This is a genomic window from Pseudoalteromonas luteoviolacea, from assembly GCF_018100925.1.
In the GTDB taxonomy this organism is placed as follows: domain Bacteria; phylum Pseudomonadota; class Gammaproteobacteria; order Enterobacterales; family Alteromonadaceae; genus Pseudoalteromonas; species Pseudoalteromonas obscura.
In genome coordinates, this window is sequence record NZ_JAGJEH010000008.1 from 230,385 (window position 1) to 288,055 (window position 57,671).

At 42.7% G+C, this 57,671-nt stretch carries 56 protein-coding genes and 1 riboswitch (2 of these 57 cut by a window edge); of the genes, 32 read left to right on the plus strand and 24 right to left on the minus strand.

Going from position 1 to position 57,671, the window contains the following annotated elements; all coding sequences use genetic code 11:
- Nucleotides 1-157: the 3' portion of a hypothetical protein gene (locus tag J8M00_RS18390; protein WP_211011977.1), read on the plus strand. Its footprint begins 20 nt before the window's first position; only the last 157 of its 177 coding nucleotides appear in the window; its start codon lies beyond the left edge, outside the window; its stop codon occupies nucleotides 155-157.
- 46 nt (nucleotides 158-203) lie between these two features.
- Nucleotides 204-662 (plus strand): hypothetical protein, encoded by a 459-nt coding sequence (locus tag J8M00_RS18395; RefSeq protein ID WP_211011978.1) that lies wholly within the window; start codon nucleotides 204-206, stop codon nucleotides 660-662.
- A 46-nt stretch (nucleotides 663-708) separates the two neighbouring features.
- Here the strand turns inward: J8M00_RS18395 and J8M00_RS18400 are convergent, their stop codons facing one another.
- On the minus strand, nucleotides 709-2,064 hold the full coding sequence (locus J8M00_RS18400) for a capsule assembly Wzi family protein (RefSeq protein WP_211011979.1): 1,356 nt from the start codon (nucleotides 2,062-2,064) through the stop codon (nucleotides 709-711).
- Nucleotides 2,061-2,543 carry a pantetheine-phosphate adenylyltransferase gene (gene coaD, locus J8M00_RS18405; protein WP_211011980.1) on the minus strand — a complete coding sequence of 161 codons (483 nt, stop codon included), beginning with the start codon at nucleotides 2,541-2,543 and terminating at the stop codon, nucleotides 2,061-2,063. The genes J8M00_RS18400 and coaD overlap by 4 nt, the downstream gene beginning before the upstream one ends.
- 171 nt (nucleotides 2,544-2,714) lie before the next feature.
- Here coaD and J8M00_RS18410 point away from each other — a divergent pair, with 171 nt between their 5' ends.
- Both J8M00_RS18410 and thiI read left to right on the plus strand, forming a co-directional pair.
- The gene (locus tag J8M00_RS18410; protein ID WP_023397407.1) at nucleotides 2,715-3,371 is read left to right on the plus strand and encodes a TetR/AcrR family transcriptional regulator; all 657 of its coding nucleotides are present in this window, start codon (nucleotides 2,715-2,717) and stop codon (nucleotides 3,369-3,371) included.
- 175 nt (nucleotides 3,372-3,546) lie between these two features.
- Nucleotides 3,547-5,004, plus strand: a complete 1,458-nt coding sequence (thiI, locus tag J8M00_RS18415; RefSeq protein ID WP_211011981.1) for a tRNA uracil 4-sulfurtransferase ThiI — start codon at nucleotides 3,547-3,549, stop codon at nucleotides 5,002-5,004.
- Between the two features lie 13 nt (nucleotides 5,005-5,017).
- On the opposite strand, the gene J8M00_RS18420 is transcribed toward thiI, so the two are convergent.
- Together J8M00_RS18420 and J8M00_RS18425 are read right to left on the minus strand one after the other, a co-directional pair.
- Nucleotides 5,018-5,914 carry a ketopantoate reductase family protein gene (locus tag J8M00_RS18420; protein ID WP_211011982.1) on the minus strand — a complete coding sequence of 299 codons (897 nt, stop codon included), beginning with the start codon at nucleotides 5,912-5,914 and terminating at the stop codon, nucleotides 5,018-5,020.
- A complete protein-coding gene (locus tag J8M00_RS18425; protein WP_211011983.1) occupies nucleotides 5,911-6,264 on the minus strand; it encodes a VanZ family protein in 354 nt (117 codons plus the stop codon). Before J8M00_RS18425 ends, J8M00_RS18420 begins: the two co-directional genes overlap by 4 nt.
- 204 nt (nucleotides 6,265-6,468) lie before the next feature.
- Here J8M00_RS18425 and J8M00_RS18430 point away from each other — a divergent pair, with 204 nt between their 5' ends.
- A complete protein-coding gene (locus J8M00_RS18430) occupies nucleotides 6,469-6,951 on the plus strand; it encodes a YajQ family cyclic di-GMP-binding protein (protein ID WP_211011984.1) in 483 nt (160 codons plus the stop codon).
- 85 nt (nucleotides 6,952-7,036) lie between these two features.
- A riboswitch (cobalamin riboswitch) is annotated at nucleotides 7,037-7,208 on the plus strand.
- A 40-nt stretch (nucleotides 7,209-7,248) separates the two neighbouring features.
- Nucleotides 7,249-9,105 carry a TonB-dependent receptor domain-containing protein gene (locus J8M00_RS18435; protein ID WP_211011985.1) on the plus strand — a complete coding sequence of 619 codons (1,857 nt, stop codon included), beginning with the start codon at nucleotides 7,249-7,251 and terminating at the stop codon, nucleotides 9,103-9,105.
- 33 nt (nucleotides 9,106-9,138) lie between these two features.
- On the opposite strand, the gene msrA is transcribed toward J8M00_RS18435, so the two are convergent.
- The 3 genes from msrA to J8M00_RS18450 are packed head-to-tail and all read right to left on the minus strand — an operon-like array spanning nucleotide 9,139 to nucleotide 13,832.
- Nucleotides 9,139-9,669 carry a peptide-methionine (S)-S-oxide reductase MsrA gene (gene msrA / locus J8M00_RS18440; RefSeq protein ID WP_211011986.1) on the minus strand — a complete coding sequence of 177 codons (531 nt, stop codon included), beginning with the start codon at nucleotides 9,667-9,669 and terminating at the stop codon, nucleotides 9,139-9,141.
- The gene (locus tag J8M00_RS18445; protein ID WP_211011987.1) at nucleotides 9,669-12,779 is read right to left on the minus strand and encodes an efflux RND transporter permease subunit; all 3,111 of its coding nucleotides are present in this window, start codon (nucleotides 12,777-12,779) and stop codon (nucleotides 9,669-9,671) included. The genes msrA and J8M00_RS18445 overlap by 1 nt, the downstream gene beginning before the upstream one ends.
- Before the next feature lie 3 nt (nucleotides 12,780-12,782).
- A complete protein-coding gene (locus J8M00_RS18450) occupies nucleotides 12,783-13,832 on the minus strand; it encodes an efflux RND transporter periplasmic adaptor subunit (protein ID WP_211011988.1) in 1,050 nt (349 codons plus the stop codon).
- A 228-nt stretch (nucleotides 13,833-14,060) separates the two neighbouring features.
- Between J8M00_RS18450 and J8M00_RS18455 the strand changes: the two genes are divergently transcribed.
- From J8M00_RS18455 to J8M00_RS18475, 5 genes are read left to right on the plus strand one after another with little or no spacing between them, the layout of a single operon-like run.
- The gene (locus tag J8M00_RS18455; RefSeq protein WP_211011989.1) at nucleotides 14,061-14,768 is read left to right on the plus strand and encodes a DUF2982 domain-containing protein; all 708 of its coding nucleotides are present in this window, start codon (nucleotides 14,061-14,063) and stop codon (nucleotides 14,766-14,768) included.
- 17 nt (nucleotides 14,769-14,785) lie between these two features.
- Entirely contained in the window at nucleotides 14,786-15,118 is a 333-nt protein-coding gene (locus J8M00_RS18460; protein WP_211011990.1) for a hypothetical protein, read from the plus strand.
- 32 nt (nucleotides 15,119-15,150) lie between these two features.
- A complete protein-coding gene (locus tag J8M00_RS18465) occupies nucleotides 15,151-16,770 on the plus strand; it encodes a DUF1566 domain-containing protein (protein WP_211011991.1) in 1,620 nt (539 codons plus the stop codon).
- Nucleotides 16,760-17,296 carry a DUF1566 domain-containing protein gene (locus J8M00_RS18470; RefSeq protein ID WP_211011992.1) on the plus strand — a complete coding sequence of 179 codons (537 nt, stop codon included), beginning with the start codon at nucleotides 16,760-16,762 and terminating at the stop codon, nucleotides 17,294-17,296. The genes J8M00_RS18465 and J8M00_RS18470 overlap by 11 nt, the downstream gene beginning before the upstream one ends.
- A gap of 54 nt (nucleotides 17,297-17,350) precedes the next feature.
- The gene (locus tag J8M00_RS18475) at nucleotides 17,351-18,133 is read left to right on the plus strand and encodes a YggN family protein (protein ID WP_211011993.1); all 783 of its coding nucleotides are present in this window, start codon (nucleotides 17,351-17,353) and stop codon (nucleotides 18,131-18,133) included.
- On the opposite strand, the gene J8M00_RS18480 is transcribed toward J8M00_RS18475, so the two are convergent.
- The 7 genes from J8M00_RS18480 to J8M00_RS18510 all read right to left on the minus strand — a co-directional run bounded on the left by J8M00_RS18480 (nucleotide 18,130) and on the right by J8M00_RS18510 (nucleotide 23,325).
- Nucleotides 18,130-18,969 (minus strand): amidohydrolase family protein, encoded by an 840-nt coding sequence (locus J8M00_RS18480; RefSeq protein WP_211011994.1) that lies wholly within the window; start codon nucleotides 18,967-18,969, stop codon nucleotides 18,130-18,132. The two genes, J8M00_RS18475 and J8M00_RS18480, sit on opposite strands and share 4 nt — an antisense overlap.
- On the minus strand, nucleotides 18,969-19,697 hold the full coding sequence (locus tag J8M00_RS18485) for an SDR family NAD(P)-dependent oxidoreductase (RefSeq protein ID WP_211011995.1): 729 nt from the start codon (nucleotides 19,695-19,697) through the stop codon (nucleotides 18,969-18,971). The genes J8M00_RS18480 and J8M00_RS18485 overlap by 1 nt, the downstream gene beginning before the upstream one ends.
- 9 nt (nucleotides 19,698-19,706) lie before the next feature.
- The gene (locus tag J8M00_RS18490) at nucleotides 19,707-20,201 is read right to left on the minus strand and encodes an FKBP-type peptidyl-prolyl cis-trans isomerase (RefSeq protein WP_211011996.1); all 495 of its coding nucleotides are present in this window, start codon (nucleotides 20,199-20,201) and stop codon (nucleotides 19,707-19,709) included.
- Between the two features lie 49 nt (nucleotides 20,202-20,250).
- Nucleotides 20,251-21,702: a transglycosylase SLT domain-containing protein gene (locus J8M00_RS18495; RefSeq protein WP_211011997.1), complete on the minus strand. Its 1,452-nt coding sequence runs from the start codon at nucleotides 21,700-21,702 to the stop codon at nucleotides 20,251-20,253.
- Between the two features lie 153 nt (nucleotides 21,703-21,855).
- Nucleotides 21,856-22,809: a hypothetical protein gene (locus J8M00_RS18500; protein ID WP_211011998.1), complete on the minus strand. Its 954-nt coding sequence runs from the start codon at nucleotides 22,807-22,809 to the stop codon at nucleotides 21,856-21,858.
- A gap of 1 nt (nucleotide 22,810) precedes the next feature.
- Complete coding sequence (locus J8M00_RS18505) at nucleotides 22,811-23,098, minus strand: cell division protein ZapA (RefSeq protein ID WP_211011999.1); 288 nt, start codon at nucleotides 23,096-23,098, stop codon at nucleotides 22,811-22,813.
- Nucleotides 23,098-23,325: a hypothetical protein gene (locus J8M00_RS18510; RefSeq protein ID WP_023397427.1), complete on the minus strand. Its 228-nt coding sequence runs from the start codon at nucleotides 23,323-23,325 to the stop codon at nucleotides 23,098-23,100. Before J8M00_RS18510 ends, J8M00_RS18505 begins: the two co-directional genes overlap by 1 nt.
- 228 nt (nucleotides 23,326-23,553) lie before the next feature.
- On the opposite strand from J8M00_RS18510, the gene J8M00_RS18515 reads away from it, so the two are divergent.
- Nucleotides 23,554-24,390: a 23S rRNA (adenine(2030)-N(6))-methyltransferase RlmJ gene (locus J8M00_RS18515; protein WP_211012000.1), complete on the plus strand. Its 837-nt coding sequence runs from the start codon at nucleotides 23,554-23,556 to the stop codon at nucleotides 24,388-24,390.
- A 117-nt stretch (nucleotides 24,391-24,507) separates the two neighbouring features.
- Nucleotides 24,508-25,797: an EAL and HDOD domain-containing protein gene (locus tag J8M00_RS18520; RefSeq protein ID WP_211012001.1), complete on the plus strand. Its 1,290-nt coding sequence runs from the start codon at nucleotides 24,508-24,510 to the stop codon at nucleotides 25,795-25,797.
- Nucleotides 25,798-25,825: 28 nt separating this feature from the next.
- Here J8M00_RS18520 and J8M00_RS18525 read toward each other — a convergent pair whose 3' ends face one another.
- From J8M00_RS18525 to J8M00_RS18535, 3 genes are all read right to left on the minus strand, one after another.
- Nucleotides 25,826-27,322, minus strand: a complete 1,497-nt coding sequence (locus J8M00_RS18525; protein WP_211012002.1) for an exopolyphosphatase — start codon at nucleotides 27,320-27,322, stop codon at nucleotides 25,826-25,828.
- Between the two features lies 1 nt (nucleotide 27,323).
- On the minus strand, nucleotides 27,324-29,411 hold the full coding sequence (gene ppk1 / locus J8M00_RS18530) for a polyphosphate kinase 1 (RefSeq protein ID WP_211012003.1): 2,088 nt from the start codon (nucleotides 29,409-29,411) through the stop codon (nucleotides 27,324-27,326).
- Between the two features lie 168 nt (nucleotides 29,412-29,579).
- Nucleotides 29,580-30,086 (minus strand): glycine cleavage system protein R, encoded by a 507-nt coding sequence (locus J8M00_RS18535; protein WP_211012004.1) that lies wholly within the window; start codon nucleotides 30,084-30,086, stop codon nucleotides 29,580-29,582.
- Nucleotides 30,087-30,356: 270 nt separating this feature from the next.
- On the opposite strand from J8M00_RS18535, the gene J8M00_RS18540 reads away from it, so the two are divergent.
- From J8M00_RS18540 to J8M00_RS18570, 7 genes are all read left to right on the plus strand, one after another.
- Nucleotides 30,357-32,591, plus strand: a complete 2,235-nt coding sequence (locus J8M00_RS18540) for an ABC transporter permease subunit (RefSeq protein ID WP_211012005.1) — start codon at nucleotides 30,357-30,359, stop codon at nucleotides 32,589-32,591.
- Between the two features lie 14 nt (nucleotides 32,592-32,605).
- A complete protein-coding gene (gene pstA / locus J8M00_RS18545; protein ID WP_211012006.1) occupies nucleotides 32,606-34,255 on the plus strand; it encodes a phosphate ABC transporter permease PstA in 1,650 nt (549 codons plus the stop codon).
- 29 nt (nucleotides 34,256-34,284) lie between these two features.
- Nucleotides 34,285-35,112, plus strand: coding sequence for a phosphate ABC transporter ATP-binding protein PstB (gene pstB, locus J8M00_RS18550; protein WP_023397435.1), 828 nt, complete (start codon nucleotides 34,285-34,287; stop codon nucleotides 35,110-35,112).
- A gap of 66 nt (nucleotides 35,113-35,178) precedes the next feature.
- Nucleotides 35,179-35,880, plus strand: coding sequence for a phosphate signaling complex protein PhoU (gene phoU, locus J8M00_RS18555; RefSeq protein ID WP_023397436.1), 702 nt, complete (start codon nucleotides 35,179-35,181; stop codon nucleotides 35,878-35,880).
- A 131-nt stretch (nucleotides 35,881-36,011) separates the two neighbouring features.
- Complete coding sequence (locus J8M00_RS18560) at nucleotides 36,012-36,689, plus strand: TIGR00153 family protein (RefSeq protein ID WP_211012007.1); 678 nt, start codon at nucleotides 36,012-36,014, stop codon at nucleotides 36,687-36,689.
- A gap of 174 nt (nucleotides 36,690-36,863) precedes the next feature.
- On the plus strand, nucleotides 36,864-38,132 hold the full coding sequence (locus J8M00_RS18565) for an inorganic phosphate transporter (RefSeq protein WP_023397438.1): 1,269 nt from the start codon (nucleotides 36,864-36,866) through the stop codon (nucleotides 38,130-38,132).
- Nucleotides 38,133-38,206: 74 nt separating this feature from the next.
- Nucleotides 38,207-39,112 (plus strand): hydrogen peroxide-inducible genes activator, encoded by a 906-nt coding sequence (locus tag J8M00_RS18570; RefSeq protein ID WP_211012008.1) that lies wholly within the window; start codon nucleotides 38,207-38,209, stop codon nucleotides 39,110-39,112.
- Nucleotides 39,113-39,143: 31 nt separating this feature from the next.
- Here the strand turns inward: J8M00_RS18570 and J8M00_RS28345 are convergent, their stop codons facing one another.
- A complete protein-coding gene (locus tag J8M00_RS28345) occupies nucleotides 39,144-39,341 on the minus strand; it encodes a hypothetical protein (protein WP_247687452.1) in 198 nt (65 codons plus the stop codon).
- 153 nt (nucleotides 39,342-39,494) lie between these two features.
- A complete protein-coding gene (locus J8M00_RS18575) occupies nucleotides 39,495-42,002 on the minus strand; it encodes a GGDEF/EAL domain-containing response regulator (protein ID WP_211012009.1) in 2,508 nt (835 codons plus the stop codon).
- A 269-nt stretch (nucleotides 42,003-42,271) separates the two neighbouring features.
- Here J8M00_RS18575 and queA point away from each other — a divergent pair, with 269 nt between their 5' ends.
- From queA to J8M00_RS18615, 8 genes are all read left to right on the plus strand, one after another.
- Nucleotides 42,272-43,306 (plus strand): tRNA preQ1(34) S-adenosylmethionine ribosyltransferase-isomerase QueA, encoded by a 1,035-nt coding sequence (gene queA / locus J8M00_RS18580; protein ID WP_211012010.1) that lies wholly within the window; start codon nucleotides 42,272-42,274, stop codon nucleotides 43,304-43,306.
- A gap of 205 nt (nucleotides 43,307-43,511) precedes the next feature.
- The gene (tgt, locus tag J8M00_RS18585) at nucleotides 43,512-44,642 is read left to right on the plus strand and encodes a tRNA guanosine(34) transglycosylase Tgt (protein ID WP_023397443.1); all 1,131 of its coding nucleotides are present in this window, start codon (nucleotides 43,512-43,514) and stop codon (nucleotides 44,640-44,642) included.
- 34 nt (nucleotides 44,643-44,676) lie between these two features.
- The gene (yajC, locus tag J8M00_RS18590; RefSeq protein WP_023397444.1) at nucleotides 44,677-45,015 is read left to right on the plus strand and encodes a preprotein translocase subunit YajC; all 339 of its coding nucleotides are present in this window, start codon (nucleotides 44,677-44,679) and stop codon (nucleotides 45,013-45,015) included.
- A gap of 21 nt (nucleotides 45,016-45,036) precedes the next feature.
- The gene (gene secD / locus J8M00_RS18595; RefSeq protein ID WP_211012011.1) at nucleotides 45,037-46,896 is read left to right on the plus strand and encodes a protein translocase subunit SecD; all 1,860 of its coding nucleotides are present in this window, start codon (nucleotides 45,037-45,039) and stop codon (nucleotides 46,894-46,896) included.
- 8 nt (nucleotides 46,897-46,904) lie between these two features.
- Nucleotides 46,905-47,846: a protein translocase subunit SecF gene (gene secF, locus J8M00_RS18600; protein ID WP_211012012.1), complete on the plus strand. Its 942-nt coding sequence runs from the start codon at nucleotides 46,905-46,907 to the stop codon at nucleotides 47,844-47,846.
- A gap of 159 nt (nucleotides 47,847-48,005) precedes the next feature.
- A complete protein-coding gene (locus J8M00_RS18605) occupies nucleotides 48,006-48,536 on the plus strand; it encodes a hypothetical protein (protein ID WP_211012013.1) in 531 nt (176 codons plus the stop codon).
- Nucleotides 48,537-48,728: 192 nt separating this feature from the next.
- Nucleotides 48,729-50,507, plus strand: a complete 1,779-nt coding sequence (locus J8M00_RS18610; RefSeq protein ID WP_211012113.1) for a GGDEF domain-containing protein — start codon at nucleotides 48,729-48,731, stop codon at nucleotides 50,505-50,507.
- Nucleotides 50,508-50,719: 212 nt separating this feature from the next.
- Complete coding sequence (locus J8M00_RS18615) at nucleotides 50,720-51,514, plus strand: substrate-binding periplasmic protein (RefSeq protein WP_211012014.1); 795 nt, start codon at nucleotides 50,720-50,722, stop codon at nucleotides 51,512-51,514.
- A gap of 6 nt (nucleotides 51,515-51,520) precedes the next feature.
- Here J8M00_RS18615 and J8M00_RS18620 read toward each other — a convergent pair whose 3' ends face one another.
- From J8M00_RS18620 to J8M00_RS18640, 5 genes are all read right to left on the minus strand, one after another.
- A complete protein-coding gene (locus J8M00_RS18620; RefSeq protein WP_211012015.1) occupies nucleotides 51,521-52,135 on the minus strand; it encodes a hypothetical protein in 615 nt (204 codons plus the stop codon).
- 25 nt (nucleotides 52,136-52,160) lie between these two features.
- Nucleotides 52,161-52,316, minus strand: a complete 156-nt coding sequence (locus J8M00_RS18625) for a hypothetical protein (RefSeq protein WP_211012016.1) — start codon at nucleotides 52,314-52,316, stop codon at nucleotides 52,161-52,163.
- A 347-nt stretch (nucleotides 52,317-52,663) separates the two neighbouring features.
- Complete coding sequence (locus J8M00_RS18630) at nucleotides 52,664-54,295, minus strand: methyl-accepting chemotaxis protein (protein WP_211012017.1); 1,632 nt, start codon at nucleotides 54,293-54,295, stop codon at nucleotides 52,664-52,666.
- A gap of 145 nt (nucleotides 54,296-54,440) precedes the next feature.
- On the minus strand, nucleotides 54,441-55,151 hold the full coding sequence (rsuA, locus tag J8M00_RS18635; RefSeq protein ID WP_211012018.1) for a 16S rRNA pseudouridine(516) synthase RsuA: 711 nt from the start codon (nucleotides 55,149-55,151) through the stop codon (nucleotides 54,441-54,443).
- A 48-nt stretch (nucleotides 55,152-55,199) separates the two neighbouring features.
- A complete protein-coding gene (locus tag J8M00_RS18640) occupies nucleotides 55,200-55,529 on the minus strand; it encodes a 5-carboxymethyl-2-hydroxymuconate Delta-isomerase (RefSeq protein WP_211012019.1) in 330 nt (109 codons plus the stop codon).
- 207 nt (nucleotides 55,530-55,736) lie between these two features.
- On the opposite strand from J8M00_RS18640, the gene J8M00_RS18645 reads away from it, so the two are divergent.
- The 4 genes in view from J8M00_RS18645 to J8M00_RS18660 are tightly spaced (at most 12 nt apart) and all read left to right on the plus strand, a layout consistent with a single transcriptional unit that may run on beyond the window.
- Nucleotides 55,737-56,522 (plus strand): hypothetical protein, encoded by a 786-nt coding sequence (locus J8M00_RS18645; protein ID WP_211012020.1) that lies wholly within the window; start codon nucleotides 55,737-55,739, stop codon nucleotides 56,520-56,522.
- Nucleotides 56,515-57,138, plus strand: a complete 624-nt coding sequence (locus tag J8M00_RS18650; RefSeq protein WP_211012021.1) for a LysE family translocator — start codon at nucleotides 56,515-56,517, stop codon at nucleotides 57,136-57,138. The genes J8M00_RS18645 and J8M00_RS18650 overlap by 8 nt, the downstream gene beginning before the upstream one ends.
- An 8-nt stretch (nucleotides 57,139-57,146) precedes the next feature.
- Nucleotides 57,147-57,647 (plus strand): gamma-glutamylcyclotransferase family protein, encoded by a 501-nt coding sequence (locus J8M00_RS18655; RefSeq protein WP_211012022.1) that lies wholly within the window; start codon nucleotides 57,147-57,149, stop codon nucleotides 57,645-57,647.
- 12 nt (nucleotides 57,648-57,659) lie between these two features.
- Nucleotides 57,660-57,671 carry the 5' end (the start) of a serine hydrolase gene (locus tag J8M00_RS18660; RefSeq protein WP_211012023.1) on the plus strand. The gene runs 1,551 nt beyond the window's last position, so only the first 12 of its 1,563 coding nucleotides appear in the window; the start codon lies at nucleotides 57,660-57,662; the stop codon falls past the right edge of the window.

Sequence of the window (57,671 nt, forward strand, 5' to 3'; positions counted from 1 at the left end):
AAATCTTGATTCATCGAAAAGTGCTGGTAAAACAAAGACGCTTTCTGTTAATGTGATTAAATCTTTAGCAAGCTTGAAGGCAATATCTGGTGGACGTGCTAGTGGTAATTATCCCAAAAAGCGCTTTCCAACTATCATCGTAGATAATGGCATTTGATTACTTCGGATTAAGTATAGGAGCCCTCGTAATTTGGGGCTTTTTTATGGCCAGTTTACTCCATGTATCTTTTTACATACTGGCTGTTAATAAAAATGTGCAGGCTTTGGCATGTGCGTCCATTCTTGCTGCATCATACAGTCTCAGCGATTTAACGACGTCTGTTAACTTTGAGTCGATCGATTTTGCGATCTACTTTGTCTATGACATAGTTACGCTGGCTATTGTCATAATGTCTAGGCATTTCTTTTACAAGTATGATCCAAGGCAGCCATGCTACATTTATTGCTCTCTCGGTTTAACCATTAACGCAATGTTATTTCTTGCGATGTTTATTGATTCCCATTTGCTTGGTACCGACGAGCCTTGGGCACTTTGGTATTTTTATTCATCTATGGTCAATATCGTCGACTTGGTGATGGTGGGGGCGCTGATCCTCAATAGAGATTTTCTGGGCTTACAGCTGATTTCTCGCAGAGTGTTTAACATTAAAACCTCATCGTAAAGAAGAGGCTGCTATCCTTGAGCGTCATAGCAGCCTATTGTCATTGTTAGTACTGAAACTCCCAGCTTAATCCGAGCGCATGATGCGTATCGCTCTGTTGGTCTGTTTTATCCTCCCACATAGTGATACTTGCCTTAAATAACCCTTGTGCTAAAGCGTGTTGAAAGCCAAACTCGACCAGTGACCGTTCGGTGTTAATTGCTTCGAAGTCAGTAAGCTTGATTTTACCGTAGCCGCCAGCGCCTTCAATTTGAAAGTAATCAAACGCCACAGTCAAACTTTTAGCTTGAGGGCCGATGGCAGCGCCAAGCCAAAGATCATATTCTTTGTAGTCTGAGCCTTTGCCCAATTGTTGAAAGTTACATTGAAAGCTCGCCGATTGAGCTAAACAATCTGTGGTGGTATCACTGTATTCGACATAGCCTTTGATACGGTAATCTTCTTTGGACCAAAAACTTTCTATACCAGCACTAAACAGTGCCTCATCTGGCAAAACGCCATTGTCATTGTTCCCACTGTATTCACCGTAAATTGCAAAAGGTTGCCCGCCAAGAACTGAAGAGTACTTGAAGTCAACGCTGGTGATTCGCTGCTTTTTAAGCTCAGAGCTGGTATCCAAGTGAGTAAACAAAAAATCACTGCCGGTTGTTGCAAAGCCCAGCTCAAGGCCCTTTATGGGAGTCGCAGAAAAGCGCGCGCCCCAAAAGTCGCCCTCTTTGTCGGCTGGCTTGTGTTTTGCTGCAATGGCAGTGATTTGCCAAGGTCCGATAAAGGATAGAAATTGTGGTCCACTATAATTGGTGTTTGCTCTACTTAAGCGTACCGCCTTCATTGGCGGTGCGTTGTTTGACAGCAGCAAGGCTGTTTCATTGCCTGGGCCCCACCAATAATCTAATCGCTCAGCACTTAAAGACCAGTCACCAAGAAGCACTGCAAGGTGGCTACCATGGTGATTGACATGCTTTCCATCAAGTGACTCGTCAGCGTAATTTACCTGCACTCGTGCACTGACATTATTGCTGGTAATTTCTCCAAAAGTAGTGACGCCAGACTTTTCTCTGCTGTTTTCGCCCATACCAGTGTCAGTGTTTGGCTTTTCTCGGAAATGCATCTTTACGCCAGAGTGTGCTTTATTTTTAGCGTGTTGAAGTGCGTGGCGAAGATGAGAAACTGCAAAGGCATTTTCTGTGCTAAGAGTAGCTGAATCGATTTGTTTTAGGTCATGTGCAATGCCTTGCCATAACAACGGATATTGATTGACTGGACGATTGATTAGACCATGGCTAACGAGCAAGTCTATTGAGTGTTTAAGGGCGCTGTCTTCAGCTGATATCCAAGGGCCTGCGTGGCTATTTAGTGACAACGTGCATAAACTAATAGCACTGAGGTACCTTAATTTCATTGATGTAATTTCTCCATAAGTGCTCTAGCGACAATTGGGTCTACAAATTCACTGACATCACCGTGGTGAAGTGCCACTTCTTTGACTAGCGTTGATGAAATAAAAGAGTTTCGCTCTGAAGGGGTAAGAAACACGCTCTCTAGCTGTGGGTATAACCTGCGATTCATATTGGCAAGCTGAAACTCGTAGTCAAAGTCTGACACTGCACGGATCCCCCTGATCAAGACGTTCGCATTTTGTGCTTTAGCTAAGTCCACAAGTAAACCCGAAAAGCCAATCACTCTGACATTGGGTATATCGCCAAGTACCTGTTGTGCTAGATCAACCCGTTCTTCCAATGTAAAACAAGGTTTTTTTGTTGGGTTATGGGCGATAGCGAGTATAACTGTATCAAACATGTTTGCGGCGCGTTTGATAAGATCAGCGTGTCCATTAGTTAAAGGGTCAAATGTACCAGGGTAGAGGGCTATGACTTTCATGGGATTATTGTAACACTAAAAATTTTTGCTATGTTAGCAAGCTTCTCAAGCAAATTCACTGGTCTGCTTTCAAATTTGCTCATTTAACCTTGTATATGTTTAGTGCTATTTTCAATTAACCAAGTGGCCGCTAAGCCGTTAGTATAATTAAGCGTGTAAAGAGAGTCGGATATGAATACCAAGGAAAAAATAATTCGTACGAGCATAGCCTTGTTTAACCTGCATGGTGAACGAGCGATAACTACCAATCATATTGCCTCTAATATGGGCATAAGCCCCGGTAATTTGTATTATCACTTTAAAAATAAAGAAGATATTATTAGACATATCTTTTCTCTTTACAGTGAGCATTTAAGTACTCACTTCAAGCCGCTGAGTATTGACCATGAACCGTTGGAACAATTGACGCAATACTTAGATTCACTGTTTGAACTGATGTGGCGCTATCATTTTTTCTACGATAACCTGACGGATATTCTGGCGCGTGATAAAGGTCTAAAAAAAGACTATATAGAGTTTCAATCGCAGTTGTTTGAGCAAGTAAAAGCGGTTGTTATCGGCCTGCGAAGTGCTGGTGTCATTGATATTGAGGATTATGATGTTGATGAATTGGCTCACATGTTAAAAATGGTTGTGAGTTTTTGGACTCCTTATGTCAAAGCGCGACGGTTAACAGGTGTATTAGAGCAAAAAGATATCTATAACGGCATTGTTAAAGTATTGATGCTGTTTAAACCCTATGCCACACAGATGAGCAGCGACAAGATTGCACAGCTGCGTGATTACTATCAGGAGCAAGCGGACACCAGTTTGCCAAGCATTGCTTAAATACATTTTTCAATTCAAGCTGCTGATTTACTTGGCAGCTTAATGTTTCAACTGTAATCAAGTTGCCATTCTGTCTGTTTATTTCCTAGTCTTTAATAAGTTTGTTATAATCCCGCGCCTTAAAATGATTCAACGTTTTGTACGTTTATAGTTTCACACCAGCGAGTAACTTCTTATGCTTAAATTTATCGTCAAGCTGCACCCTGAAATTGTCATCAAAAGTAAGTCAGTGCGTAAGCGTTTCACTAAGATTTTAGAGAAAAACATTAAACTCTTGCTCGGTCGTGTTGATGAGGCAGTCGCAGTTAAAAATAACTGGGATAATATCACCGTGGTTAGTCAGTTAAGTGATGACAATACTCGGTTGGCTTTAATTGATGGTTTAAAGCGGGTACCAGGGATCACCTTGTTTCTTGAGGTCCAAGAAGTCACTTTTGAAACGCTTGACGATATTTACCAACATACGTTGCCATTAGTGCGTGAGCAGATAGAACACAAAACGTTTTGTGTGCGTGTAAAGCGCCAAGGTAAGCACGATTTTACGTCTAGTGATGTTGAGCGTTATGTCGGTGGTGGCTTGAATCAGAATATTGAAACGGCTCGCGTTAAATTGACCAGACCTCAAGCGACCGTGAAAATAGAGATTAAAGATCAGTTTGCTTACATTGTGCGAGCTCAGTATCGCGGCCTAGGTGGATTTCCACTGCCTACCCAAGAAGATGTTTTATCACTTGTTTCCGGTGGATTTGACTCTGGTGTGGCAACTTATCAAATGATCCGCAAAGGCGCGCGTACACACTTCTTATTCTTTAACTTAGGTGGCGCCGCTCACGAAATTGGTGTGAAGCAGGTAAGTCACTATCTTTGGAAGCAGTATAGCTCTACCCACAGAGTGAAATTTATTACTGTCGATTTTGAGCCTGTCGTCGCTGAAATTCTAGAAAATGTTGAAAACAGCCAAATGGGTGTTGTACTCAAGCGTATGATGATGCGTGCGGGCAGTGCAGTGGCACAAAAACTGGGTATTCAAGCACTCGTAACAGGAGAGAGTATCGGCCAAGTTTCAAGCCAAACTCTAGCCAACTTAAGCGTAATAGATCGGGTTACAGACACCTTGATATTACGCCCACTTATCCAAAATGATAAAGAAGAGATCATTCGTATCGCGAGAGAAATTGGCACCTGTGAGATGGCTGAAGCGATGCCGGAATATTGTGGCGTTATTTCTAAAAAACCAACGGTTAAAGCGGTACTGGAAAAAATCGAAGCGGAAGAGGCAAACTTTGACTTTGACGTATTGGATACCGTGGTAGGCAACGCGGTTATTAAAGATATTCGCGATATTGAGGCCGAGGCAAAAGAAGAAGTGAAAGAAGCTGACAGTGTTCAGGAGCTGCCGGAAAATGCAGTGGTCGTGGACATTCGCTCACCTGAAGAGGAAGATGCAGATCCGCTAGAGATAGAGGGCATTGAAGTGATCCACTTGCCGTTTTTCCGTCTCGCGACCAAATTCGGTGATCTGCCTCAGGATAAAGATTATTTCCTGTATTGCAGTAAAGGGGTTATGAGTCAGCTGCAAGCCTTGATTTTGCACGAAAACGGCTTTACTAAAGTAAAAGTGTATAGACCATAATAAAAGAGCAGGCTTAAGCCTGCTCTTTTATTTTTACCTGTTGCCACAAGGTCTCATTCTCTGTGGCTTGGTATCCGTACTTTTTTGCTGTGGTGGCGATATAGCCACATATTGCGTCAATTTCAGTTCGGCGTTTTAACTTGATATCTTGGGCCATAGATGAGGTGTTATGCTGTGTCAGCGCCATTACTTTATAGGCGCGCGCTAATTCTGTTGCGAGTTGCAATTTCACTCCCTCACATTGAGCAACAAAGCAGGCTTCATTGAGTAGTTTTAACACCTGTGTTGCGTAGGCCGGGGTTTGCAATGCACCGTTTGGGCACTGCATCAAAGCTGTCAAAGGGTTAATTGCAATATTCACACACAACTTTTGCCAGCGGACTTCTGCAATATCATTGGTGAGCTCAATGGGCTCAAAGTATTGCATAAAGTACCGATCGTATAGCTCTGTAATTTGGTTCTTGGCTTGCGCATTGCAAGCCCCTAGCTGAGTAAGTCCAGGCCCTTTGAATATCACGGTATTATTATCAGGTTTCATCCCTCCCATTGACGTACTCAAGAAGTAGAGAGCTTGGGTCGGTTGCAAAATGCTGTTGAAGTGATTGAGATCGCTCATCCCGTTGTGGCTCAAAATCACATTGGCATCATGGCTTAGGTGGGGGGAAAGTGCTTCCATGGCCGAGGCCAATTGGTAAGCTTTAACTGGGACAATGCATGTGTGGATTTTACCACTGAGGTCCTCTAGCGTAGTCATTTTAACATTTAATTGGCGACGCTGCTTGCCATCGATAAAAAAGAATGCTTGCTTTGAAGCAGTGCGAGTGATTAAAGTCACCGAGTGGTGATGTGACAGCTTTTCGGCGAGCAGTAAGCCGACGGCACCACACCCCAAAATGTAAATATCACTCATTGCTCGCCTCGGCGCAGCCTATATTTGCGAAATAGCCAGATGGCGACAAAATAGCTGATGGCTCCCATCACGTCGGCAATAAAGTCACCGAGTGATGCTTGTCGATATGGTAATGTAGATTGCATCCATTCAACTGCAGCACCGTAGCTGATTAAGAGTGTCATATGAAACCAAATTTTGAATCTAAATGCGTGGTGGGAAAAAAACGCCAGCGCGAAAAACACGCCAAAATGCACCACTTTGTCTAGGTGTTCAATTCTAACAACATGATTTTTAACTTCTTTTGCAAACAGATAAGTAATGACTATCAAAAATAACAGCAACAGTGTTCGATATACTTGTCTTGTCACATGCACTCCAACTCCAACGTGATGAAGAATCAGTATAACACTGAAATATTAAAAATGGCTTAATAGTAAACGTATGAATAGTCAGCAGTATATGTGCTTGACCGTTTCTAAAAAGAATGAGCGTAAGCAGTGAGTAAAAAACTATATATTATTGCGTATGAGCGTTGTTATAATTCTCCGTAAATTTGTTTTGAGGAGAAAGCAATGCCTTCTTTTGATATCGTATCTGAAATAGAAATGACGGAAGCTAGAAACACCGTTGACAATGCAAACCGTGAACTGGAAACGCGCTATGACTTTCGTGGTGTTGAGGCTTCAATTGAGCTTAAAGATGAAGTGATTCAATTAAAATCGGAATCTGAACAACAAGTAATGCAACTGTTCGACATGGTGGTTGGCAAAGCTGCAAAACGGGGCTTAGATGTTGGCAGCTTCGAGTTGAAAGATGTAGAGCGCAGTGGTAAAACCTTTGCTCGTAAAGTAGCCTTGAAACAAGGTATTGATAAAGATATGGCGAAAAAAGTAGTCAAACTTATCAAGGACTCTAAGTTAAAAGTTCAAGCAGCTATTCAAGGTGAAGAAGTGCGCGTAACGGGTAAAAAACGTGATGATCTACAAGAAGTCATGCAGCTGATCCGTACTGCTGAACTTGGTCAGCCTTTCCAGTTTAAAAACTTCAGAGATTAATCTTAAAGCTATGAGAGTTTCGGTGTTTAAATATAGCACTGGAACTCTAGACGTCCATTGACAATCCCCCCTTAAATCTCGGACAATATGCGCGGAATTTCGAGGTGCCAAAAAATATATACGGAACATAAATGTAATGGATAATCGGGAAGTTGGTGCGCAAGTATAGGACTTGGTAAACCCAACGCTGCCCCCGCAACGGTAAAACTAATTTTAAATGGTTGAGCCCGGAGACCGGCCTTGAATTTGACTTATTTGATGAAACTTTGTGCGGTGGGCACAAAGTAGGGGATCTTCATGATAAAAATATCTGCGCTAAGCGCTGCTGTAATCGCAGCGGTTTCATTTCACACGTCTGCTTCTCAAGAAATTGAACGCATTACAGTAACCGCAAATAAAATTGAACAGTCACAAAAAGATGTGTTAGCAGCTGTGTCGGTTATAGACCGCGCTGACATTGAGCGCAGTGGCGCACGTGACCTTGCAACAATATTATCTCAGCAGGCTGGAATTCAAATTAATGCAAACGGTAGCTTTGGTCACACGACGAGTATTGCATTGAGAGGCGGAAGTTCAGATCATACTTTAGTGTTGATTGATGGTATCCGAGTGGGTTCAGCGACATTGGGTTACAAGTCGATTGAAAAAATTCCATTGCAAAGTGTTGAGCGTGTAGAAATCGTAAAAGGCTCACGCGCTGCGATTTATGGTTCGGACGCAATGGCAGGTGTGATCAACATTATTACTCGTCGAGCTGAACATACCACAGCTGATGTCACTGTTGGCAGTAACAGTTACCGCAATGGACAAGTGGCGACGTCTTATAACCATGAAGATCTGACAATATTGGCTAATTTAGGCTATGAAGAAACCGATAATTTTGACGTTTTGCAAGGAACACAGCCTGATTCAGACGGCCACGACAATACCAGTTTAGGCCTTAAAGCCGAGTATCAAATAGCACCTGACAGCAAGATATTTGCAGCTTTCCAAGGCAGTGAAGGGGACACATTCTACGATAACCCTTTTGGTGCACAAAACGACACTGCATATCTCGATGAATACGATAACCAAGTGGTGAGTTTGGGCTTCGAGACTCAGTTTGGTCAATCTTCACACGCGTTTACAGTGACAAAATCCCAAGATGAATCAGTGAGTGTAGACGAGTCTAAGAGACAGAAAACGATCACTAAGCGCACCATACTTAACTACGATGGGCATATCGATGTACAAGAAAACCTAGTTGTTCTGGGCGGAGTAAGTGCATCAGAAGATGATGTATCAGCTTCGACGTTAGTTTATGAGCAAAGCACACGAGATACTTTGGGTGTGTTTGTGGGATCAGTATATGAATATAACCAAGCGCTTGTTGAAGCGACAGTACGTTACGATGACGATGATCAGTTTGGCAGTGAAGTCACACACAGCGTAGCATTAGGATACAAGGTACATCGTGATGCAACATTTAGGTTTGCACACAATACAGGCTACAAAGCACCAACTTTTAATGACTTGTATTATCCCGGCTCAGGAAACCCGGCGCTATTGCCTGAAGAGTCAGATAACTTTGAGCTTGGCTTGAAGGCGTCACTGGCTGATACCACAGTTGATTTTGCAGTTTATCGCACCGATTATACGAACAAAATAGCTTGGGCACCGAACGTTCAAGGCAATTGGGCACCTGCCAATATTGACAATGCTTTGCATCAAGGTATCGAGGTCAGTGTGTTAAATACGTTGATGTTCGGTATAGAGTCTAACTTTAATTATGCTTTTGTAAATGCCAAAGATGAGTCGAAGGGCAAGCCGCTGCCTCGCATAGCTAAGCACTCTGCCAACTGGTTGCTTGCAAAGCAATGGGATGAGCTTGAGGTGGTAACTGAGCTTCAATTCCGAGGTCAACGTGATAGCTCTAGATCTACGCCTACTGGGGAAGCTTTCAACTTGAGTTCATATACATTGGTTAATTTAGCGGCCAATTACGAATTATCTGATGCACTAAAACTATCGGCGAGAATAGAGAACTTGTTTGATAAAGAATATGGTGCGGTGGTATCTAGTCTGGTATCGAATGAACAACAAGAGGTCGTTTCTGTAAACTACTACAATACACCTGAACGACGCTTTTTTGTTAATTTACAGTATCGCTTTTAAGTCATAAAAAAGGTGAGCTAACGCTCACCTTTTTTACTTTAAATAATCACTAAATCGCTGTTCAAACTTGGCAACTTTTGGCGCTATCATAATACTGCAATATCCTTGGTTGGGGTTTTCATCAAAGTAGTTTTGATGATATTGCTCAGCATCATAAAATATCTCAGCTGCACTCAGTTCTGTCACAATGGACGCTTCATAGTGTGCTTGAATTGCGCAAATGTGCGCTTTTGCGAGCGCTTGCTGTTCATCTGTGTGATAAAAAATCACACTTCTGTATTGAGTCCCGATATCATTTCCTTGCCGGTTCAATTGTGTCGGGTCATGAAGCGTAAAAAACATCTCAAGTAATGTCTCGAACGCTATCAGTTCGGCATCAAATTCCAATTGCACTACTTCCGCATGTCTGGTTGTACCTGAACAGATCTCTTTGTAGGTCGGATTAAGTGTGTCACCACCACTGTAACCTGAGGTGACTGCCGTGACGCCTTTAACTTTGCGAAAGGCGGCATCAATACACCAAAAACATCCACCACCAAACGTGGCCAAATGTAGCTTGCTCATTAATCAACTCCTTCGTTTTGCTCACGATGAGGGTATGCTTGTTGCTGTTCACCAAGTGCAATAGCGGTATGCTCTGGTGAGCGTGTGTGTTTAGCTAGTATGCTATAAGCAGTTGGTATCACAAACAAGGTAAGAATTGTAGCTAGACTAACACCAGCAAATACCACGACACCAATTACCATACGGCTTTCAGAGCCTGGGCCCGTTGCGAGAACTAGCGGAATGGCACTCATAACTGTTGTAAGAGAGGTCATGATGATGGGCCGCAATCGTTGAGTCGCTGCGGTAATAATGGCTTGTTCAAACGCGACTCCTTTATCGCGTAGCTGGTTTGCGAATTCAACAATCAAAATACCATTTTTAGCACTGAGGCCAATTAACATAACAATACCGATTTGACTGTAAATGTTTAAAGAGCTGTCACTAAAGTATAGACCTAGCATTGCGCCTATCAATCCAAGTGGTACGGTTAACATAATTACTAACGGGTGAACAAAGCTCTCGAATTGCGCGGCCAGTACCAAGAAGGTCACAGCCAAGGCCAAAATAAAGACATAGGTCATTGCCGATGCACCTTCATAGAAAAGCTGTGATTCACCTTTATAGTCGATGACACCATCAGTATGGTTTTCGTCTGCCGCGACTTGATTTAAAAAATCAAGAGCTTGTTCAAGGGTATACCCTTGTGCAAGGTTTGCAGTAATCGTGATTGCACGCATGCGGTTAAAGCGATTGAGTCTTGCCGCCGTCGCTTCTTCTTTGACTGTGATCAGGCTATCTAGTGGTACAAGCTGGCCGGTACGTGAGGAAACATAGACATTATTGATATCTGTAGGCGCACTAAAATCCGCTTTTTCTCCCTTTAGGATGACGTCATACTCTTCGCCACGATCAATGAATGTTGTAACACGTCGTTGGCCTAACATGGTTTCAAGCGTGCGGCCAATATCATTGCTTGATACACCTAAATCAGCCGCTTTTAATTTATCAATACTGATTAGAAACTGTGGGAAGGTCTCTTTGTAATCGTGATCTAATCTGACTAGCCCCGGATTGTTGCGGGCTCGTTCAAAAATGCGATCTCGCCATGCAGCTAACTCTTGATAGTCATTACCTTGCAATACAAACTCAATTGGACGGGAAGAGCCGCCACCCCCTATGCCACGGCGCATGATCGCAAATGCTCTGACGTCAGTAACTTGTTGCATTTTGCCACTGATCTCAGACATGACTTGCCAGGTTGAGCGTTTGCGCTCATCCCAATCTGGCATGCCCACGATAGCGACACCACCCCGGTTACCCCACCCAGGCACGCGAACTAAAACGCGGCTGAGCTCTTCGTTTTCCAAATAAGGCATTAAGTGCTGTTCTATTTGTGCCATATTTGCAGCGTTATTTTCATAACTCGCCCCTTCAGGGCCATTCATCATGATAAAAAAGGTGCCGCGGTCTTCTTTGGGTGTAAGTTCAGAGGGAATTTGCTTAAAGAGTCCGTAGCTGGCGGCAACTGAAAGTGCTAGCACTAATATCAACCCATATCGGCTATGAATATTATTTTTTAGTACCGTTTGGTAGCCTTGCTCCAGCTTACCAAACTGTTGGTTCATCCACTGTGAAAAGCGGCCTTCTTGGCCCTGTTTGAGTACTTTTGAGCAAAGAGCGGGTGATAATGTAAGGGCAGTGATACTCGAAAATATAACCGCAGCGCTGACTGCCAGCGCGAATTCTGTAAATAGCGCACCAATACGTCCATCCATAAAGACGAGCGGTACAAAAACTGATACTAAGACTAACGTGGTTGCGATAATTGCAAAACCTACTTCTCGAGCACCGCGAAATGCGGCAAGTAACCTTGGTTCACCTTGTTCTATTCGGCGGTGAATGTTTTCCAACATTACTATGGCATCGTCCACAACTAAGCCAATAGCGAGAACCAATGCTAATAATGTTAGCAAGTTAATAGAGTAACCCATTGCCAGCAAAAACATGAAGGTTGCTACTAAGGCAACGGGCACCGTGACCGCGGGGATCAAGGTTGCGCGAATATTACCGAGGAAAATAAAAATGATCAGTACCACCAAACCCATAGCGATGGCGAGTGTTCGGTATACTTCCGATATCGATTCGCGAATAAAGATAGAGGAGTCGTAGCTGTCTTCTATCCGAGTGCCTTCAGGTAGGTTACGTTTAATAGCAATAAGTTCTTGTTTAACGTTATCAACTACCTCAAGAGTATTAGCTTTGGCTTGCTTTACAATACCAAGGCCTATCATATTGTTGCCATTGCCGCGGAATGTACTTTCTTCATCTTGCGCTTCTAAAGATACTTTGGCAACTTCGTTCAATCGGATCAGGTAGCCATTCTCACCCCGTTTGATAACAAGGTTATCAAAATCGGTTTGAGAGGTATAATTACGTGCGATCCGCACGGCAAAGTCACGATCTAGTGATTCAATTTCACCAGCGGGCAGTTCAACATTCTCTCTACGTAACACATTTTCTATATCGCTACTTGTCACACCTCTGGCGGCCATAGCTTTGCGATCAAGCCAAATTTTCATCGCATACCTTCGCTCTCCGCCGATTTGTACTCGGGAGACACCGTCAACAACGGCTAGACGATCTACTATATAACGTTGAGCGTAGTCTGAGAGTTGCAGTGTATCCATTGACGTACTATTGAGTACAAACCAAGCTACGGCATTTTCATCGTCGCTGGACTTAGACACTTCTGGAGGGCGAACCTGCTCGGGGAGTCGATCTAGTGCGCGAGAAACTCGTTCACGAACATCGTTAGCTGCGGCGTCAATGTCTCTATCAATATTAAACTCAATGGTGATGTTAGAGCGTCCATTGCGACTTGATGAATTAATGCTTTTGATACCTTCGATACCAGAAATACGGTTCTCAAGCACTTGAGTTATTTTGGCTTCGACTACAGCTGCTGACGCGCCCGTGTAATCTGTGCTGACATTGACTATGGGGGTTTCAATATCTGGGTATTCACGCAGAGGCAGCATGGTAAAAGCCACAATACCGAAAGTAAGCAGCAGTAAATTTATGACAATAGCAAAAACAGGGCGCTTTACGGCCGTATCAGTGATCTTCACGCTTTACCCCTTTACCGTAACTTGGCTACCGCTGCGAATTTTAGTTGTGCCTTCGGTCACAACTAACTGTCCCGACTCGATGCCTTTAACCGCAACCCAGCCGGAAAAGCGATTTAACAAGGTGATCTGTTGCTGTTTAACTTTATTGTCCTCAACAATATACACAAAATGCTTGTCTTGCCTTGGGATCAGGCTTTTTTCTGGCACCATTAAAGCGTTCACTTGTTGCAGTTGCACTGCGACGTTGAGCAACATGCCCGGACGAAGGTGATTTTCAGCGTTGTCGAAACTGGCGGTAACTTGAATACTGCGGGTGGATTCGTCAATACGTGGGTCGATGTGAGAAATGTGTCCCCAAAACAACTGTTGTTGATATGCGTCACTCACTACACTGGTCTTCATACCCAAAGTTAATTTTGCTAAGTATTTTTCTGGGAGCTGAAAATCTACTTTAATGGTGTTGATGTCGTCTAAGGTGGTCAGCGGTGTGTTGTCTTTTACGTAGCTGCCAATTGATACCAAGCGCTTTCCTAATACGCCATCAAAGGGCGCGTAAATCGTCATTTCCGAGAGCTTGAGTTTCGTGGCTTGAAGTTGAGTATTGAGCGCCTCTACTGTTGAGCGCTGTGCATCAAGCTGAGAGCGAGCGGCAGACTGTGTTTTGGCTAGCTCTGTTAAACGGGTCAGCTGTCTTTGTTGTTCTTTTAAATTGATAGTCAACTCTTTGACAGCTAAAAGCTCTTCTTTGTTGTTCAGCTGCGCTAATTTTTGTCCACGTGTTACAGATTGACCATCGCTGAATAAAATGTCGCTGATATAATCACTGTGTGAACTTGTAATGTCGACCGCTTGGTTGGCTCGAGCAGAACCAATGGCTTCAGCGGTTACTGCGCGATGTTGAGGGGTAACGGTATGAACAGAGACTTCTACAGCCCTGCTGGCACGATTTGATTGCTCACCTTGAGTTGCGGGAAAATAGAGATAGCCGCACAATGCAATTAGCATTAAAATAAGGGTAGGAAAAAGGGCTTTGCCCGACTGATTTGCACGCATAATTTAATCTCACTATTTGTAGATGATTAGTGTACAAAAATTCTTGAGGGAGAAAATTGCGGATATCTTGTATATTTGTGTATTAAACGAAAATATAACAAGACACCTTACTGTGTACCCAAAAGGTTACGAAAATGCGTAAAGTAAAACCCTGTAAAAAATGTCTGCAATTACGAAAACTATTCGTGTGGTTGATTGCAATGCTGATATTTTATTGGTGGTTCTACTATGCATAAAGTATCACTGCGAGCGACAGCCAATCGTCACAGTATCGAGTTTATGCTCGCGGGTGGTATCTGCCTTGTTATTATTATTGTGTTTGTTGCGCTGCGAGCTACGCCACCTACGATATTAGAGTTGGCGTTTGCAGCAGCTGCTATTTGCTCGATATTACTGGGCTTTTTAAAAAGTCAGCAGCCTTTTTACAGTATTGAAATGAGCGCCATTACACTCAATTATGTCCATAAATATGGCGTTATGCATGTTTCTCATAAGAATTTTCACTCCAGCGGTGTCCCTTTTGTAACACAAGGAGTTGAAAACCTTGAGTTAAATGCTGTAGGTATTAAACTAAACAATATTGATGAGTTTTTGATAGAGCTGACCCCCCGTTTGGCTGGGAAGCTATTAATAGAACAGCGGCATATTTTTTTACAAGCTGTTAAAATACATTGCGCAAATGGCAATTGTCCATCAGAATGGCTAATAGAAGAAACCTGCTATGAATCGCCGGATGGGCGCTCATATACAGGCCTGATGGCCATGTTTGCAAATAGGATGCAAAATCTTAAAACGATTACTGGGTACGATCTCATCTTACCTGCGAATGTTTTAGACAGGGATATATGGCAATTTGCTAATATTTTAAACCACTGGAAGTTAACACCAGAAAAGGTGGTCAAAGATTTGCATGAGCAAATTGCCACCGCTAGATGAAGTAACAGGATATATACATGAGCTTCGATAGAGCCTTTATTAAAAGTGGTCGTAATACCATTATCCATAAAGATAAAAAGCTCGATTTAGTGATCGTGAATGCGGAAAGCCACCCAAAGATTAAGGTAACAGCCACGGGCTTAGTGCCGTTTAAAGAAGAGTTACCGAGAAATCGCCGGGAAGCTAAAGAGCGCTATTTAGAGGTGGTGCAAATTTCAAGTGCAGACGTATTCAGCGAAGTTAAGCGACTGCTTTTTATTCAGTCATTAGACGGTCGTGAATATAAAGTAGATTACAGTAAGGTTGGCACTAAGTTATTTGTTCGTATCCATCAAGATAGCTACCTCTAACATGACACGGAGGTAGTCAGTTAGGAGTTGTAATGCTAAAAAAATCGCTTGTCGTCATGGCCATCTCAACGGTGTTGAGTGGCTGTGGAGGTTCAGGTGGCTCAAATGAAGAAGTTGTCAGAGCCAGTGTCAATGCAGGACAAGATGTCACTGTCATCGAAAAGAACGAATTTACGCTTAAAGCAGCAGCTTCACCCACTGGAGGAACATTTAACTGGCAGGTCACATCAGGCCCGTCTTTTGATGGTTTTCCACAAACTGGGGAAGAGCTGACTGTCACTGCACCCGATGTAAAAGGCAACAGCCTTGCTGTGCTGAAAGTTGACTACCTTGCGCCAAATGGCGAGTTGGTGAGCGATACGCTGAATGTCAATATTACATCTAATAACCAGTTGCCTGTTGCGGTTGTAAAGCAAACTGCGCCGGAAGAGTCGTCAAAATATCAAGATACAATAGTTTTGTCGGCATCTGAGTCGAGTGACCCCGATGAAAACGGACAGGTGGTAGGGTATAAATGGCAATTGATCTCAGGGCCAAGCAACATATCTGTGGAAGATACGGGCAAGGTCACTTTAAGTTTTGTACACCCTTTATTAGCTGAAACACAAACTGCGGTTTGGCGCTTAACAGTCACTGATGATGAGGGTGGCAGTACAACAACGGATATCAGTGTTGCTCTGGCTAAAAATGATGAGGTTGTGCTAGCCGAAGCCGGTGAAGATCAACAGGTACTTGAGTTTGATACAGTCACGTTAGACGCAACCAAAAGTGTCACGGTTGACGGGCAATATACGTGTAACTGGCAGCAATCCAGCACTGGCAGCGCTATCACTCTTGCCAATAACACCGAATGCAAAACGACTTTTCAAGCCCCTGATAAAGAACAAAATACCTTTGCTACCTTTAAAGTGACGGTGACAGACTCCGCTAATCGCAGTGGTGATGATGAAGTTCGGATTGATATATTGCCTAAACCACTCAGTAACCTGAATGACAGTGGTTCGAGCACCTGCTACAACAATTCTACAGCCATTTCGTGTGGCGACAGTTCATTCCCCAGGCAGGATGCTGAGTTAGGTAGAGATAGTGTTGCACAAGTGATCTCTAAAGAGGGATCTGGCAATCTAGCCTTTGACTTTACTAAACTGGATGCAGACGGCAAAGAGCTGCAAGATGATGCGCCGACATTTAGCTGTGTGCGGGATAACATCACAGGGCTAGTTTGGGAAGTGAAAGATCAAACTGCGACGTCAATTCGCTATGCGCAAAACCATTATACGTGGACATTTAATACAAATGTAGCGGGTGGTATTCAAGCGTTTATCAATAGTGTCAATGGGCTGGCTGGTGGTTATTGTGGCGGTAATACTTGGCGCTTACCAAGTTATACCGAGCTGATGAGCATCGTCGATTTTGGTCGAAACAGCGTCCATGTATTAGATCCCGCATTTTTCCCCAACATGCCAGATGAAGCAATACAGGGACATTTATATTACTGGACAAATCAAACTGCGGTTGGGGGAACCGATGGTTTGGATGCTAACCTTACCAGAGCTTATGTAATTGATATGATTACAGGAAATGACGTGCCCAGAGCAAAAGCACAAACCGCATATGTAAGACTTGTACGAGGAAATGCAAATGCAAATTAAACTCTTAATAGCCACTTTCCTATTTAGCTCTGTAGCATTTGCTCAGCAATGTGCCTCGGATACATCTGTCCCACTGTCTACGCCTGACGAGCGATTTATCGTAAATGAAGATGGTACAGTGTGTGACACCAAGACGGATATTATGTGGCAACGTTGTACTTTTGGCTTTGTATTTAACGCAGAAACAGGGAGTTGTGATAATAAGGAGCAGCAGCTTAATTGGCAGCAGGCTTTAACAGCAGCAAATAATAGCCGCTTAGGAGGTCATGATGACTGGCAGGTGCCAAATGTTAAAGAGCTGGCAACTATTGTGGAGCGCAGCTGTGAAGACCCAGCGATTAACGCTACTGTCTTTTTAGGTAATCACAGTGGTAACTATTGGACCAGTACGACTTACGCAAAAGATATATCACGGGCTTGGACATACCAATTTGCCGATGGATTGAATGATAGATCAAGTAGTAAAACTTCAGACGCGTTTGTGCGATTAATGCGATATACATTTTGCCCGCAATCAGAAAAATAAGTTTGGTTAAAAATTAAAATTTGCTACCCTCATGCTATTACGTATGGGGGTAGTATGAAGTTGTCTATATCTAGCACTAAGTCTGTTTTGTTCTCGTTGTTGTTTGGGGCTTCGAGTATTGCGTATGCTGATGATAAATGTGACGTAGAGTTAGGGCATGGTTTAATTATCACTGATTCGGTGATCCGCATTTTAGACAATGGCCAAACACGTGTTCAAATCAACAATGACAACCAGCTTCTCGTCCGTGGGCTTTGGGTGCAGCTCAATGCGCAGGAAACTCAAGTATTACAAGAGTATGCAAAGGGGATCCGGGATACTGTACCCGAGCTAGTTAACCTTGCTACCGATGGGGTAAACCTTGGCCTGAGCGCCATTGAGCAAGTGGTCGAGGGGATGTCAGATAGCAACCCTGAGGTACTAAAAACACAACTTCAATACGTTGAACGTGCGTTGATGGACAAATTCAAGCGCGGAGAAGACTTCTATTATATTGCTCCTCAATCACTCTCCAAAATTGACGACTTCTTTACCAAGGAGATCAGCGGAAAAATTCACTCCGCAGTGCATGGCTCACTAGGCGCTATTTTGGTATCAGTGGGTGATGCGTTCAAATCTCGAGAAGGTAATATTGAAAGTCGATTCTCGGATATGGGACAGCGCATGGAGATCATCTCTAAAGAAATCGACAAATCTTTACAGCAAAAAGCCGCCCAGCTTGAAGTTAAGGCCAATGAATACTGCGAGTGCCTCAATACACTGGACGAAACAGAAAAGCGCTTACAGGTCATTGTGCCAAGTTTAGCCGCATTTGATTTGGTCCAGATCCGCTCTTAAAGTGTAAATCCATAAATGCGTTTTGCATTGTCAAAGCTTAGCGCTTGCCAAAGCGTCGGATCAATTTGTTGTACCAGTTCGTAATAGTGCGCCCACTGCCTTTGATAGTCATGCTCGATTAAGCACACCGGGTGATTTGAAGCAAGCATCACGCGTGTCGGTCCAAACTGCGTTAACAAAACGTCGAGTTGTTGTTGTGGGTTCATTGGTGCATCAAGCAGCTCTTGACCTGAAAATTTAATAAAGCAGTTGTTCAGCTTTGCGAGCTTTTCAATATTGTCCTGCCAATTGTCACGGCAAGTCATAAATCCGGCGTGGTTGATGACTAAACGGCTATTTTTATGCGTTTGATGTATCTCGAACAAGTGTTCACTGACCGCGCTATTATGAACTTCAAATTGTGCTTCGAAGTGCAAACCTAACTCGCTTAAATGCTGTATGTTTAGGATCACATTAGGAGACAGTAGGCGCTCGGCATCCTCTCCCTCTGTAATATCTCGTATTGCCACCAAACTGGGATGGTGTAGTTTTTTAAGCGCCGCGTTAAACAGCTCTGGAGGGTTATCTATTTTAGCGTAAGCGACCGCTTTATAGGGTAATGGTGGAACGACACTTTCCAGCCATTGGAGCTCGTTAATCGGATTGCTATTATCGAATCCTGCTTCAACATGAACACATGCTGCCACTGAAACCGAAGACATATTCTTTAGGTCCGATGGTAAGTGATTTTGTTTTATCTGTTCAATATTATTCCAAGCAGGTGGATTGTGCTTGAGCCATTGGTATTGGCCTTTTTCAAGGTCAAAAAAATGCAAATGTGGGTCGATAATCTTCATTAGCGTGCCGTATAACCGCCATCTATGGTTTGTAAGCTGCCAGTAATGAAGGCAGCATCGTCACTCAGTAAAAATGCAACCAGAGCGGCAATTTCCTGTGGTTGACCGAGTCGTCCTAAAGGTTGTAATGCCGCCTCTTCCGCGACAATCTCGGCCTTATCAGCACCACTTTTAGCACAATACTTATCAATGGCATTGTGAAAAAGAGGCGTTTCTATGGTGCCTGGGCAAACAGCATTTGCGCGAATATTATACTGCGCGTAATCTAATGCCGTTGTTTTAGCCATAGAAGCCAGCGCGTGCTTAGTTAAGTTGTATGCAAATGAATTTGGCTTGCCAACATGTGCTTGATCTGAAGAAATCAACACTATTTTGCCACTGTGTTGTGTTTTCATACTCGGTAATACAGCTTGTACCGCCGCATATGCGCCTTTTACGTTAAGAGCAAAAAGTGCATCCAGTGTTGCTTCGTCAGTTTGTTCTATGGTGGCACTGAGGTGTTTACCTGCATTTGAAACGAGCGCATCAATGCGGCCTGTTTCGGCGGCAATTTCAGCAATTGTCTGTTTAACTTGCTCAACTTGACTGACGTCACAGTGACGAAATTCACCTGTTTCGCTGTGGGCAATGTCGAGGTTAAACACTCGGTAGTTTTGGCTTTGCAGCTTCTCAACAATGGCTTTACCAATGCCGAAGCTGCCACCAGTGATGATGGCAACAGGTTGCATATATTTTCCTTAGTGATCGTGTCCGCAGCCGCCCGCACCATGAACGTGGCCGTGGGAAAGTTCTTCGGCTGTTGCAGCTCTAACATTCACAACTTCTACATCAAATGTCAAAGTTTTACCTGCGAATGGGTGGTTCAGATCGCAATCAGCATTAAAACGACCGACTTTTACGATAGTTACTTGGTGTCTGCCCTGATTCGAGTCGACAATGGCTGTCATGCCAGGTTTCCAAACTTTACTGTTGCCAAGACCTTGCAAATGCTTGATTGGAATTCGCTGTACTAGACCTTCTTGATATTCGCCGTAGCTGTCTTTAGGCTCAAGAGTCACAGTGAACTTGTCACCAGCCGTTTTACCTTCTAACGCTTGTTCTAAGCCTGGTAACATGCCTTCTTGGCCGTGCAGGTAGCTCAGTGGTTCTCCACTCGTGCTTGACTCAATTTGCTCAGTGCCTTCTGTCAGCGTGTAGTGAAACTCTACCGCGGTATCTTTTGCTATTTGCATATGTGCTCTTTATATCTCTTTGATGTGAGCCCGTATTCTACGCTAGCCCCTAGTCAGGGGGCAAGTTAGGTTGGTTTGTCTTAGGCACTTCTTTGAGCTGTAGAGCACCTTCCAAGACGTCTAAATAACTCGGTTCGTTGGTGTGCGCCTTTGGTTGTGGATTGGCTTGACTTGGTAGATGCAATATCAGCACTTTGCCTGGAGATAAAATACTAGCAGCTTGCAAGTTATTCCAATCAAGCAAGTCTTTTAATGGCACTTGATAATGCTGGCTTAAATCCCACAGTGAGTCGCCGGAAACAATTGTATGATGATGTTCAATGGTGGGCTTTTTAGGTATGGCTTGCTGTTCTAAGTACGGGCTTATTTGGTAGTCAACAGTCAGAGAACGGTTTAAGTTTGCCTGGTTAATCAACAGTGTTTCGCCAACTCGAATGAGGTTACTTTGTTTATTATTTAGCTGCTTTATTTTTTTTACCGAGGTGCCGAACTGGCGTGCAATACCATAGAGTGTGTCGTTTAATTTCACACTGTAGCTGCGACTAAACTGCTCACGATAAAACGGGCTTTGCATCAGCGCTTTTTCTGAGAGTGGAACGAGTATTTTATGGGGGCCTTGCTCTGGGCTTTGGTGTCGCAAAAAGCCGGTATTCAGGTCGTGAAGCTTTTGTTTATCAATGTCGAGTAACTGCGCGAGTACACCAAAATTAAAGGCTTGGCCAACATCCAACATTGTTGTACTAGGTGTGTTATTTAAATTTGGGCGCTTGAACCCTGTTTGGGGATGCTTGAGCAAATAACTCAGTGCCAGCAGCTTTGGAATATAATCAGCTGTTTCTTTGGGCAGTTTTAGGTGCCAATAATGCGTACTTTTACCAGCTGCTCGATTGCGCTTTATCGCCGCTTTTACACGTCCTTCACCAGTATTGTAAGCAGCAATGGCATGTAGCCAATTACCTTTAAAGGTTTTATGCAGATACTGTAGGTAAGATAATGCTGCATCTGTGGATGCCAGTACGTCACGGCGTCCATCGTACCAATCATTACTTTGCAGACCAAAATGATAGGCAGTAGCATCAACTAATTGCCAAACGCCAACAGCGCTTTGCTGTGATACTGCAAGAGGGCGGAAATCACTTTCAACAAAAGGTAAAAGAGCGAGATCAAGCGGTAAGTTGCGCTGCTCTATTTTTTTTACGATATGGTATAGATAAGGTGAAGCTCGGCGATTCACCGTTAGTAAATACTCAGGTTGAGAGAGGTACCATTCTACTCTGGTTTTAAGGCGTGGGTGTGGAGTCTGCTCAAAGCTGAGATTTTGCGCGATGTGCTGCCAAATATCAGGCGCTTTATACGGTTTTGGTGGTTCAGGCTCCGGTTCAACAGCATTTTCAATAGCTTCAGGTACAGGCTTAAATGTTTTTTGCGTCAATAAATCTTTCAGCACATCTTGATGGGATGCACTTTGGGTAGGTGTTTGCTTGCATCCTATTACGCTCATTAAAGTGACGCAAAAACAAAATATTACACATAGATTTTTATACTTCATAAAAGTAACGCACAAGAAACCACAATGGGTATTCGATAGTTGAAGTAGCATAGCTCATGATCAGTACTATACCTGTTGATGGTTATTTGTTCAAAAACTAGCGTGTTATTTTTGTTTCAGTGCCTGTTTAAAATATGCATCAAACTGCTCTGAGGAGACGTTATGCTTTAGATAAACTTGGCGTAGCTCATTGAGTTGTTGTGGGGTATGAGCCGAGTTAAGTAGCTCTAAAAAAGCAATCGGTAGATGAAGTTGTGACTTTTTATAGGGTTTGCCAAAACTGGGTAATATCCAGTTGAACGAATCGGATTGTCCAATTGAACGCAGTGTGTTGTACCATGCAAGGGTGTTCGACTGTGCAACGTAGGGTAAGGGGTTGACAGTATGCCCTCCGTAAAGGGCCCCATTTTTTGGAGCCTGGATGTATAGCCCGCGGCCTTTGTATCCATGCAAAGGTTTTGCGTGCAGTGCAAAGTTTCCTAGTTCTAAATGGAGTGGTTTGTCAATTTCTGTAATTTTAGGGGATTTTAGTGTGCGCCAGCGCACCAATCTCTGTTTGGCTTGTTGTAATTTTGCATGCCAATCGAGTTGTGCAGACTCAGGTGCAGAAGTAATGCGTTTCTCACTCAGTTTTAAACTTTGTTCAAACCCCTGTAATTTTTGTGCAATTTCTTGTTTTAGAGCACTATTGAGTTGGGTGTTTTCATGTGTGTACTTGGCTGTATAAATAACCGCTTCGGGAAACGCGCCTTGCAGTAACATCACACCAGACAATTGCTTTAGGTCTAAATTGGTGGCAAGTACGTAACAAAGTGGCACCGTGAGCTTCGAGCGAATTTGCGCAACAAGCAACTCAATCGCAACGAAGTCCCCATGACTGTCGACTAACGCAGCACATTTTTCTCCTTGGATCAGTGCTTGATTGGGCAGTAAAAAACTGGCTTGTTTAGCCGGTTCAATTAAGGTGGTATGTTTGTCTATTTGATGCCATGTAGCAGCGAGTGATTGGATAGGAAGAAGCAGCAGAAAAAAGAGGCTAACGCCGATTCTTGATGGCATGTTACTTAGCCCCTAAATGGGCGCCTAATCGCTCAACTAGCTGGTTGCTTTTTGCTCTCGCCGATTGTTGCTCTTGTTCCAGTGCCTGAAAATCGTGACATAGGTGCAGAGCAGCCATTAGTAGGGCGTTTTGATCTGTGCGAACTGTATCTTTGCGTTTCATTTCATCAACACGTGAATTGAGCAGCTCAACAGCATCGACAAGCGCTTGCTCTTGACCTTCAGGACACGAAAACTGGTGACTTTTACCAAGTAAGGTAACAGCCACCTGGCTTACTTTATCTGTCATTAGCTCGCCTGATGAGCACTCTGAAGTTTATCAAGTAGGCTGCTGAGTGTTGTGCTGGTTTCTTTTTGCTTTTCTTCGCGTTCAAGTAACTCTAGCTGCAACGTCTCATTTTCATCAACTAATTTGCTGTTTTGCTCTTTCAATTGATTGATTTGCTGCTCTAGTTGCTCATTTTTGCCAATAAGCTGATCTACCAGTTGTTCGAGTTGTGGAAGAATATCGTTCATTTTAAATGCGCTCTTATCACTGTGTTTTGTCATGCAAATGTAAAGCAAAGTGGGCTTTATTACCAGTATTTGCGTAGCTTTATACTGATTTTTGCGCCGTTTTGAGAGATAATTCCGATAACTTCGTATTTTGTTCATTTGTTATTCATTAAAGTGGTCAGATTTCGGCCGCACGGATTTGAGACGAATTTTCAAAAAACCACTTATAGTCAGTGAATAAGGCATATTATGCTCAGTTATAGACACTCTTTTCATGCTGGTAATCCGGCAGACGTAATCAAGCACTTAGTATTGGCTGAAGTGCTTTCATACATGACACGCAAAGATAAGCCATTTGACTATATAGACACACATTCTGGGGCTGGGTTATTTGAGTTGGCTTCCAGTGATGCACAAAAGACCCAGGAGTTTGAAGATGGGATAGGACGCCTTATGCACTATGCAGGTAGTAACGAGGCAATTATTCGCTACTTAGATATGGTAAAAGGCTTTAACGAGAGCGCCTTAGCCTACTATCCTGGCTCGCCAAAAGTGGCCGAACAATACCTGCGCAAACAAGACAAAGGTTGGTTCTTTGAATTGCACCCGCAAGATTTGCCGATATTGCAAAAAAACACGGCACATAAACGTTCATTGCGTGTAAAGGGGGAAGATGGTTTCAAAGGTCTCCTCGGTCTGGTTCCTCCAATGTCTCGCCGTGCTGTAGTGTTGATGGATCCGCCTTACGAAATAAAAACAGACTACCAAAAAGCGGTTAAAACGATTTTAAAAGCGCATAAAAGCTTCACCTCGGGTACATACATGATTTGGTATCCAGTTGTTGACCGAGCTCGTATTGATCAAATGGAAGCTGAACTGATAGCCTCTGGCGTGAAAAATATCCAATTATTTGAATTGGCTACTTCGGCAGATACTGAGGAGCGAGGTATGACGGCATCAGGCATGATAGTTATTAATCCTCCCTATGTGCTTAAAGAAACTATGGATAGTGTACTGCCCGAATTGGTTAAAGAGTTAGCTGCTGATGAAGGGGCATTTCGCAGTATTGAACTGGTTGGTGAGTAACCCCAGCTGTTTGGTCTCCTGATCTTAACCAAGATCAGGTTGGATTTTATTTGCTCCGCTGGCGAACTTTTCATATGCTGAAGCTATGGATGCCAGAAATGCGTGCAAGAGTGAAGGATGTTAATGAGTAGTGAAACTGCCAAGGTAAAAAAAAATGCCGTTCAGTATATCGCTCGCCAAGCTATCTTGAATGGCGAGTTACAGGTACATGCCTACGAGCTGCTATATAGGGACTCCCACAATAATGTGTTTCCCAGTGGCATCAGTGATGGGTTAGCGACGGGTCGGCTTTTTTTTAATTCACTGCTGTTTATTGGTTTAGACAGACTCGCCGCAGGCGCGCTGGCGTTTGTTAACTTCTCTGACGAAACCTTGATCCAAGAACTTCCTAAGCTATTGAGTCCACAAGGCTTAGTGGTTGAGATTGTTGAACGTTCCCAAGATATCGATAGTTTGACTTCTACAGTTACGAAACTCCAAAAAGTAGGTTATCGTTTTGCGCTTGACGATTATGATGGCGATCCTCGTTGGCAACCGCTGTTGGAATTGGTCGATTTTGTGAAGATTGAAGTCGAGCTGCCTATCATCAAAACAACCATGATGGTTAAAAAGCTAAAGCGTCAATATCCGCACTTGCAAGTGATTGTTGAGCGAATTGAAACACAAGAGCAATTTAACTTTATTCGCAGTGCGGGGGCCGACTATTTTCAAGGTTTTTTCTTCGCCAAACCTGAAATGCTTAATCACGGCAATGTTGAACCCTCTAAACTCGCGGTCTTTGATTTATTACGTTGCACTGCGAAAAAGTCGCTCTGCTTTAAAGAAGTGCAAGATCGCGTATCGAAAGATTTGAGTTTGACTGCACGTGTATTACGCCTTGCAAATGCCAAAGCGGGTGAAGAGCGTATTGAGATCCGCTCGATATCTCAAGCCGTCATTTATCTTGGTGAAGATGCAATACGTCAGTTTGTGAAAGTACTTGCTCTGAGTGAGCTTGGTGCTGATAAGCCGACAGAGCTAACTAAGTTAGGATTAAATCGGGCTAAGTTTTTAGAGTTATTTTTGGCCCCTGGTGGCGAAGAAATGGCTGAGCAGGGCTACCTTATAGGTTTGATGTCTGTATTGGATGCCATATTAGATGTAGAGTTGTCCGTTGTGGTGGACGAGTTTTCGCTCGATCCAGACTTAAGCAGTGCACTGCTAAGTTATAAAGGGTTAATTGGTGGTGCACTTCGGCTTGCAATTGAGGTAGAGCGCAATAATCTGACTGAAGCGGAATTGATTTTGAACGCCATTCGCCCAGCCACCGATGTACAAGTGCTATTTGACTTGATCCTTAAGAGCCGTGCGTATGGCGATGAAATGTTCGCTGTGGCGCGAGATGATTTGGACCCGCACGAAAACTAATGCGCTGTGAACCTACCGAGCTTTTTTGTCATTTGGCACAGTATGTGTTGATACAAAGTGACAGTGGTAAGCTTTTCCAATATATCTGTTCTTGTTCAAGGTCTGCTGCAAACAAACTATGTTGTTCAAACCAACTTTGATCAAATGACAATTCTACAGTGCTATTGGTAACTGAAAGCGTGTAGTCAGGCACTTGGCTTTTTTGGCGCTTTTGATGAAAGAGGATAGCCAGTCGTAATAAGGTGAGCAGTTTGGCAAACTGGCCTTGCGACTCCAACTCAACGAGTGTATTGAGTTCCGAGGGTTTGATTTTTTTTCGATGGAATCGAATGAGTGCACCGAGCAGCTGTTGCTGTTCTTGCGTAAAGCCAGGCAGTTGGCTATTGCTCACAACATAAGCACTGTGTTTATGAATACCCGAAGAGTTTATCGCAATGCCAACTTCATGTAGTTGTACTGCCCAGCGCAACACTTCAAGGTCTAAACTCTCTAATTGCCAGTGTACTCTAGCGGCTTTGAATAGACGTGTGATGGTGTGGCAAATATTCTGTGCATGCAAGGTATCAACTGCATACTGCTCAGCAAAAGAGGTAATAGTTCGAGTGCGAATATCGAATTCTGCATTTTGGGCCAACTCGTGCAGCAACCCTTCACGCAAAGCATAATCACAGTAAACCATCTGTTCAATATTCAGCTGGTTAAATGCACCGATCAGCACTGCAAGCCCCCCTGCAATACTCGACTTGCGCTCTTCAGGTAACGCTTTGAGATTAATGTTAGCAAGTGACTGAGCTTGAACAAAGTAAGCTCGGATCAACTCTAAAGACGCCAAAGTTAACGTTTTATTGGTAAATAATTCTTCATTAATAGCAGCGAGTGTTTTTATCGTACCTGAGGTACCTAAACACGTTTGCCAGCCAGCCTTGGAGTAACTGGCTGTGATGGCCTCAATATTTTGTTCGGCATGGATGATGGCCTTTTTAAAGCGTTTCTCTGACAGCTTTCCATCTTCGAAAAAAAGTTTACTCATGGTCACGCAGCCAATGTTACGGCTGGTCAGTAATTTATGATGCTGATGTTTGCCAATGATGATTTCTGTGCTGCCACCACCAATATCGATCACTAAGCGGTTGTTTTCGTCATGGATGTAGTTGGCAACACCTTGGTAAATAAGCCTTGCCTCTTCTTGACCAGAAATGACGTTGATTTTGTATGGAAAAACGGATTTTGCTTGTTTGAGGAAGGTGCGAAGATTGCTGCAATTTCTCAGTGTATAGGTGGCCGCAACTTCAACATTTTGTTTCTCAAACCCTTTTAGAGTTGCTGCGAATTGTGCTAATACATGCATTGCTCGCTCGATAGCTGCATCGTCGAGGTCGAAATTTTGATTGAGGCCAGCAGCCAAATACACCCGCTGTTTCTCTTTATGGAGAATTTGCAACCGACCGTCCACCTCCCTTGCTACCACTAAATGAAAACTGTTTGAGCCCAAATCAATGGCTGCAAAAGAGGGGTATGTTGTCATGTTAAATCCTACTGCTTTCCCATTTTTTAATGTGATCGTATATGGCGATCTGTGAGCGAATTTTTTTCTTATTACCACGATTTACATAATTATTCTTTTGTTCACCGTCTATCAAGCGCGCCTTAACGCGATCTCGAAATTGTAGTTCTAATGTATCAATGATCAACTGTTTTAATGCGTCGTCATAAATAGGCACACCAACTTCAACACGGTGATCTAGATTACGTGTCATCCAATCCGCGGAAGAAATATAAACCTGAGGATCGCCATTATTTTCAAATACCATGACTCTTGGGTGCTCTAAAAAACGATCGACAATGCTGATCACGCGAATATTGTCACTAAAGCCTACAATGCCTGGAACTAAAGCACACATACCACGAATGATCATGCGAATCTTTACACCTTCCATTGCGGCGCTGTAGAGCTTTTCTATCAGCTCTTTATCTACTAAGTTATTGACTTTAAAAGTAATACGAGCGGTATTTCCAGCGCGCGCATTTGCTACTTCTTGCTCTATAAGCGAATAAATTTTTTCTCTAGCATTGAGCGGAGAAATCATTAAATGCTTGAAACTGAAAGGGCGATAGCTGGTTTCGATGAATTTAAATACATCGTCACACTCATTACAGATCTCCGGGTGCTTTGTGAACAAGCTAAAATCAGTGTAAATTCGTGCGGTCTTTTCGTGGAAATTACCAGTCCCAATATGAGCATATTTAACGATTTGGCCTTTCTCTTTTCTGTGGATCACACAAAGTTTACTGTGCACTTTCAGTGCAGGTAGACCAACCATGACTTTGATGCCATATTCACTGAGCATTTTAGCCCACTCAATGTTGTTCTGTTCGTCAAAACGTGCTTTTAATTCGACCATCACGGTGACTTTCTTACCATTTTTGGCTGCATTGATAAGTGAAGCTATGAGTTGTGAACGGCTTGCAACACGGTAAATATTGATTTTTATCTGTGTGACTTTTGGATCAAATGCCGCTTGGCGCACATATTCCAGCATGTGATTAAAGGTATGGTATGGATAGTAAAGTAATACATCTTGTTCAGAAATCGCTTTAAATGCACTGTCATGTTTGTCAAACGCGCTGCTTTTTAGGGGGGGTAAAGGTTTATTTTCTAAATAGCCTCTACCAACATTAGGAAAAGCGATAAAGTCTCTAAAGTTACGATAGCTGCCACCAGGGATCAACGCATCTTGCTGTGTCACGCCCAAACGTTTTTTCATCACCTTCATGATGCTATCAGGCATGGCTTCATCATAAGTCAACCTAACCGGCTCTGCATATAAACGCTGTTTGAGGCCTTTGGACATTTTGTCTAACAGACCTTCTTCTAGCTCATCATCGAGGTTGTACTCAGCATCACGGGTCAGTTTGATTTCATAGCCTTCTATATGCTCAAAGGATAAGAAGTTACTAAACACTTCACGCAGATGATATCTAACCACATCGTCAAGTAGCATCAGGGTTTTTTGCCGACGTGTTTTTTCTGGTGGCAAAATAACAAAACGATCGAGGCGATCGGTTGGCAGCTCTAATAGGGCGTGATGATGTTTGTCATTGTCGTTACGCATTTCTACAAACAGATAGGTCATTGTATCGTTGATAAGATCTGAATAGTCTTTATTTTCGGTCAGCAAGATTGGCGATAGATGCTGTAAAACCTGATCGTTAAAGTAGTCGCGTAGCCAAACCTTATGAAAATCCGAAAGCGCTTCGGGCTGTTTTACATGGATATTGTGCGCATTCAAATCCGTGAAAATTTGCTTGTGGATATGATTAAACTTTTTTCCTAAAGACAGTACTTTTTTTTGTATTTGATTTAAAAGTGCTTCGTTTTCTTCAAAATTAGCATCGGGTAAATTGCTTAAAAGTATGCGGCGTTTTACATCAGCGACACGGACACGAAAAAATTCGTCAAGGTTATTAGAAAAAATACCTAAAAAGCGAATACGCTCAATAATCGGGTTATTTTTATCTTTGGCTTCTTGTAAGACTCGTTCATTAAATGACAGCCAACTAAGCTCTTTGGCAAAAAAGCTGATTGCTTTAGGGTCGCTAGATAGTGCGTGCATTTTACATTCCGTAGTAACGATAGCTTATTCTAGAGTATGTCCAGAATGTGACACTTATATGACATTGGGTACAAGCTATGCAGAAAAGAGATATATGGCAGTGGTAAACCTTCCTGCCATATAAAGTTTAGAATGTAATTGAAATATTGGGTTATTTAGAATCAAAGATTAGTCAGGTTCAACATCAACTATCAGGTCGCTGGTGATAGCTTCCAGGGCGTCCACAACATGTTCTTTATCCATTCCTGGCGGTAAACTTACTGTGGCAAATGCACTAAATATGGGCAAACCCCAGTTGGGTGCACTTTGTTGCCTTGAATTCAAGTGCGTGATATTGGCGCCTTTGTGGCGGATCACACTCGAAAGCTCTTGGATTATTCCCGGGCGATCATTACCTGTGATCACCAAGTTTAGTTTTTCAATTTGAGATTCTGGCTGGCTATGTTCGCCATGCTCTATACGGACTTCAAGCTCTGGTAATGCGTGAAGAGCGTCTTGCAAGGTTTGCAAATGTTCTTCTGCAACTTCAACGAGTATAATACCTGCAAATTGTCCAGCTAAGTGGCTTAAATTACTGGTTGCCCAGTTACCATGATGCTGAAAAATTGTGGCAGATATTTCTTCAACGAGACCAGGCCGGTCCTTACCTATAAGTGTTAATACTAACTGCTTCATATCACATGTCTCTTATTATTAAATGCCTTTTGGCGGTGGTGGAAAAGCGATCTATCGCCTGTTAAGCCTAGTAAATGTGGCAGATTTTTCCAATAAGATGACATTCGCTTTGTAAACAAATGCAAATGAAAATACAGTGCATTCAAAGTAGGATTTGCGCAGGCGTAATAAAAGTTAAAAAAAGGCACAAAATCATCATGGCTGATGTAACATAACTGTCATCTTGATGAAATATAATGCGCCGCAACTTGATAATAAAAAGGTGTTTTGATGACTTCCAATCCGCAAAAACCGTCCTTCAAAACGGATAGAAGCCGTCTCTTTAAAGACCGCTTTGCCCAATTTGGCATTACCTCGGGTGGGGTGATGGTATTGGTTGCTTTGCTATTGATCTTCTTCTACTTACTTTATGTTGTACAGCCGATTTTTGAATCTGCAAGTGTGACTAAGCGTACCGAATTAGCCCTACAGAGTGAAAAAGCTTACCTGGGCCTTGGCATGGAGGAGCAAACGGAAATAGCTTATCTACTAGATAGTGCTGGCCAAGTCGACTTCTATCAGATCAAAGGTGACAAAACCGGTGAGCAACTTAGCTCATTAGCCGTTGAGCTAGATGGTCAAGTTAGTAGCTTTGCTCAAAGTGCACCTTTTCTAGGCATTTATGCATACGGCTTGGATAATGGTCAAGTTCAACTGGTTAAGCCAAGTTTTTTAATCTCTTTCCCTGGTAACCAGCGTGTGATGAAGCCGCGACTGAGCTATCCCTTAGATGGCGTGCAGCTAGTCGTTGATGAGCAAGGGCAAGCCATTAAGCAGTTTGCATTTAGCCACTATGAAGATAAAACCGCTGTCATCGCACAAATGGCGGATAAGCGTGTTATTTTTGCATCTTTCAGCGCTGAAGAAAATATGTTCTCTGGCGAGATAGAATGGGCAGTTGAGCGCAGTTTACTGCCGATTGAAGGGCGTGTAGATGAGATATTGATTTCACCAGATACGACACGTGTATTTATACGCTCCGCAAATCAAATTTATGTATTTGACACACGTTTTGCCGACGAAGTAGAGCAAATTCAATTGTTGGCAGCAAACGAAGAAAATGCCAACTTAGTGAATATGAATCTGTTAGCGGGTGCTAACTCACTGATGATCAGCAATGATAATGGTGAAGTTTCACAGTGGTTTGAAGTCAATACAGAGCAAGGTCGTCAATTTGCCAAAATTCGTGCTTTTGAGAGTGTTGTGGGTGCACAAGTTGATATCTTTAGCGAATTCTACCGTCGTACTTTCTTTACTACCACAGATACAGGCGAGCTAGGCTTGTATTATACCACCAGCGAAGCACATTTATGGCAAGGTAAAGTGACAGATGGTGCAATTGAACATTTTGCTGTATCTCCTCGTTCAAACGCTGCGTTATTACTTTCAGGTAATACGTTAAATGTGGTTGAGCTACACAATGAGCACCCTGAAGTGACTTGGTCAGCGCTATGGCAAGAAGTGTGGTATGAAGGTTATCCAGAGCCTGCGTATATTTGGCAATCTACGTCTGCCAGTGATGACTTTGAGTCTAAGTTTTCATTAGTCCCAATCTCATTCGGTACCATTAAAGCTGCGATGTATGCGATGTTATTTGCTGTGCCAATTGCACTGTCAGCAGCGATTTACACAGCATATTTTATGTCACCAGAGCTACGCCGAGTTGTGAAGCCAACCGTTGAGATAATGGAAGCGCTTCCGACAGTAATTCTTGGCTTTCTTGCTGGCTTATGGTTAGCGCCACTGATTGAAGCGCATTTACCAGCTATTGTTGCACTACTCATAATGCTACCGCTTGCAATTCTAGGAACGGCATTTGGTTGGACCAAGCTGCCAAAGCAAATTCGCCATCTATTACCTGATGGTTGGCATTCAATATTGTTGATCCCTGTTGTATTAATCGTCGGTTGGCTTTCATTTGCTATCAGTGACAGCATTGAGATTTGGATGTTTGGTGGGAACGTGCGCCAGTATCTAACCAATGAGTTAGGCCTGACGTTTGACCAACGTAACTCTTTAGTTGTGGGTATCGCAATGGGTTTTGCGGTTATTCCAACTATTTTCTCTATCGCGGAAGATGCGGTGTTTAGTGTGCCGAAGCACCTGTCAAATGGGTCTCTAGCTCTAGGGGCGACGCAGTGGCAAACTCTAGTGCGCGTGGTACTACTGACTGCTAGCCCTGGTATTTTCTCCGCCGTGATGATGGGTCTTGGCCGTGCGGTAGGTGAAACCATGATTGTACTAATGGCGACAGGTAACACACCGATTATGGACTGGAGTATTTTCCAAGGTATGCGTACATTGGCCGCAAATATTGCCGTTGAAATGCCGGAATCAGAAGTGGGTAGTTCGCACTATCGAATCTTATTCTTAGCTGCATTTGTTCTGTTTATTTTTACATTTATCTTTAACACCGTGGCTGAGTTTGTTCGTCAGCAGCTGCGTGATAAATACAGCTCGATGTAATGGAGTGAAATGACATGGTAAGACAATGGTTTAAGTCAGGATCTCCTTGGATCTGGATGACAGGTGGTGCTGTTAGCATCAGTTTAATCTCGGTCATCGGCTTGTTAGCGATGATCGCATGGAAAGGGTTGAGCTTTTTCTGGCCAACCGAAGTGGTTCAGTTTGAGCTGGAAGGCTCGGTTGCCAAGCAGACCGTGATTGGTGAAGTCTATGATAGAGAAATGGTGCCGAAAACACGCCTAGAAGCGGCGGGTTACGATTTGTCTGATTATCAAGATGAATATGTAGAACGTCTATTGGTAAAAACGGGTAACCGTGAGTTTGTTGAGCTAGATTTCCGCTGGATCTTAACGACAGATATTCAAAGTCGTTCAGTACCAGAAGAAATGGCAGTATTTGAGCGAACCAAAAATGGTAACTTTTATGGCTACGTTGTACGTGTTATCGAAGACGGTCAGGTTGTATCGCAAAACCAAGTGGAGCGATTGGAAGAACTCGTTGAGCGCGCAGTAGAGTTAAACGAAGAGGCGCTGGATTTACAAAATGGTGATATTGGTCATATCAACTATGAGCTAGAGAGACTGCGTTTAAAAGAGCGCGGCTACCAGCTAGACAACGACCTGACGCCTGAAGTTAAAGCCGACTTAGAAGCACAGCGTGCTCAGTTACGTGAAGATTACAAAGTATTTGAAAAGCGTCTATTTGAACTGCGCTCAGATGCTAAGCGAGATTATGTCGTTGTGCGTGATATGCGTGGTGAAGAAGTCACCTTACCGCTATACCAAGTACTCGACGTTTGGTTCCCAAATAATATGGGCTTCTTTGCAAAAGTAGGTCATTACTTCTCACAGACAAGTAAATTTATTAGCGATGACCCACGTGAAGCAAACACTGAAGGTGGCGTATTCCCTGCGATCTTTGGTACTGTTTTCATGGTTATGTTGATGGCTGTGATCGTGACACCATTTGGGGTTGTTGCAGCTATTTATCTACATGAGTACGCGGCTAAAAATGCCGTCACCAAAATGATCCGTATTGCGGTAATTAACTTGGCGGGTGTGCCATCCATTGTATATGGTGTATTTGGTCTAGGTTTCTTTGTATATATGTTGGGCGGTTCTATTGACCAGTTATTTTACCCAGAGGCAGCGCCTAGCCCGGTATTTGGTACACCAGGTGTCATTTGGTCAGCACTTACATTGGCAATCCTCACTTTACCTGTGGTGATTGTCTCGACAGAAGAAGGTTTGTCTCGTATTCCAAGTTCAGTACGCCACGGTTCTTTGGCGTTGGGTGCAACCAAGGCTGAAACGTTATGGCGTATTATCGTACCGATGGCGAGTCCTGCAATTATGACGGGTCTGATTCTAGCGGTTGCACGTGCTGCTGGTGAAGTAGCACCACTGATGTTGGTAGGTGTGGTGAAAATGGCTCCAACCTTACCGCTAGATGGCAATTTCCCATATATTCATCTAGATCGTAAATTTATGCACTTGGGTTTCCATATTTATGATGTTGGTTTCCAAAGTCCAAATGTAGAAGCGGCACGCCCACTTGTGTATGCGACAGCTTTCTTACTTGTTACGGTGATCATCGCACTGAATATCACAGCGATTGGCATTCGTAACCACTTACGCGAAAAATTCAGAGCTCTAGAGCACTAATAGTACAGATTTGAAATAGGTATCCTTTTATGATTACAGTAGCGCCACAAGTAAATAATGCAGATGCTAATACGAAATTAGATCTTGCCAACTTGAGCCCAGAGCAAACCGCTTTAGAGATCAAAGACCTTGACCTTTACTATGGTGATAAACAAGCTCTGAGTAAAATCAATATGTTGATCCCCAAGGGTCAAGTAACCGCTTTTATCGGCCCATCTGGTTGTGGTAAATCCACTCTGTTGCGCTGTATCAACCGAATGAATGACTTGGTAGATACATGTCGCATTGAAGGTGAGATCAACCTCCATGGTCAAAATATATATGACAAAGGCGTCGACGTTGCGGCACTGCGCCGCAATGTGGGCATGGTATTCCAAAGACCAAACCCGTTTCCTAAATCAATATACGAAAATGTGGTGTATGGCCTTCGCCTGCAAGGCATCAAAGATAAACGTAAACTTGACGAGGTTGTAGAGCGCTCACTACGTGGTGCTGCGCTGTGGGATGAAGTAAAAGACCGTCTTCATGACAGTGCGTTTGGTCTATCAGGTGGTCAGCAGCAACGTTTGGTTATTGCTCGATCTATTGCAATTGAGCCAGAGGTTTTACTACTGGATGAGCCAACTTCGGCACTTGATCCAATTTCGACATTGGTTATTGAAGAACTCATTAATGACCTAAAAGATAAGTATACTGTTGTGATTGTTACACACAACATGCAACAAGCTGCGCGTGTATCTGACCAAACAGCCTTCATGTATATGGGTGAGCTGATTGAGTATTCGGATACCAATACACTATTTACAACACCAACGAAGAAGAAAACCGAAGACTACATCACAGGTCGTTACGGTTAAAAATAGAAGTCTCTGCTGCCCTGATAGGGCAGCGCGATTGGGTTGTTATCAAAGGTAGGGTTTTAGATGGAACACAACATTAATAAGCACATATCTGGCCGCTTTAATGAAGAGCTGGAAAACGTACGAAACCATGTATTGAGCATGGGTGGGCTGGTTGAGCAGCAATTAAACCTGGCACTAGATGCCGTGAGCACAAGTGATGCTGAAAAAGCGCGCAAGGTGAGTGAAAACGACTACAAAGTCAATGCGATGGAAGTGAACATTGATGAAGAATGTACACGCATTATTGCAAAGAGACAGCCTGCTGCAAGTGACTTAAGACTTGTTGTCGCAATTGCCAAAACCATCGCGGATCTAGAGCGCATAGGTGATGAAGCTGAACGCATCGCGAAAGTTGCGTTGGACTCATTTACCAAAGATCAGCAACACTTACTTGTGAATGTCGAAAATATGGGTCGTTTGGTATCTAAAATGCTACACGACGTTCTGGACTCTTTTGCAAGAATGGATGCGCAGTGTGCTTTTGAAGTGCATAAAGAAGATGCCAAAGTGGATCGTGAATATGAAGCGCTTACACGTCAGATTATGACCTATATGATGGAAGACCCGCGCTCGATACCCAAAATAATGGACCTTGTTTGGTCTGTACGTTCGTTAGAGCGCATCGGTGACCGCTGTCAGAATATTGCAGAATACGTAATTTACTTTGTAAATGGCAAAGACATTCGCCATACTTCTCAAGAAGATATCGAAAAAACCCTTTAATCTGGGAATGGATTATTCGAACAAAAATGAACGAATAATCCTAACTTCACGATAAAAATCGTTCACAATTTCGGTTAATGCTGTAAACTTGGCCTCTGCACATGCATATTATTATGATTTAAGGGTCAGTTATGCCTAGTAATGCGTTTTTAGGAGTGTTTGCAAAGTCTCCTATAAAGCCGATTGAAGAGCACATTAAGATAGTGCATCAAGCCAGTGAAAGCTTGATCCCTTTCTTTGAACATGTCTTCAAAGGGGAGTGGACTGAAGCGGATGCACTTCGCGTTAATATTCGTAACCTAGAACGTGAAGCGGATGCGCTAAAGCGAGAAGTACGTCTTCAGCTACCTCGTGGTCTATTTATGCCAGTTGAACGGACTGATTTACTGGAACTTATTACCCATCAAGATAAAATCGCCAACAAAGCCAAAGACATCGCTGGTCGAGTCGTTGGCCGAGAAATGGAGATCCCCGAGTCAATTCAAAATGATTTCGTTGCGTATTTAAGCCGTTGTGTAGACGCTACGAAGCAGGCCTCAAAAGCTATTAACGAACTGGATGAGCTGTTAGAAACAGGCTTCAGAGGTCGTGAAGTTGTATTAGTCGAGAAGATGTTGAGTGAGCTAGATGCCATTGAACAAGACACCGACGATATGCAAATTAAAATTCGCCAAGAACTTCGCCAAGTCGAAGCTGAACTTAACCCGATAGATGTGATGTTCCTATACAAAATCATCGAGTGGGTAGGTGAGCTTGCCGATATTGCTGAGCGTGTAGGTGCGCGCCTTGAGGTGATGTTAGCACGCTGATCCTGATCAGCGACAGTTTATAAAGAAGTACACCGTTGATACTCTCAAAGCGTAGACTAGAGAGCGGCGGTGTTGTGTTTGTTTAATGGTTATTTATATGTCATCTCGTTAAGACAGTGAGAGATAAGTATATAAATACACAATCAGTGTTTTAAGAACACTAAAGGTTTTTCAATGGATATCATTGCTTCTCATGGCTCGATGCTAGTTCTCATCGCAGCGGCAGTTGGTTTCTTTATGGCTTATGGTATTGGTGCAAATGATGTTGCAAATGCCATGGGTACTTCAGTGGGGTCGAAAGCGCTCACAATCAAGCAGGCAATCATCATTGCGATGATTTTTGAATTCGCGGGTGCTTACCTTGCCGGTGGTGAGGTAACATCAACGATCCGTAAAGGCATTATTGATGCAGCACCATTCGCTGAGATACCAGAACTAATGATTCTGGGCATGATCTCTGCGTTGTTTGCAGCAGGTACATGGTTATTGTTAGCGTCGGTATTGGGCTGGCCTGTATCAACTACACACTCAATCATTGGTGCAATCATTGGTTTTGCTTTGGTCGCAGTAGGTAGCGAAGCTATCCAATGGGGCAAGGTTGCAGGTATCGTGGGTAGTTGGATTGTCACCCCTGCGATTTCAGGCTTCATAGCTTATTTGATCTTTATGAGTGCGCAAAAGCTGATTTTCGATACTGACAAGCCACTAAGTAACGCAAAACGATTTGTACCGTTCTACATGGGTCTAGCTGGTTTTGTAATGTCTTTAGTCACGATTAAGAAGGGTCTAAAGCACATTGGTATTAATCTGGGCACCTTTGAAGGGTATGCGCTTGCGGTTGGTATCGCGGTAATCATTGGCCTGATTGGTAAAGTTGTTATTGCACGCATGAAAATGGATCCAAATGCTGACAAGCAAATGCAGTTTAACAATGTAGAAAAAGTGTTTGCTGTATTAATGGTCTTGACCGCGTGTTGTATGGCATTTGCACACGGTTCAAACGACGTTGCGAACGCGATTGGTCCATTGGCAGCAGTTGTTAACATTGTTGAGAACAACGGTGAAATGGCGAAAAAGGCTGCGCTTGCGTGGTGGATTTTACCTTTGGGTGGCTTAGGCATCGTAGTTGGTCTTGCTGTACTTGGTAAGAAAGTAATTAAAACAATAGGTGAAGGTATCACGCATTTGACACCGAGCCGTGGTTTCGCAGCTGAACTTGCAGCGGCTTCTACAGTAGTGATCGCTTCAGGTACAGGTTTACCTATTTCGACCACGCAGACGCTGGTTGGTGCCGTACTAGGTGTGGGAATGGCACGTGGTATTGCGGCATTGAATATGGGTGTGATTAGAAACATTGTGGTTTCTTGGGTTATCACATTGCCAGTCGGTGCAGCCCTTGCTATTGTTATATTCTACATTTTGAGAAGCGTGTTCGGCGTTTAACAAAAAACAGACTTTTAGCTTGAAAAGATCTCAGCGCCAGTGGTGTTGGGGTCTTTTTATTTATGGGTATATCAGTGAATAACTTACCAAGTATAAAACAATTACAATACCTCATTGCAGTTCATCAACAACAACACTTTGGTCGTGCGGCTGAGGCGTGTTTTGTTGGTCAGTCAACGCTGAGCAGTGCAATCCAAAACTTAGAAGAAACGCTTGGCTGTCAGTTAATCGAGCGGGAAAATCGCAGTTTAATGTTTACTGATGTGGGTGAAGAAGTCGTTGCTCGTGCAAAAAAGATCATTGATGACTCTATCAGTGTGGTGGAATTAACAAAGAGTTTTAAAAACCCATTATCAGGAAAGCTGGTACTGGGATTAATCCCGACGATTGCCAGTTTTATTGCCGCGCCTCTATATGCGTATTGTCAAAGTGTCTTTCCCAATCTCCAGTTGGTACTGGTAGAAGATACCAGCGATAGGCTGCTAGATAAATTAGAGCACGGTCAGATTGATATGGGCATATTGGCACTACCTTACCGAACAGATAAATTTCATACTCAAGTATTGACGAAAGATCACTTTTCTTTAGTGCACCATAAAGACTATGAAATCCCTGATGCGCTGGAAGATTTTAACCTCTTACCTAAAGACAGTGTGTTCTTATTGGAGCGAGAGCACTGCATGACCGGTCATGCATTGAGTGCATGTAATTTGACTCGAAGTGAATGTATTAATCCATTTGAGGCGGCAAATTTGCACACACTGTTAAGCATGGTTGAGTACCAAAATGGGGTGACCTTTTTACCGCAAATGGCATTAAATGCCGGTATTTTGCAAGGCAAGCCTATGATCACATTGCCACCGCAAGCTGATGCATACAGAGAAATAGGATTACTGTGGCGTAAAACCACAGGCCGTATCCGTGATTTTAGGTTGTTTAGTAATGAGGTTGGTGAGTTCATTAAAAAGCAGTGCCAATAACACTGCTTTTGATTAAATGAAGAAGCATTTTTTAAGTCGAACTGAGCTTGCTCTGTGACATAATATTGGGTAGAAATAATAAGTACACCCAAACAACTAAGTTAAAATACGGTATAAACCCTAATACTGTAAACAACTTAGTTGGATACCCTTTTTGTTTGGCGCAGCGGTAACATTGTAATGTGATCAAACAATGCACCAGTGATAGAAACAGAATAAACTGAAACATACTTATCTCCCCGAATTCCATTACGAGATGTGCTCAAATCCATTGTATGTCTTCTACTTATATGTAAATAAGTAAAATAAGAAGACATTCATTGCGAACTTTTATTATAGTTGAGTTTTTTAGGGGCTGCAGCGACTTTTTTCCCCATTTTAATTAGCATGCTGTTTTTAAGGATAAAATAGTTTTCATAGCTTGCTTTAACTGCTCAACAGGAAGTGGTTTAGAGATATAGTAACCTTGTCCATAATCCACACCAATGTTTTTTAGTTCATCAAAAATTTCTTTACTTTCAACGTATTCTGCGACTGAACACTTATCCAACGAGTGACTAATATCATTGACAGCTTTAACGAGCGCAAGGTCAATAGGATCGTTTAACATATCGCGGACAAAGGATCCGTCAATCTTTACATGTTGTGCAGGTAGCTGTTTCAAGTAACTAAATGTACTGAACCCAGTGCCAAAGTCATCAATTGAAAAGTGACAGCCAAGTTGATTCAACTGGTTGATCATAGCTTGTGTTGCACTGAGGTTATTAATACTTGCCGATTCAGTAATTTCAAAAATAATACAGTGTGCAGGGACTTGAAAGTCTCGCAAACATGCCTGTATATGTGGCATTAAGCGTTCATCCAGAAATGACTGGGCAGAAAGGTTCAGGGAAATCTGATGTAGTTCAGGATGATTAGCAACAGCTCGAATGCTTTCTCTGATAACGGATTGGTCCATTAAATAAGTATCATTGAGCAGCTCCAAAGCTGGAATAAATTGATTGGGGTATATTAATTTGTCGTCAATAACTAAACGTAACAAGGCTTCAAAGTAGGCGATTTTATTAAGTTTAAAGTCCCAAATCGGTTGATAGTGTAGCTCAAATTGATTGTTCTTAAGCGCTTCGCGAACACTATGACCCCACTCTAAACCCGTTTGCAGGGTACTATTTTTGGCATCTTCTTTGGTGTAACAATGAACAAGATTACGGCCAAGGTTTTTTGCAATATAGAGAGCGATATCTGATTGTTTAAGGCACTCGTTGGGATCGCAGTTGACCCGGGAAATTTGCGTTAAGCCTATGGAGCAGCTGATCGTATAGCTGGCTTCTTCGGAATGAAATTGATGGCCTTCAATAGCACTGCAAATACTTTCAGCCATCATATGGGCATCTAATAAGCGTGTGTTTTTCAATAAAATTGCAAACTCATCACCACCGATCCGGAAGATTAAGTGTTCTTGGTTGATATGCGCTCTAAATAATTGCGCCACTTCTTGTAAGACAATATCACCCTGCTGGTGGCCCTTACTGTCATTAATTATCTTGAAATGGTCCAGATCAATGTAAATCAGCGCGTGCTCGATATCATCTTTGAGTTTTGCATCTTTGCAAAAGTGATTGAGCTGTTGATCAAAAAAGTAACGGTTGTGCAAGCCCGTTAGTGTGTCGTGTAATGCTAAGTGGCGTAGCTGTAACTCGGCTTCTTTGCGTTCGTGAATATTATCTATTGTGGCTGTGATTGAGGCGATATTTGTTTGGTTTTTAATTAGCTGAAAACGGCACTCAACCCATACAGATGCGCCAGAGTGATGGAGCAATTGGAGCTCAACGGTCGATGTATAAGGGCCGCTAAGCACCTCTTCAATGGCTTTGTTTAAGGCGGGTAAATCACTCTTTTGAACATAATCACAAAGACGTGTTGCCAAAGTTGATTTTAACTTATGGCCGGTCAATTGCTCCCAAGCAGGGTTAATAAAGCGAATACAGCCTGTAGCATCCAGTTCAAGAACCACTGTGTTCAAGTGCAATAAAATACGTTGGTGTGCTGAAAACAGTTCTTTATAACTTTGTTCTCGGCGGCTTAGCTGCTCTACTTTATGGGCAAATTCCGCATAACTCACCATAAAGTCTTCGCGCCTCGCAGCATGATCGCAGACCTTACTAAGGACAGATAAATTGTAGGGGACGCGGACGAAATCTGTTACCCCCAATAGCAACAGTTGTTCTGCATAGTCTGCATTTTGATTGTCAATTATGGTGACAATAGCTTGGCTGGGCTTATGCTGCAGTATGTTCTCAACAAGTTCTTTGGTGGTTTCTGCGCGTGTAGATGTTGCATCTAGCAACACAATTGAATAGTCATTTTGTAAAAACTCTGAGAGCGCCGCGTTTTCAGAGGTTACCGGGTTACATGTAAAGCTCAGCGCCAATTGTTCGCTAATATCGGCCGCTTTTTGTTCATTGGGCTCAAGTAATAACAAGTTTAAACGGCTACTCTTTTCTAAATGAGTGGACAACACATTGGCCAAGACTTGTGGCAGTACATCGTGACGTTCCAAAGGCAAGACTGCATCTATGCTATAGCTCCGAGCGGTGGTTTCAGCTATTCGTTCGCAATAAGTCGGGGGAATTAACACGATAGGTGTATTCTTGGGTGTTTTTAGCAATCCAGAGCGGATCATGCGAGAAAAGCGCCAGCCGTCTATTTTCCCAACATTTAAGCCGCTTATAACCAAATCAACGGCTTGTTGTTTCAGTACCTGCAAAGCCGCTTGTGTATCATTAAGTTCTATTATTTGAAATACATTGAGCTTTTGTAACGTTCTTATTACGGTTTGACGCTCACCATGATCTGCATTGACGAGTAATAAAGTAAGCTGTTTAGCCATGGCGTTACGACCCCAAACCCATGTTTTAAGTTTTTAAATGTTGCCCAATATTGCTTATTTATATGTTTTATATTGCTTTTTAAGCAACATGCCAAGACTTGCTCGAGCATCTTGGCGAGTTCTAACACATATAAATCAGTTCGTAGAGTAATGCTATTTGGCAAAGCTGACAAGAGGTGAAAAAGTATGAATAGATCATGTTTGTTGCTTGATTTCGTTATCTTGCAGCACTAGACTTGCCGCCTTATTGCACGAATATGAGGTCTGATATGCGCGTTGCTGACTTTAGTTTTGAACTTCCAGATGAATTGATCGCTCGCCACCCGAAAGCCGAGCGAACGAGTAGCCGTCTTTTAACATTGAATGGAAATAGCGGTGAATTAGAGCACAAGATATTTAAGGATATTATTGATCTGATTGAACCTGATGATTTAATCATTTTCAATAACACCAAAGTGATCCCAGCTCGTATGTTTGGTCAAAAATCTACAGGGGGTAAAGTCGAAGTTTTAGTTGAGCGCATTTTAGATGAGCACCGTGTACTTGCACATGTTCGTTCTAGTAAATCACCTAAGCCGGGTGCCGAGCTGATCCTTGAAGGCAAAGCGAATGCAACCATGGTTGCCCGTCATGGTGAATTATTTGAACTGGAGTTCAAAGGTGAACACTCAGTTCTAAATATTTTAGATGAAATAGGCCATATGCCACTACCGCCTTACATAGATCGCCCAGACGAAGAAGGGGATAAAGAGCGTTATCAAACCGTATATGGTGAAAAGCCTGGCGCAGTTGCAGCGCCTACTGCTGGTCTGCATTTTGATGATAGTTTGATGGCGCAGCTTAAAGACAAGGGCGTAGATATGGCCTTTGTTACTTTGCATGTAGGCGCAGGGACTTTCCAACCAGTTCGTGTTGATGATGTGCAAGAGCATCATATGCACTCTGAATATATTGAAGTTCCAGATGAAGTTGTTGATGCAGTTGCTAAATGCAAAGGCCGTGGTGGCCGCGTTATTGCCGTGGGTACAACGTCGGTAAGGTCTTTAGAGTCGGCTGCAAAAGTTCACGGCGGAGAACTAAAAACATTCTACGGCGATACCGATATTTTTATTTATCCAGGTTATAAGTTTAATGTTGTCGATGTGATGATCACCAACTTTCACTTACCAGAGTCAACATTGATCATGCTAGTCAGTGCGTTCTCAGGTCAAGAACATATCATGAATGCCTATCAGCAGGCGATCGCTCAGAAATATCGCTTTTTCAGCTATGGCGATGCGATGTTTTTAACTAAAAAACAATAATATAGTTTTTAGAAGCCGGCTAATTGCCGGTTTTTTTATATTTACACCCCGCCTTTTTTGGTTGTGACTTTATTTATTCCTTTTTAGCCCCAATATTAGAATTGCGCGGGCTTTATTGATAGAATCTGACGGTTTATATGGCCCCATTGCAAATGGGAGTCACAGGTTGAGTTTTGTTGGACTGTTTTTCCGACACGAGGTAGTTATGAAATTTGAATTAGATTGCACACATGGCAAAGCACGTCGCGGACGTTTGGTATTTGATCGCGGCGTTGTAGAAACACCTGCATTCATGCCTGTTGGTACATACGGCACCGTAAAAGGTATGACGCCAGATGAATTGAAAGATACAGGTGCACATATTTGTTTGGGTAATACGTTTCACTTGATGTTACGCCCTGGCACTGAAATCATTAAACAGCACGGTGATCTGCATGACTTTATGAATTGGGATAAGCCAATTTTGACCGATTCAGGTGGTTTCCAAGTATTTAGCCTAGGTGCAATGCGTAAAATTTCTGAAGAAGGTGTACTGTTCAAGTCACCAGTCAACGGTGAAAAGATCATGTTGTCTCCTGAAAAAGCGATGGAAGTACAGCGCGATTTAGGCTCAGATATCGTGATGATATTTGACGAATGTACGCCTTATCCTGCAACTGAAAAAGAAGCTAAAGACTCCATGGAGTTATCACTGCGTTGGGCGAAGCGCTCAAAAGAAGCCCATGCAGATAACCCGTCAGCTTTATTTGGTATTATTCAAGGCGGTATGTATCCAGAGCTGCGTGCTGAATCACAAAAAGGTCTAGAAGAGATTGGCTTTGATGGTTATGCGCTAGGTGGACTATCTGTGGGCGAGCCAAAAGAAGAAATGGTTAAAATTTTGGATCACTGCGCCTACAAAATGCCGGAACAAAAACCACGTTATTTAATGGGCGTAGGTAAGCCTGAAGACCTAGTAGAAGCTGTACGCCGCGGTATTGATATGTTCGACTGTGTAATGCCGACACGAAATGCGCGTAATGGCCACTTGTTTGTTACCGACGGTGTGATTAAAATCCGTAATGCTGTTCATAAAACAGATACAAGTCCGCTTGATGCAGAGTGTGATTGTCATACGTGTAAAAATTACTCGCGTGCCTATTTACATCACTTAGATAAGTGTAATGAAATACTAGGTGCGCGTTTAAATACCATTCATAACTTGCGTTACTATCAACGTTTGATGGAAGGTATGAGAAATGCCCTAACTGAGGGCACATTTGATGAGTTTGTCGCTGACTTTTATGCGCGTAGAGGACTACCTGTACCTCCTCTTGCTGATGTAGAAGCAGAATAACAGTTTTATATAAAAAATTAGATGAGGAAAAGCAATGAGCTTATTTATTTCTAGTGCCCATGCAAGCACAGCGGCAGCAGCGCCAGCAGGTGGTGGCATGGAAATGCTGATCATGTTAGCTATTTTCGGTTTGGTATTTTATTTCCTAATTTACCGTCCGCAAGCGAAGCGTGTTAAAGAGCATAAAGACCTAATGGGTGCACTTGGCAAAGGCGATGAAGTCTTAACGTCAGGTGGTCTGGTTGGTAAAGTTTCGAAAGTTGCTGAAGACAAGGATTTCGTGGTAATTGCCTTGAATGATCAAGTTGAAGTAACTGTACAAAAGTCAGCAGTGGCAGCAGTTTTACCTAAGGGTACAATGAAGTCGCTATAACAATAACAAAGGGATAATCCAGTGCTAAACAAGTATCCAATGTGGAAATATTTACTTGTACTCGCTGTATTGGCCGTGGGCATTCTATATGCCACCCCTAATATGTATGGTCGAGATCCGGCCATACAGATCTCTGGAAAGAAAGGGGCCAGCGCCGATTTAAGCGTGCTTGATCAAGCAAATAAAACATTAAAAGACAATAATTTACCTATCAAATCTGCTGTCCTCGAAGAAGGGCAAGTTCTCATTCGCTTCAAGAATGTAGAAGATCAGCTTAAGGCACAGGATATCCTGCGTGGAACACTAAGCGAAGACTACATTTCTGCAATCAACATGTCTCCAGCGCAACCTGACTGGCTTAAGAGCATTGGTGCAAATCCAATGAAGTTAGGCTTGGATCTCAGCGGTGGTGTTCACTTCACCATGGAAGTGGACATGGCGACGGCACTTGGCAAAGCGCTTGAGCAGATGGAACAAGATTATAAGAGCGATTTACGAGGTGAGAAGCTTCGCTATCGCACTATCCGTGAAGTGGCAAATAGTGACCGTATTCAGGTTGTGATGCGTTCTGTCGAAGACAAAAAAGCCGCTGAACGCTTTTTGAAAAGTCGCTACCCAGGCAATGTGTTTGTTAACGACAGCAGTAATGAGTTAGCATTTTTCTCTAGCCTGAGTGATTTAAAGGTTCGTGAACTTCGCGATTACGCCATCAAGCAAAACGAAACCATTATTCGTAACCGTATCAACCAGCTTGGTGTTGCTGAACCAAACGTACAAAGACAAGGTTCTGAGCGCATAATTGTGCAATTACCGGGTGTACAGGACACGGCGCGTGCGAAAGAAATTTTAGGAGCCACAGCAACGCTAGAGTTCCGTGAAGTCGATGACAGAGCGGATACGCGCACAGCTGCACAGGGCCGAGTGCCTGCGGGGAGTGAAGTACTGTATCATAAAGACGGTTACCCTGTTGTGTTGAAAAAACGTGTGATCCTTGAAGGTGTTCATATTACGGGTGCGCAGTCTGGTATGGATGAATATCAGCGCCCACAAGTTAGTATTAACCTTGACAGCAAAGGTGGCGCGAAAATGAGTGCCTTTACTAAACGTGCTGTCGGTAAGAGCATGGCAACGGTGTTCATCGAATATAAACCTTCCGGTAAGAAAGATGAGAATGGTAAAGCGCTGCCACCTATTAAGGTAGAAGAAGTTATAAACGTCGCAACTATTCAATCTCGTTTAAATAACTCTTTCCGTATTACAGGCATTGATAATCCGGCTGAAGCCCATAACTTGAGCTTACTTCTAAGAGCCGGTGCTTTGGTAGCGCCAATTCAAATTGTTGAAGAGCGCACGGTCGGTCCAAGCTTGGGTCAAGAAAACATTGAAGCGGGTATGACGGCGGTAGTATTAGGCTTTGCCTTTGTGCTTGGATTCATGTTGATGTATTACAAAGGGTTTGGCTTAGTTGCTAATCTGGCACTTGCTGCAAACCTTGTGATGATCATTGGTGTGATGTCGATGATCAGTGGTGCGACACTTACTTTACCTGGTATCGCAGGTATTGTATTGACTGTTGGTATGGCCGTTGATGCAAACGTACTTATCTTTGAGCGTATTCGTGAAGAATTAGCCGATGGACGTAGTCCACAGCAGGCTGTTCACTTTGGTTACGACAGCGCATTCAGTACTATTTTCGATGCGAATATCACAACACTAATCGCTGCAATTATCCTGTTCTCAGTTGGTACGGGTCCAATTGCGGGCTTCGCAGTCACACTTGCGATTGGTATTTTGACTTCAATGTTTACCGCGATCATTGGTACTCGTGCCGTGATCAACGCCTTTATCGGTGGTAAACGCATCAACAAATTGTCGATATAGGAGCGGGCATGCAATTATTAAAATTATCGAGCACGATCCGCTTTATGTCGGCAAGAAAGATGTCGATGGCGTTTTCTGCTTTATTGATTTTGGCTTCTATCGCATCGTTTGTGACCAAGGGCTTAAACTTTGGTCTGGACTTTACCGGCGGTACGGCAGTTGAAGTGGGATTCTCGCAACCTGCGGATTTACCTAAAATTCGTAAAGTATTGGCTGAGAATGGCTTCGCAGATGCCGCAGTGACTTTGTTTGGTTCAAGCCAAGAAGTGTTGGTACGTATCGCACCGCGTGATGATGTAAAAGCTGAGACCATTGGTAACCAGTTGATCGATGCATTGAAATTGGCTGATAGCAGCGTAGAGATGCGTCGTATCGAATTTGTAGGCCCTAGCGTGGGTGAAGATCTAAAGGAAGATGGCGGCTTGGCTATGTTGACTGCACTTCTGTGTATTTTGGTCTACGTAGCATTTCGCTTTGAGTGGCGTTTTGCTATCGGCGCTGTTGCGGCACTATTCCACGATGTAATTTTAACGATGGGACTCTTCTCTTTATTGGGGTTAGAGTTTGATTTGACGATTCTTGCAGCAATCTTGGCCGTTATAGGTTACTCGCTGAATGATACCATCGTTGTATCTGACAGGATCCGTGAAAACTTCCGTAAAGTTCGTATCGACGACACATTGGAAATCATCAACATTTCATTGACGCAGACGATGAACCGTACGCTTGTGACTTCAATCACAACAATCTTGGTACTTATTGCCTTGTTTGTGTGGGGTGGTCAAACAATCCACGGTTTTGCAACAGCACTGTTGTTTGGTGTGTTCATTGGTACATACTCTTCTGTTTATGTTGCAAGCTCCGTTGCGGTTGCAATGGGTGTAAGTAAAGAAGACTTGATCCCAGTCGAAGTAGAGAAAGAAGGTGCAGATTTAGACGCTATGCCTTAATTATGAGTATTTGAGCAGCAATTAGTGCTTGCTCATACAACTCAAGTCTATTTCGATCTGAATCAAAAAGGCCACATTTATTGTGGCCTTTTTGGTTTCAAATTCATGACAAGACTGTATAATGAGAATTGTTATCAATAATATTGAATTGAGGATTGTATGTATAAACAGCTAGGAATTGCATGCGCTGCTTTGGCACTATTTGCATGTTCAGAACAACCAAGCACGCAAGAAGCTAAATCTGAAGCAAAAGCACCTGCAAGTGAAAACGCACTGGGTCAATATAAAACTCAGGCCACTTCATTGTTAGCAAACATTAGGGAACAAAAACCAGCTGCCGCTCTAGAGCAAGAATCGGCAGAGTTAGTAGCAACATCTCGAGATGTGTTAGCAAATTTTGTGACCAAATATCCTCAATGTAAAGATTATCTAGACGCACTTGATAAAGCTGCGGATGTGATCCCTACACTACCTTTGGAAGAGATTGAAAGCGGCTACCACGAAGACGGTAAACTGCCCAAATACAGTGATCCTGTATGTTATCACGCCAAAGATTTGTTGGTGCACCCAGCAACCGTGCAAGCGATTGCTAAATTGGGCTTCACTGAGAAAACTCATTACCAAGACGCAGAGCTAGAAATTGTCGAAGTGATCGCACACTTTGATCAAGTAGAACGTGCTTTGAATTAATCATGTAGTGAGATGAAAGCAATTTGTTTTCATCTCACTTGCTGCCCACAAATTCACCTTCACTCCACATTTATCCCTGAAATTGGTAATTTCCATTGGATTGCAATCTAACTGTCATAAATCTTTGATATTTTGCTCGATTATTGAGCACTTGAATTAAGTTTGGTTGTTTCGGTGGATCCTTTATACGTCATGTTGGATGACATTTTGCAAAACGAAGCTGTATATCCAATGTTTCAACCCATTTTTGATATAGCAAAAGAACAGGTACTAGGCTTTGAAGCATTGAGCCGAGGTAGTTTAGATAACGAGTTGATGCAGCCTGACAAGATGTTTGCAGCTGCCAGTAAATATGACCGACTATCTGAACTGGAACTACTTTGTCGAAAAAAGGCGATTGCACAGTTTGCTGCATTAAATTTACCCGGGAAGCTTTTTCTAAATGTAAGCCCTAAGGCCTTACTCGATCCCCAGCACCCAAAAGGGGAAACTCGCCATTTAATTGAAGACGCTGGATTAAATTGTAACCGAGTAGTTATTGAGGTCACAGAGCAGGACAAAGTGGATGACGGGTTTTTATTGCTAAAAACCATTTCACACTATCGCCAATTAGGTTTCCAAATTGCTATTGATGATTTGGGGGCTGGCTATTCAGGATTAAAACAGTGGTCCGAATTGTGTCCGGACTTTGTTAAAGTTGATCGTTATTTTATCGATTATTGTGATCAGAGTATCGTAAAAAGAGAGTTCCTTAAATCGATTATCGAACTGGCTAAGGCGACCAACACCGCTGTTATCGCCGAGGGGATCGAGCGAGTGGAAGAATTAAAATTGCTCAAAAAAATGGGCATTATCAATGCTCAAGGCTTTTTGTTGGCTAAACCAAGTCGAGAATCAAATGACTTAGCTGTGAACCCTAGCCATATACTCAACGCACAAATTAAATCTGAACCAACCGTAAGCCAGTTTGAGCAGTCGATGGCCATAGGCTGGTTAGCGCATGATGTCCCTGCTATTCACATGAATACCCAATGTTTGGATGCACATCGGCGTTTTGAACAAAATAAAAGGCTAACAAGCATTGCTGTATTAAACGATATGCGACAGCCTGTAGGGCTGTTACATCGTGACCAATTAACAGAAGTCTTTGCGGCTCCTTATGGTCACGCTCTATTTGACAAAAAACCCGTTGTCAAACTCATGGATAAGCAGCCTTTGATCGTTGATGAGCAACAGCAGCTCGACTTTGTCAGTCAACTTATAACCGAAAATGAATTTGATATTAGACGACATATAGTGATCACCAAAGAGGGTGAGTATATTGGTCTAGCGCCTCTAAGAGATATTTTAAAACACATTACAGAGGATAAGATTCGCCATGCGCAACATGCTAACCCATTGACTATGTTGCCTGGCAACGTTGCAATCAATGAGGCGATTGAACAGCGACTTCGTGCTAAACATACTTTTTCACTGGCTTATATCGACTTAAATCACTTTAAACAGTTTAACGATCTCTATGGCTATGCCAGTGGGGATAGCGTCATCAAGTTACTAGCGGATGTCACCCTACAGGTATGCCAGCACAGCCAGTGTTTTGTTGGTCATATCGGTGGGGATGATTTTATGGTGGTGTTTGACCAAGCCGATGCCGAATGTTTATGTCACCAGATCATTGAGCAATTTGAAGCGCGCTCCAAGGCTTTATTTACTCCTGAACATGTTGCTGCTGGCGGGTATTGGGCGACAAATAGAGAGGGACAAAAACAGTTTGTTCCTTTACTGACTCTTTCAATCGGTTTAGTAACACCAGACGTAGAATCATGTAAAAACAGTCACCAAGTTGCGGCTTTAGCTACTGACGCGAAGAAAGAAGCTAAGCGCTACAGAAACAGCTACTTGTTTGTATGCAATCGACGTAAACCGAGTGCGCCTATGGTGAGGTTAGAAGTTGAAGCCGCTGTTAACTAAATCACGTATGTGGCTCATCAATTAAATTTGGTAGTGGGAATAATGTGTGCAGCCCCAGCTGAGTTTGTTGCTAATTAGCGCAAACATATTGCTTCGTGAATATAAATTGTGAAATATATATACTTAAGGCGAAGAGAAATTCTTTCTTTGTTTATATATAGTGATTTACAACGTCGTAATTGCCGAGCTAATTAGCACGTTTGGGGAACATTATGATCAGACATATTTTTTACTTTTTCCTAATTGCACTTGCCATTACAGTAAGTGCAAACGATAACCAAAAAGAAACCATCTATGTCGCTAAAGAGCAGCGTCCGCTATACGATCGTGACCTTTTTTTATATGAGTTACTGCAAAAGGCATTAACAGCGGTTGATCACGACGTCAATATTGAACATGTAAAAGTGCACCCACACCAACAGCGGACATTAATGGCGCTCAGTAAAGGACAAGTTGACTTGCATTGGAGTATGACAAGCCCTGCGCGTGAGAAGCTCGCAATAGCGGTAAAATTCCCTTTGTTTGATGGCTTAATTGGCAAACGTGTATTGATCATCCATAAAGCCCAATACGCTCGTTTCAAAGCAGTTACAGAGATAGCGCAGTTAAGTCGTTTTACAGCGGTGCAGGGGCACGATTGGCCCGATACCAAAATACTGTCTAGCAATGGGCTAAACGTAAAACCCATAGTAAATTACCAAGCGATGTTTGATATGGTGCTGGATAAAAAAGCAGATTATTTTCCACGCTCTATTGTCGAGGCACAATCTGAAATCGTAAACCAAAATCATCCTGAACTAATGATAGTGCCAGATTACTATTTATCTTATCCTGCAAGGTTTTATTTTTTCGTCAATAAAGACAAACCTGAATTGGCCAACAAGCTAGAAATGGGGTTAGCTAAATTGAAAAGCAGCGGTGCTTACCATGCGCTATTACAGCGTTATTTTGACTTAAATATGTTGTCAAAGGGTCACATGCTGCCGCTAACAAACCCATTTCATTGAAATTATTTAGCGCCTTATTGAAGGGACCTTAAAGTCATACGCCTCTTTGTAAGTGATAAATGTCAACACGACTAAAACACCGCAAAAGAGCGAATAATTTAAGTAGCCGGTGACGTCAAAGGCATAGAAAAAGAACGTCATATCATACCCCTTACCGTTACGGATATAATTCTCTATCAGCGCAAAGAAGCTCATTGCCGCACTGATGAGGCAAAGCCAAGGCAATATACTGTCAGCAAATGTATATCGAATTTTGTGCTTAGGAAAAAGACGTTTAGAGATTTCTACCCGATAAGTTAGCGGTACTAAAATAATGAGTTCTTTGAATAAGTGAACGCCGTAAATTAAGCTATTTTGGATAAGCCTATCTCCGGGAGTCGATACTAAGCTGATCAAGCCAGTCGTGAAGATAATGTTTTCAAATAAGACCGGGATCATCGCAATAAATGAAATGGAGCATATATTAACATCTCTGAGTCTATGCCCAATTAAGAATACCAGAGAGATGATAGAGATATAGGCGAGGAAAAAGAAATAGGTCGCGTCTTGAATAATAAAGATCACCACTACCATTACAACATAAGGTAGTAGTAAATCTTTGAATGCAAACTGTTTTGCCATAAGTGATGCTTATCAGAAAAATAAGTTAAGGGTATTGGCTGGGCTTTTTTTGGCCCGCTTTATTATTTGCAACAAGCGCCTCTCGCTGTGAGTTTCGCTCTTCTGAAAAAGGGTCCGCAGGACCTAATAAACCTGAGCCGCCTGTAATTAAACGGCATTGTTTGTTAGCAATCATCTTCATTGTGATTATCCTTATTTCATTATCGTCTAGTCAGCTATATGAATGTGAGACATTCTCTAGTTTCCAATGGCAATAGGCACAACGCAAAGCCTTACTGCTTTACCAGAAGAAGTATCACCAAAAATCATTAAAAAGAACCAAAAACAAAAATAAAGTTGGTACTTTACGTTCGATTTATTCTGGGCGACTCAATGAATTTAACACCAAATAATTTAGAGTTAAACATTTTTTTACAAAAAAATAGGATGCTAAATTCAGGCCAATTTGTGAAAAAAAATACCCAAAATAGAAAAGGTTAGATGTACCTATTCTACTTTGGGAAAGTGCTTTACGGTAAAAGTGTGAAATTAAAGCTTAAATTTCGCCATTTCACTTTCTAATTGTGCTGCTTGCGCTTTAATACTATCAGTCGCACTATGGGCTTGCTGCGACACGTTCGCTGTTTGTGCAGCAGTATCAGAGATAGTAACGACCCGCCTTGCGGTGTCTTCTCCAGCCATTAGTTGCTCTTTTGCTGCCAGGGCTATTTGGTCACTCATCTGAGAAATCGCGCTCAGAGAGGTGGCTACGCTGCGCAGTGCTTCGCTGGCTTCATTTGACATCGAAACCGTTTTTTCACTGGTTGCAATACTCAGAGAAACCGAAGATTTGGCCTCCTGTGTCGCTGCTTGCAAGTTACCAATCATGGTGTGAATTTCTTCGGTACTTGATTGAGTGCGCTGAGCAAGTTGACGTACTTCATCGGCAACTACGGCAAACCCTCTGCCTTGCTCGCCAGCACGAGCTGCTTCAATTGCTGCGTTTAGTGCAAGTAAGTTGGTTTGTTCTGCAATGCTCTGAATAACACTGAGTACATTGGCAATATTATTCACTTCCTCATCCAGTGCTTGAATATTATTGCCTGCACTATCAATCTGTTGCTCTAGCAGTACAATGGCTTCACTTGCGTTGGCGGTAAGTCGATCGGCGTTTTGACCTTGGCTTTCTGCTTCCTGTACTGAAAAAGCTGCTTGCTCTGCATGTTCTACAACCGTTTGAGCTGATGCCGTTAATTCAGTTATGGCTGATGCAACCATCTGAGTTTCTTCACTTAAGCTTAATGTCAGGCTTTCGAGATCATTAGATCGGGCTTCACCGTCATAACTTTGCTCTTTTAACTTGTCACTGACAATCATAAGTCCGCTGACTACACCTTTTAGACCATCTTGCATATAGCGCATTGCCGCCATAATGCTGTAATCCTTAGCATGAGAAGTATCTATTTGTGATGTGAGATTGCCATGAGAGACATGACGCACGATATCAAGTACTTCATTCAACTCAGCACCAAGTTTATTGGACAGCGATAGTCCATAGCGCGTGACGGTGAAAGTGAGTGCGATTGCAATAATGAGTGACAGTGTGAGTAGCCAGCTAGCGGTTTCCCAATATCTTGCATCAACTTCTTTGTAACTGATGCCTGTGCCAACATACCACCCGAATAGAGAGGTTTTTTGCACCACAGAGGTTAAGTCAACAACTTCTCCATCTCGTCGAGAGTTCCAGTGGTAAGTAATGATCCGGTTGGTTTTATTGCCTACCTTGCGCTCTACCAGTCGTCCAATACTGTTGCCACCTGCGTCTTTAAAGTCGTTAAAGCTGGTGCCATGTAGCTGCGGGTCATGGGGAGCCGCAACAAAATTAAGCTGCTCATCGACCACATATACATATTCGGAGTCGTGATATTTATTTTCTCTAAGAATTTGTGCTGCCAGCTTTTTTGCTTCTTGTTCCGTTAATTCGCCAGCTCGCACAAATTGCTCGAATTGTTCTACGATATTGACAGTACTTTTCATCAATTGATTAATTCGAGCGATATTATCCGTTTCACTGGCGTGACGAAGTGATTGCAGCCCGAGCACCGCGATGGAAATTAAGGCGATAAAAATTGCAGCTGCAAAAAATATTATTTTTAGTCTTAAAGTCAGAGTCGAAAACACAATATGCACCTTAGCGAGGAAGTTAAAAGTTTATGGCACTCTACCTTTATGATTTATCACGTTTGAGCGCGCTATGTAAGTAGGGCTTTGCCGTATATAAGTAAAAATTAGATGATTTTTCCTCATATGACGACCTTATTACGACCTATTTTGCATTGATTATGTTTATTTCATGCTCTGTAAGAGGGCGATATTCACCAGCAGAGAGTTTGCTATCAAGTTCAATATCGCTAATTTTTTCTCTATGCAATTCAACAACATGATTTGATACTGCAGCTAACATACGTTTCACTTGGTGATATTTTCCCTCGCAGATAGAGAGGCGCAGTGCATATTTATCAACGGCTTGCGCTTGTGCAGGTCGAGTTAATTGCTTTTCGTTGTGTAAAGCCACACCATGACGCAATTGCTCGAGCGCTTCTTCTGTAATTATTTCTTTTGTTTCAACAAGGTATGTCTTATATTTTTGCTTTTTTGGCGAGGTAATTTGGTGCGACCAATCACCATCATTGGTGATCAGTACGAGCCCCGTAGTATCGATATCAAGTCTGCCAGCGACATGAAAATCTTTTAAGTTCGGTTCATCAAGTAAATCAAAAACAGTAGGGTGTAATTCATCGCTATTAGCGCATACATAGCCTTGTGGTTTGTTTAACATGAAGTATCTTTTACCTAGATATTTCAGCTGCTTACCACTTAATTCGACACTGTCTTCGCGAGTAATTTGAACATCGCTTTTTTTTGTTACAATGCCGTTGATAGACACTTCTCCCTTTTTAATCAGGATTTTTACTTTGCTGCGCGGCAGTTCGTTTATATGGCTAACGAATTTGTCTATTCGGCATGGGAATTTCATCTATTTTCTCTTACTTGATGGTATTGCTAGGTGCACATTATGAATCATTTAATTTTTTCGATAAATAGCTGGGTCTAAATCATAGGGGTGCACACTCAAACTGACGGAGTCAGAAAGTAAGGTGCGCAATGTGTTCAGTAGGGACTCGCTTAGGTGTTGTTTTTGGGTTTGGGTTCTACCTGCCAAGAGGTGAACTTGGACATGGACAAAGTCAGTTTTACCATCTCCCAGTAGGCATTGCGGAAATGCCACTCGACGAGTTTTAATGGTGCTTGCATCAAATAGGTTTGTATCTATAGTGCTTTGGTGTATGGATTTCAGTAATTGTGAAAAGTCGGTATCTAAAGACGCTGAATGTTCAATAATGATATGTGGCATAAAGTTGTGACTGTTTATTCTTGGTGCTTCATCATAATTGGCTTCTCGCTGTTAGCCAAGTCTAATACCTTAGATCTCAAAGTATGGTCCGTAGAGATTTTGCTACCGTGCTTTTAATGTTACTTTATCATCGTCTTACCTTGCTTTAACTGAATAGGCCTTGGTAAGGTGTTGAGTTATTAACCTCTAGAGATTTCGAAAAAGCGTATGTTATCAATTTTTAAGCCCAAGCCTCTGTTAGAGTCCGCTGAGTCACAATCGCTAATTGATTTATTTCTGTGGGCTGCAGAACATTTTGATAGTGAGTATTTTTTACAAAAAACCCAAATTGTACAGCCAACAGAAAAACACTTTCCTGACAGAGTCACTAGCGTTGAAGAGATGGCACAATCTGTGTTTGAACGAGTGAGAAACTACGCAGGTTTATCTCACTGGCCAATTCAGTTAAGTGCGCCACAACATATGCCAATGCAGCAGGCATTTCCTCAGTTTACATTTTCTGGTGGGCTAAGAGGAGAAGATATTTCGTTGGTGAGCAAACCAACTCAGCCAATTTTGTTGTCTTATAATCCAAACCAAATTAATCAACCACAAGATCTTGTGGCGAGTATGGCTGGTGGTATGGCGCTGATGCTAATTCATCATGTTGGAAAGTTACCGCCAGGTGGACAGCAAAACTTATCTGTGGCGGCAGATGTATTGGCGACATTTATGGGCTTTGGCACCATGTTATGTAACACCGCGTATCATTTTAGAGGCGGGTGTGGCTCATGTTACAATCCGTATGCAAATCGTCAAGCTGCGCTGAGTGAGCAAGAAAGTATATTTTTACATGCTTTAGTATGCCACTTTAAAGGAGATCAACAGGGTGGGAAGCATCTTAAACCGCATTTAAAAGGCATGTATAAAAAGGCGCAAAAACAACTAAATAAAATATTACAAACGTCGCCAGACCCTATGTTACTGGCGCTAGAGGAACGCGGCCGTGGTTGAATATCTCGATGAATTCTTAATCATCGCACTGGCACATTTTTTTGCGGTTGCAAGCCCAGGTCCTGATTTTGCGATTGTTTTGAAGCAAAGTGTCCAACAGGGCAGACGGAATGCACTGTATACAAGCGCAGGTGTCGGTTTAGGGATTTTTGTGCATGTTTCATATTGCCTACTTGGTGTTGCGATACTGTTGGCTAATTCCCCTGAACTCTTCGACTTATTTAAGTATATTGCTGGCGCTTATTTGGCTTATATGGGTGTACAGGCATTACGTGCTAAAAAGAACACGGAACCTGAGCAAGCTATTGGTGCATCGTCGAACACCGAGTCTGATTTTAAAGCCTTGCGACGTGGCTTTTTAGTGAATGCATTAAACCCAAAAGCGACGCTATTTTTTCTGTCTTTATTCACCTTGATGATCGATCCTGAAACCCCTCAGTCGATACAAATTTTTTATGGCTTGTATATGGCTTTGGCAACTTGGGTTTGGTTTTCTTTGTTATCAGTGGTTTTATCTAGACCGAAAGTTCGACGGTTTTTCCACCGTGCCGGACACTGGTTTGATAGAGGGATTGGCGTGGTGTTACTGCTTTTGGCAATGCGAGTTGTGATATAGGCAGCGCAATGCAAACTGACGATTATTTTTATTTTGCCTACGGTTCAAATCTTTCAACTTTGCGGCTTAAACAAAGGCTGCCGAATGCACGTTTAATTGGCACAGCCATTTTACAAGGGCACCAACTCACATTTGATATGCTGAGCAAAGACGGTTCTGCCAAGTGCAATATTGCTAGTGCGTCAGCGCCCATGGTTGTCTATGGTGTTGTGTACGGCTTGACTCAATCAGAGATAGTGGAGTTGGATAACATTGAAGGCCCTCGTTATGATCGTGTAGTGTTCAATGTCGATTTAATGAATCGAAGAACGATTGCAGCCCATTGTTATGTTGCAAATACTTTCGTCAGCAATCAGCTTCCCTTTACTTGGTATAAACAACATGTACTAAACGGCGCTTTGGAACATGGGTTTCCTGCTCCATATGTTGAAAGAATCAAAATGCAAAAAAGCATTGTCGACGAGAATGAAAATAAACATATTTTGGAATTAAACATTTATAAAAAATAAGGCAATACGGATATGAAAAAAGCT

Bases quoted from the DNA above. Each gene is read 5' to 3' on its own strand.
- J8M00_RS18395 (WP_211011978.1), top strand. From the start codon at position 204: ATGGCCAGTTTACTCCATGTATCTTTTTACATACTGGCTGTTAATAAA.
- J8M00_RS18400 (WP_211011979.1), bottom strand. From the start codon at position 2,064: ATGAAATTAAGGTACCTCAGTGCTATTAGTTTATGCACGTTGTCACTA.
- coaD (WP_211011980.1), bottom strand. From the start codon at position 2,543: ATGAAAGTCATAGCCCTCTACCCTGGTACATTTGACCCTTTAACTAAT.
- J8M00_RS18410 (WP_023397407.1), top strand. From the start codon at position 2,715: ATGAATACCAAGGAAAAAATAATTCGTACGAGCATAGCCTTGTTTAAC.
- thiI (WP_211011981.1), top strand. From the start codon at position 3,547: ATGCTTAAATTTATCGTCAAGCTGCACCCTGAAATTGTCATCAAAAGT.
- J8M00_RS18420 (WP_211011982.1), bottom strand. From the start codon at position 5,914: ATGAGTGATATTTACATTTTGGGGTGTGGTGCCGTCGGCTTACTGCTC.
- J8M00_RS18430 (WP_211011984.1), top strand. From the start codon at position 6,469: ATGCCTTCTTTTGATATCGTATCTGAAATAGAAATGACGGAAGCTAGA.
- J8M00_RS18435 (WP_211011985.1), top strand. From the start codon at position 7,249: ATGATAAAAATATCTGCGCTAAGCGCTGCTGTAATCGCAGCGGTTTCA.
- msrA (WP_211011986.1), bottom strand. From the start codon at position 9,669: ATGAGCAAGCTACATTTGGCCACGTTTGGTGGTGGATGTTTTTGGTGT.
- J8M00_RS18450 (WP_211011988.1), bottom strand. From the start codon at position 13,832: ATGCGTGCAAATCAGTCGGGCAAAGCCCTTTTTCCTACCCTTATTTTA.
- J8M00_RS18455 (WP_211011989.1), top strand. From the start codon at position 14,061: ATGCATAAAGTATCACTGCGAGCGACAGCCAATCGTCACAGTATCGAG.
- J8M00_RS18460 (WP_211011990.1), top strand. From the start codon at position 14,786: ATGAGCTTCGATAGAGCCTTTATTAAAAGTGGTCGTAATACCATTATC.
- J8M00_RS18465 (WP_211011991.1), top strand. From the start codon at position 15,151: ATGCTAAAAAAATCGCTTGTCGTCATGGCCATCTCAACGGTGTTGAGT.
- J8M00_RS18470 (WP_211011992.1), top strand. From the start codon at position 16,760: ATGCAAATTAAACTCTTAATAGCCACTTTCCTATTTAGCTCTGTAGCA.
- J8M00_RS18475 (WP_211011993.1), top strand. From the start codon at position 17,351: ATGAAGTTGTCTATATCTAGCACTAAGTCTGTTTTGTTCTCGTTGTTG.
- J8M00_RS18480 (WP_211011994.1), bottom strand. From the start codon at position 18,969: ATGAAGATTATCGACCCACATTTGCATTTTTTTGACCTTGAAAAAGGC.
- J8M00_RS18485 (WP_211011995.1), bottom strand. From the start codon at position 19,697: ATGCAACCTGTTGCCATCATCACTGGTGGCAGCTTCGGCATTGGTAAA.
- J8M00_RS18490 (WP_211011996.1), bottom strand. From the start codon at position 20,201: ATGCAAATAGCAAAAGATACCGCGGTAGAGTTTCACTACACGCTGACA.
- J8M00_RS18495 (WP_211011997.1), bottom strand. From the start codon at position 21,702: ATGAGCGTAATAGGATGCAAGCAAACACCTACCCAAAGTGCATCCCAT.
- J8M00_RS18500 (WP_211011998.1), bottom strand. From the start codon at position 22,809: ATGCCATCAAGAATCGGCGTTAGCCTCTTTTTTCTGCTGCTTCTTCCT.
- J8M00_RS18505 (WP_211011999.1), bottom strand. From the start codon at position 23,098: ATGACAGATAAAGTAAGCCAGGTGGCTGTTACCTTACTTGGTAAAAGT.
- J8M00_RS18510 (WP_023397427.1), bottom strand. From the start codon at position 23,325: ATGAACGATATTCTTCCACAACTCGAACAACTGGTAGATCAGCTTATT.
- J8M00_RS18515 (WP_211012000.1), top strand. From the start codon at position 23,554: ATGCTCAGTTATAGACACTCTTTTCATGCTGGTAATCCGGCAGACGTA.
- J8M00_RS18520 (WP_211012001.1), top strand. From the start codon at position 24,508: ATGTTAATGAGTAGTGAAACTGCCAAGGTAAAAAAAAATGCCGTTCAG.
- J8M00_RS18525 (WP_211012002.1), bottom strand. From the start codon at position 27,322: ATGACAACATACCCCTCTTTTGCAGCCATTGATTTGGGCTCAAACAGT.
- ppk1 (WP_211012003.1), bottom strand. From the start codon at position 29,411: ATGCACGCACTATCTAGCGACCCTAAAGCAATCAGCTTTTTTGCCAAA.
- J8M00_RS18535 (WP_211012004.1), bottom strand. From the start codon at position 30,086: ATGAAGCAGTTAGTATTAACACTTATAGGTAAGGACCGGCCTGGTCTC.
- J8M00_RS18540 (WP_211012005.1), top strand. From the start codon at position 30,357: ATGACTTCCAATCCGCAAAAACCGTCCTTCAAAACGGATAGAAGCCGT.
- pstA (WP_211012006.1), top strand. From the start codon at position 32,606: ATGGTAAGACAATGGTTTAAGTCAGGATCTCCTTGGATCTGGATGACA.
- pstB (WP_023397435.1), top strand. From the start codon at position 34,285: ATGATTACAGTAGCGCCACAAGTAAATAATGCAGATGCTAATACGAAA.
- phoU (WP_023397436.1), top strand. From the start codon at position 35,179: ATGGAACACAACATTAATAAGCACATATCTGGCCGCTTTAATGAAGAG.
- J8M00_RS18560 (WP_211012007.1), top strand. From the start codon at position 36,012: ATGCCTAGTAATGCGTTTTTAGGAGTGTTTGCAAAGTCTCCTATAAAG.
- J8M00_RS18565 (WP_023397438.1), top strand. From the start codon at position 36,864: ATGGATATCATTGCTTCTCATGGCTCGATGCTAGTTCTCATCGCAGCG.
- J8M00_RS28345 (WP_247687452.1), bottom strand. From the start codon at position 39,341: ATGTTTCAGTTTATTCTGTTTCTATCACTGGTGCATTGTTTGATCACA.
- J8M00_RS18575 (WP_211012009.1), bottom strand. From the start codon at position 42,002: ATGGCTAAACAGCTTACTTTATTACTCGTCAATGCAGATCATGGTGAG.
- queA (WP_211012010.1), top strand. From the start codon at position 42,272: ATGCGCGTTGCTGACTTTAGTTTTGAACTTCCAGATGAATTGATCGCT.
- tgt (WP_023397443.1), top strand. From the start codon at position 43,512: ATGAAATTTGAATTAGATTGCACACATGGCAAAGCACGTCGCGGACGT.
- yajC (WP_023397444.1), top strand. From the start codon at position 44,677: ATGAGCTTATTTATTTCTAGTGCCCATGCAAGCACAGCGGCAGCAGCG.
- secF (WP_211012012.1), top strand. From the start codon at position 46,905: ATGCAATTATTAAAATTATCGAGCACGATCCGCTTTATGTCGGCAAGA.
- J8M00_RS18605 (WP_211012013.1), top strand. From the start codon at position 48,006: ATGTATAAACAGCTAGGAATTGCATGCGCTGCTTTGGCACTATTTGCA.
- J8M00_RS18610 (WP_211012113.1), top strand. From the start codon at position 48,729: ATGTTGGATGACATTTTGCAAAACGAAGCTGTATATCCAATGTTTCAA.
- J8M00_RS18615 (WP_211012014.1), top strand. From the start codon at position 50,720: ATGATCAGACATATTTTTTACTTTTTCCTAATTGCACTTGCCATTACA.
- J8M00_RS18620 (WP_211012015.1), bottom strand. From the start codon at position 52,135: ATGGCAAAACAGTTTGCATTCAAAGATTTACTACTACCTTATGTTGTA.
- J8M00_RS18625 (WP_211012016.1), bottom strand. From the start codon at position 52,316: ATGAAGATGATTGCTAACAAACAATGCCGTTTAATTACAGGCGGCTCA.
- rsuA (WP_211012018.1), bottom strand. From the start codon at position 55,151: ATGAAATTCCCATGCCGAATAGACAAATTCGTTAGCCATATAAACGAA.
- J8M00_RS18640 (WP_211012019.1), bottom strand. From the start codon at position 55,529: ATGCCACATATCATTATTGAACATTCAGCGTCTTTAGATACCGACTTT.
- J8M00_RS18645 (WP_211012020.1), top strand. From the start codon at position 55,737: ATGTTATCAATTTTTAAGCCCAAGCCTCTGTTAGAGTCCGCTGAGTCA.
- J8M00_RS18655 (WP_211012022.1), top strand. From the start codon at position 57,147: ATGCAAACTGACGATTATTTTTATTTTGCCTACGGTTCAAATCTTTCA.